This window comes from Flavobacterium lacisediminis (genome assembly GCF_025909975.1).
GTDB classification, from domain to species: domain Bacteria; phylum Bacteroidota; class Bacteroidia; order Flavobacteriales; family Flavobacteriaceae; genus Flavobacterium; species Flavobacterium lacisediminis.
This window is the reverse complement of record NZ_JAPCIO010000003.1, coordinates 230685-288355: the sequence shown is the minus strand read 5'-3', so window position 1 is coordinate 288355 and position 57671 is coordinate 230685. Positions and strand designations below refer to the sequence as shown.

Below are 57671 nucleotides of genomic sequence, written 5' to 3'. Positions count from 1 at the left end.
CAGATTGCAATTATTATATTGTAACAGTTCCAACACCTGTTGACAAACACAATAAACCCGATTTAACGCCACTTTATAAGGCTAGTGAAACGGTTGCAAAAGTCTTGAAAAAGGGAGATATAGTAATTTATGAATCGACGGTCTATCCTGGTGTAACTGAAGATGAATGTGTGCCAGTTTTAGAAAAATTATCGGGATTAAAATTCAATGAAGATTTTTTTGCAGGTTATTCACCAGAGCGAATAAATCCAGGAGACAAGGAACATACTGTTGAAAAAATATTAAAAGTAACCGCAGGTTCTACTCCAGAGATTGGGAAAAAAGTTGATGCTTTATATAATAGTGTGGTAACTGCTGGAACACATTTAGCACCAACTATTAAAGTAGCGGAAGCAGCAAAAGTAATTGAAAATTCACAACGAGATATTAATATTGCTTTTGTTAACGAATTGGCTAAGATTTTCAATATTTTAGAAATTGACACACAAGCAGTTTTAGAGGCTGCTGGGACCAAATGGAATTTTCTTCCATTTAAACCAGGTTTGGTAGGTGGACATTGTATCGGAGTAGATCCTTATTACTTAGCACAAAAAGCTTTAGAAGCAGGCTATCATCCTGAAATTATTTTAGCGGGTCGTCGTATGAATGATAGTATGGGAGAATATGTAGCTTCGCAAGTGGTGAAGTTGATGATTAAAAAAGAAATCGTACTTCATGAAGCACAACTATTACTTTTAGGAGTGACTTTCAAGGAAAATTGCCCTGACGTTCGAAACACGAAAATAGTTGATATTGTTCACGCTTTAAAAGAATACGGAATCCATATCACTATTTATGACCCATGGGCAAAACCAGAAGAAGTAAAACATGAATATGGTATTGAAACAACTCAGAAATTACCTGATTCTAAATTTGATGCGGTTGTTTTAGGCGTTTCTCATAAAGAATTTGCAACAATAGATATTGCTTCATTAACTAAAACTGCTAATGTAGTATATGATGTTAAAGGATTTTTGAAGGGAAAAGTGGATGGGCGATTATAACTAATTTATGTATCAAAATGGAATAAAAATAGTGCTAGATAAAATAGTCGCATTGATGGCTTTTTTGTTTGTAAGTCCTATTTTTATTATAGTTGTTTCGATACTTTTTTTCTACCAAAAGAAAGTTTTCTTTATTCAAACTCGAGTAGGTAAAGATCAAAAACGATTTTTTATTTATAAATTCCAAACTATGTCTGATGAACGTGATTCTAATGGGAAATTATTGCCAGATGATGATCGTATTTCATCCTTTGGAAAATTTCTTAGAGCTACATCCTTAGATGAATTGCCACAACTTATCAATGTATTGAAAGGGAATATGAGTCTAGTTGGTCCAAGACCTTTGTTGACGGATTATGCCCATTTATATTCCGATTACCAAAATAAAAGACATCAAGTGTTACCTGGAATCACGGGTTATGTTCAAGTAAAAGGGCGAAATGCTTTAACTTGGGAAGAACGTTTTGACTTAGATGTATATTATGTGCAACATATTTCTTTTCTTTTTGACTGTAAAATACTATTTTTAACTTTTATTACCCTTTTTGATTTCAAAAAAAGCCGTCCACAAAACGGAATTTCAATCGAACCTTTTGAAGGGCAATGGTAATTAGTAGAAAGCAGTTATGAATCTAAAAAAAATCCTTTTATCGCCGCCTCATATGGGAGGAAATGAGCAAACTTATATTGCTAAGGCTTTTCAAGATAATTGGATTGTACCGGCAGGTCCTCATATTGATTTATTCGAAAGGGGTTTAGAAAATTTCTTTAAAGAGAACATTCAGGTTACCGCTTTACAATCGGGAACGGCTGCTATTCATTTAGGATTACAATTACTCGGAGTACAAAAAGATGATGAGGTTTTGTGTCAAAGCTTAACATTTGTTGCATCAGTAAATCCTGTTCTTTATCTAGGTGCTACACCAGTTTTTGTTGGGAGTGAAAAAGAGACTTGGAACATGTGTCCCATTGCATTAGAAGAAGCTATTCTAAATCGATTGAAAAATGGAATTCGACCTAAAGCTATTGCAGTTGTACATTTATACGGCATGCCTGCTAAAATGGATGAAATTATTGCGCTTTCAAAGAAATATAATATACCAATTCTAGAAGACGCAGCGGAAGCATTAGGGAGTTTTTATAACAATAAACCATGTGGAACTCTTGGCGATTTTGGAGTTTTATCTTTCAATGGAAATAAAATAATTACAACTTCAGGAGGCGGCGCTTTGATTAGTCATTCTGATGTAGATAAGAAGAAAGCAATATTTTTAGCGACACAAGCTAAAGAAGACGCCGTTCATTATGAGCATAAACAAATGGGGTATAATTACCGAATGAGTAATATCTCAGCAAGTATTGGTTTGGGACAATTGGAAGTGCTTCAAAATCACTTACAATTAAGACGCCAAAATAATACGTTCTATCAACAGCTTTTTGATACTATTTCAGAAGCTACTTTGCATCAGGAACCAAATGAAAATTTTATTTCGAATCATTGGTTAAATGTAATTCAATTAGCATCATATAGTCAAAGAGAAGCATTACGCTTACATTTAGAAAAAAATAATATCGAATCGCGACCAGTTTGGAAACCAATGCATTTACAACCTTTGTTTCAAGATAATTTGTATTTTGGAAATGATTTAACTGATAAATTATTCGATAACGGTTTGTGCTTGCCTTCGGGTTCTAATTTGTCTGAGGAAGATTTCAACCGTATTAAAGAAGCAATACGTTCGTTTTTTATATGATAAAAACTACTTGAAAAAACTATTTTTCTTCATTATTTCTGTAATTCTTTCTCCATTGTTTCCTACAATCTTACTTTGAAATGCTTTGATGTGATTTTTGTGGTGAATATCAGAACCTGTAAAATCGTACATCTCTTTTTTTAATAGATAATTTGCTATATCGGCAGCATCTTTTCCATAATATCCAACAGTTGACAAAAGGTTCAATTGAAACAAACAACCTGCCTTTTTCAATTTTTGATATTCTTTTTTATTGGAATGAAAATAAGAATAACGTTCTGGATGTGCTAAAACGACGTGATATCCAGAAAGTTGTAATTGGTAAAGAAAATCGTAAAGTTGGAAAGGAGCATTCAAATAGGATAATTCCACGAGCACAAAATTTCCTTTTAAAGTTAAAAGTTCTTTATTTTTTGCTTTAGTTATTACAGATTCGTCTAATAAATATTCAGAAGCTGCTTGAATCTCAAAAGGCAAAGCTAAGTTCGATTTTACTTTTGTAAGAGCATTCTCAATGGTTTTGGGTGTATTGTCCCACACATTATTCATGGTGTGAGGTGTTGTTGTTACTTTAGTAAATCCCAATTGTTTCATTTCTTCTAAAAGAAATTGAGTGTCATTTAAAGTTGAAGCGCCATCATCTATTCCTGGTAAAATATGAGAATGAATATCCACATATCCTGAAGGAATTAATTCAGCAAGTTTAGGTCTGCTTTTGAAAAAAGACAACATGATTAGCAATTTTGCGCAAAATTACGAATTATTTTATTGTTTGTTTTATGTTTTAAGCTGATTTTGATTTTTCAATTTGAGCTTGAATTTGATATTTAAAAAAGAGTTTATTTAATAAAGTTTGTGCTTCCACTAAAAAAGTTTAAATTTGAGCACTAGGTTTTACTTGTTAAGACTTCCCAATTAATTTGAGTTAATGAGTCAAAAAAATACTACAGCTGAACAATGGGATTCCGTAATTGAATCAAGACATTCTCTTTTTGATATTAATCTGAAAGAAATTTGGCATTACCGTGATTTGTTGGTATTGTTTGTACGTAGAGATTTTGTTACGGTTTACAAACAGACAATTTTAGGACCTTTATGGTTTTTTATTCAGCCTTTACTAACGACGATAACTTTCACCATTATCTTCGGAAATGTGGCGCAATTATCAACAGATGGAGCACCAAAAATTATTTTTTACATGGCTGGAATCACACTGTGGAACTACTTTTCTACTTGTTTAACTACTGTTTCTGGTGTTTTTAATGCCAATGCGAGCATTTTTGGTAAGGTGTATTTCCCTAGATTAATTATGCCACTAACGATAGTGATTTCCAATTTGATGAAATTTGCAGTACAGTTTTTATTGTTTGTTAGTTTTGTTGGATATTTTACTTTTCAGAATGAAATACAACCTAATAGTTGGATATTGTTAACTCCTTTCATCATTATACTAATGGCATTGATTTCCATGGGGATTGGCTTGATATTGTCTTCTATGACCACAAAATATAAAGATTTGAATCAGTTAATTGGTTTTGGAGTGCAGTTGTTTATGTATGCAACACCGGTAATTTATCCAAGTTCATCGGTTCCACAAAATTACCAATGGGTAGTAGAACTTAATCCATTGGTAGGCTTGTTTGATTATATGCGTTATGCCTATTTAGGTGTAGGAGAGTTTACAATTTCAGATTTAGTTTATCCTTCAATATTTTCAATTGTTATTTTAGCTGTTGGGGTTTTGGTGTTTAACAAGACACAGAAGACTTTTATGGATACAGTATAGGTGGTTTGAGGGTTTAAAGTTGCGGGTTTTGAATGTTGAATTTTGATTAACGGATGTTGAATTTTGATTAACGGATGTTGAATTTTGAATAAATAATGAGTAAAGTAGTAATAAAAGCAGAACATATTTCCAAGCAATATCGTCTCGGACTCGTTGGCACGGGAACCGTTAAAGACGATATGAAACGTTGGTGGTACAATTTGCGTGGTAAAGAAGACCCTTTTTTGAAAATTGGAGAAGCCAATGATAGAAGTAGCAAAGGCGAAAGCGATTATGTTTGGAGTTTGCGCGATATCAATTTTGAAATCAACCAAGGCGATTCAGTGGGGATTATTGGTCGTAATGGGGCTGGAAAATCTACTTTATTAAAAATATTAAGTCAGGTAACCCAACCTACAACGGGTAAAATTTACACCAAAGGAAGAATTGCTTCTTTGTTAGAAGTAGGAACGGGTTTTCATCCTGAGATGACTGGAAGAGAAAATATCTATTTAAACGGTGCAATCTTAGGAATGCGTAAGCACGAAATCACCCGAAAGTTGGATGAAATTATTGCTTTTTCGGGGGTAGAGCGGTATATTGATACACCTGTAAAGCGCTATTCTTCTGGTATGTACGTGCGTTTGGCTTTTGCGGTAGCAGCTCATTTAGAATCCGAGATTTTAATTGTAGATGAGGTGTTGGCAGTAGGAGATGCTGAGTTTCAAAAGAAGTGTTTGGGCAAAATGAACGCCGTAAGTAAAGGGGAAGGAAGAACGGTATTGTTTGTGAGTCATAATATGGCGGCGGTGAAGAGTTTATGTAATTCGGGCATTGTTTTAAAAAATGGAGGTATTTTATATCAAGGGTCGGCCGATATTGCAGTAGCTAATTATTTAGCAGGTGAATCTGATAGTTTGAACCATAAGAAATTTGGGAATGATTTCGATTTTGAAACACTTAAAATAAATGAAATAAGTATTAATCCTAAAGGTTTAACTTCCGATGAAATTCTTGACGAATACCATGAGTTAGAATTCCAAACGGATATTAATATTAAAACACAGCCTGAGCGATTGCATTTGACTTATGTGTTAAAAGATAGTAATGGAGAAGCGTTGTTTACATTTTCAACTTCTGGAGTTACACCACTCAGAAAAGGAAATAATCATTTGGTTTGCTCTTTTCCAAAAGGGTTTTTAAATATTGGAAATTATTACTTAGATTTATATATTATTGAAGATGCTAAAAGAGCTGTTTTTCACGAACCAGATATTATGGCTTTTACAATACAAGAAGGACCTAGGCCACTTGGTGGGTGGATGGGAAAAGAACCAGGATTTATCAAGCCTGTTTTTGAATGGGTTAATTTATAAAGAAAATTACGTTGAAAAAGATTATTAAAAAAATAGCAATTAAATTTTTTAATCCAATAGCCAAAAGGTTGGGTTATGTAAGAGGGCAGCAAATAGTTTATGCAAAAGAGGCTTTTGAAAAGAATTCACTTTTAGAAATCTTTTTTGACAATATTAAACAGATGGGATTTACTCCAAAACACATTATTGATGTAGGAGCTAATCATGGGACTTGGACTCGTGAAACATTAAAGTATTTTCCAGAGGCATATTATACATTAATAGAGCCACAAGAATGGTTAAAACCGTCTTTACAAGATATTTTAGACTCCAATTCAAAAGTTACATTTAATGCAGTTGGCGCAGGAGACAAATCAGGATCATTTATGTTTACCATAGTTAATCGAGATGATAGTTGTTCTTTTAGATATACAGAAGAAGAAGCAAAAGCTGGAGGGTTCAAACAAGTGGAAATTCCTATCGTTACATTAAACGAAATAGTGGCTAAAAATGCAACTTTACCTTTTCCTGATTTAGTTAAGATCGATGCAGAAGGTCTAGATATTAACGTATTAGAGGGCGCTTCTGATTTGATGGGAAAAACTGAGGTTTTTTTAGTTGAAGCCGCTATGTTTTGCAAAGAATTTGATAATACTTTGTTAAAAATGGTAGATTACATGGACAAAAAGGGGTATTCTTTATTTGAAATTACCGATTTAAACCGTCCGTTCCAGCCACAAGTTTTATGGTTAGTAGAATTAGCGTTCATAAAAAAAGGAGGAATTATTGACAGTTACAAAATAGATTTTGCTATATGATCAACGTAACCAAAACTTTTTTTCCTCCTATAGAAGAATACCAAGAACAATTGCAACGCATCTGGAAAAACCAATGGTTAACCAATCGCGGAGAATTGGTATTAGAATTAGAGGAAAAACTAAAAAACTACTTATCAGTTGATCATATATTAGTTACCAATAACGGTACTATTCCCATTCAAATTGCTTTAAAGTTACTTGGCAATGGAGGTGAAATTATAACCACACCTTTTAGTTATGTAGCTACTTCAGCAGCTATCGTGTGGGAAAATTGCACGCCTGTTTTTGTAGATATTCATCCAGAATACTTAACTATAGATGAAACTAAAATTGAAGCCGCTATAACTGATAAAACGACTTGTATTTTAGCTACACATGTTTTTGGTAATCCATGCCATGTGGAAGCTATAGAAGCAATTGCTCAAAAGCACTATTTAAAAGTAATCTACGATGCAGCCCATGCCTTTGGTGTAACCTGTAATGGAAAATCTATTTTTGAATATGGCGATGTAAGTACGTGTAGTTTTCACGCAACCAAATTGTTCCATACCGGTGAAGGTGGCGCTTTGTTTGCAAAAGATAAAGCTTTGCAACACCAATTGTTTTACAGCCATAATTTTGGACATGACGGACCCTTAGCGTTTCATGGTTTAGGAATTAATGGTAAAATTTCAGAGCTCCAAGCGGCAATGGGATTAGCTGTTTTCTCTCACATGGAAACTATACTATCAGAGCGTAAAAGAGTTGTAGATTTCTATAATGAAAATTTAGATTTGTCCCAAATTCAAACCTTGAAAATGAGAGCGAATACGCAATGGAACTACAGTTATTACCCTGTTGTTTTTAAAGATGAAGCTAGCTTATTGCAAGTGCAAAAGGCTTTGAATGCGGAACAGATTTTTCCAAGACGTTATTTTTATCCTTCTTTGAATACCATTAATTACATTGAAAATACAAGTATGCCTGTTTCAGAAAGTATTGCAGCAAGAACACTTTGTTTGCCTTTGTATGTTGGATTAGATGAAAATGATTTAAAACGAATTGTTTCAACTATTAATAGTGGTTTGTAATGAAAGTTTCCATAATGCAGCCTTACTTTTTTCCATACATTGGGTATTTTCAATTAATTGCGAATTCTGATGTATTCGTAATTTACGATGATGTAAATTTTATAAAAAAAGGTTGGATTAATAGAAATACTATTTTAGTGAATAATACACCCTATTTGTTTAGTATACCGCTTCAAAATGTGAGTCAGAATAAACTAATCAATGAAATATTTATCTCTGATTTAGATAAATGGAAGACAGATCTTTTAAAAACCATTAGTTTGTCCTATAAAAAAGCACCTTTTTATCAAGATGTATATCCTCTTATAGAGAAAATAATTAGCTTTGATGAATTAAATTTAGCTCTGTATATTCAGAATTCTTTACAAAACTTGTGTGAGTATTTAAACCTAAACACGAAGTTAGTAATGTCATCTGAAATTGTTAAGAATAATGACTTAAGAGGTGAGAATAAAATTATTGATATTTGCATTCAATTAGGAGCAAATCAATATATTAATGCTATTGGTGGGATTGAATTATATATACAAGATAATTTTCAAGTAAAGAATATAGATTTAAAATTTATTAAATCTGAGAATATAATATATAAGCAATTTAAAAATGAGTTTAAACCATGGTTATCAATTATTGATGTAATTATGTTTAATTCACTGGAAGATACAAGAATGTTATTGAATAAATTTGAATTAATTTAGTTATGAAAAAACCTTATAACGACATAATTTCTCACTACGAAGAATGTTTAGCGAAACATGGAGATACACATTTAGGTGTGGATTGGCCTAAGATAGAAGATGTTGACACAAGATACAAGGTCATGTTAGATATAATTAAGTTTGATGAACTAAATTTAACCTCCTCTAAATTATTGGATTTTGGATGTGGAACAGCTCATTTATTAGAGTATATAAATAAGAATCAGTATTCAGATATTAAATATTCAGGATTAGATATTTCTCAAAAATTTGTTGATGTAGCTCAAAATAAATTTCCTGATATCGATTTTTATTGTAGCGATATTCTTGAAAATGAATCTAGCATACCAACTTTCGACTACATTGTTATGAACGGCGTTTTTACAGAAAAACGAGAATTAACTTTTGATCAAATGTGGGAGTATTTCACAAAATTGTTAACATTAGTTTACGAAAAATCTTCAAAAGGTATTGCATTTAATGTGATGTCAAAAAATGTGGATTGGGAAAGAGAAGATTTGTTTCATGTATCTCATGACTTGCTAAGTGATTTTTTATGTAAAAATTTATCACGAAATTATATCATAAGAAATGATTACGGCTTGTATGAATATACAGTTTATGTTTTAAAAAAATAATCAAGATGGCAAAAGTTATTATTTTCGGAATTCAGGATTTTGCAGAATTAGCACATTATTATTTGGAAAATGATTCTGATCATGAAGTAGTAGCATTTTGTGTAAATGAAAAATATATCCCAGAAGCTAAGAATTTTAAAAATTTACCAATAGTATCTTTTGAAACTGTTGAAAAGATATATCCTCCATCAGAATATGATTTTTTTGCACCAATGTCTCCTCAGCAAATGAATAGATTGCGTGAAAAAGTATATAATGATATCAAACAAAAAGGATATAAACTCATAAGTTATATAAGTAGTAAAGCGACTACCTTTGATAATGCTATTGGTGATAATTGTTTTATTTTAGAAAATAACACGATTCAACCTTTTACATCAATAGGTAATAATGTTATTTTGTGGAGTGGAAATCATATTGGACATCATTCTGTTATAAAAAACCATGTAATGTTTACTTCACATGTTGTTTTATCTGGACATTGCGTTGTTGAAAATTATTGCACTTTAGGCGTTAATGCCACTATTAGGGATGGAATTACTCTAGCTGAAGGTACATTTGTAGCAATGGCTGCAAGTATTATTAAAAATACTGAGCCTTGGGGATTGTATAAAGGAAATCCTGCAATTAAGTCTGAAAAATCAACAAAAGAGTTATAAAATGTGGATTAAGAAAGGCAATATATATAATGTTAATGGACAATTTGATTGGAATAAAAGCCATGCACAAGTGCCTGTAGTTGATTTGTTGGAAGACAGAATTAGAGTGTATTATTCTACAAGAGATGTATCAGGTAGAAGTAATGTTTCTTACATAGAAGTTGAAAAAAATAATCCTAAAAAAATTATTTATGAACATACCGCACCATTATTTGAATTAGGTAATTTAGGATCATTTGATGACTCTGGAATAATGCCATCATCAATTATAACTGTTGGAAATAAGAAATACCTTTATTATATTGGTTGGACTACAAGAGGAACTGTTCCTTTTCAAAATGCAGTTGGATTAGCCATTAGTGATGATGGTGGTAAAGTGTTTAAAAAGCTTTCTGAAGGACCAATAATTTCAGTAAATTTTATTGAACCTTATTTCTCTGGGACTTCTTTTGTTACTTTGGAGGATGATACTTTCAAAATGTGGTATTTGTCCTGTATTAAGTGGGAGAGATTTGATGGTAAACCAGAACCAGTCTATAACATAAAATATGCAGAATCATTAGACGGTATTACTTGGAATCAAACAGGAAAAGTTGCAATTGAATTAAATGATGATGAAGGCGGATTAGTAAGCGCAGCAGTAATTAAGGAAGATGGTAAATACAAAATGTGGTTTGGAAAAAGAAAAAAATCGGATTATAGAAATAACATCACGAACAGTTATAAAATTGGTTATGCTGAATCATTAAATGGAAAGGATTGGGTTAGAAAGGACGATAAGGCCGGTATTGATATATCAAGTGAAGGTTGGGATTCTGAAATGATATCTTATCCGTATGTTTTTAAAAATGACAATAATTTAATAATGTTGTACAATGGTAATGGATTTGGAAAAACTGGATTTGGATATGCAGTCTGGGAATAAAGCGCCTCTTTTATCAATTTGGATGGTTACTTATAATCAAGAACTATACATTGAAGAGGCAATAGAATCTGTTATGATGCAAAAAACCAACTTTAATTATAAATTATACATTGGAGAGGATTTATCAAATGACAAAACTCGTGAAATTTGTATTAAACTTAAAGAAAAGTACTCAAGTAGAATTGAACTTTTTTTGAATGAAATAAATGTTGGAGGAACTCAAAATGCATTGCGGATATACAAACATTGTTTTAATAGCGGAACCAAATACGTTGCATTATTAGAAGGCGACGACTACTGGACAGATCCTTACAAACTCCAAAAACAAGTTGATTTTTTAGAAGCTAATCCAGATTATGTTTTAAGTTTTCATAAAATTAAAATTTTGAAACCCAATGGCGAGTTTGTTGAAGATTTTATAACTAAAGTTCCTGAAAACTATGAATCACAAGAAACGTTAGCGCGTTTAGGAAACTATATTCACACGCCTTCTGTGGTTTTTAGAAACATAATTAAAGAGTTTCCGCCTGAGTTTTCTTTAACTCCAATAGGCGATTATTTTATGTACATGCTATTGTCAGAACATGGTAAACTAAAGTATTTAGAGGAAGAAATGGCGGTCTACAGAGAAGGAGTTGGAATATGGAGCGCTAAAACAGAGTATTTCAGAAATTTGAAAACAGCTCAAACACATGCTTTAATTGTGAGTGCTATGTCAAAATTTCCTTTAACGACAAAAATATTAAACACAAGAATATCTAATTTTATAAAAAGGTTTAAAAATGAAATATCTCCTTCAGATTTATCACTTTTAAATACCTGTAAAGCCGTTGAAGAAGAAATTCTTTTTACTTTATTGAGAGACAAAGCTACAATAATAAATAATTCAACTATAGATGCATATACATCTAAACAACTCATAGCAATTGTTTTTAAAAGAATTAAGAAAAGGTTATGGAATTAAAAAATCCTTTAGTTACTGTAATTGTTCCAAATTACAATCATGAAAAATACCTAGAACAACGCTTAGAAAGTATTTTTAATCAAACATATTCTAATTTCGAAGTTATTTTAATGGACGATTGTAGTACTGATAATAGCTTATTAGTGCTAAACAAGTATAAAGAGCATATTAAAGTTACTTCATGTGTTTTTAATAAAGTTAATACAGGGAATACTTTTGAGCAATGGGTAAAGGGAATTAAAATAGCTAAAGGAGAGTTAATTTGGATTGCAGAAACAGACGATTATTGCGATATTTATTTCTTAGAAAAATTAGTAAAACCTTTTCAAAAGGATTCGCAAGTAGTTTTGGCTTATTGCCAATCAAATAGAGTAAATGAAAAAGGTGTAGTTACAGGAAGTTGGATTACACAAACTGATGATTTAGATAAATCGTTATTTCTTAATGATTTTATTATAGATAGTAATGAATTTATTGAAAAATACTTAATTTATAGAAATGTAATTCCTAATGCAAGTGCTGTAGTTTTTAGAAGAGAGGATGTAGACATAAATAAACATTTTGATATAGGTAGAGAATTTAGATATTGTGGTGATTGGATGTTTTATTTTAAATTGATAGTGAACAAAAAAGTTGCATTTATAAGTGATTCTTTAAATAATTTTAGATATCATCAAACTAGTGTAATTGCTAAAGCTATACAAGCAGAAAATAGAATAACTTTTATGAATATAGAATATAAATTACGTTTTGTTTTGATGCATTATTTGGAGAAAATAAAAATTTCAAATTATGATAAAATTAAAGAAAGAAATAATTTTATTAAACGTAATTTTATTATCTATGAAAAAGCGTTGTTGCTTATTCAGTCTGGGAAAAAGTTAAAAGGATATTTAATGATGTTAACAGTTTATGATGTTTATTTAAACCGTCATAATGTAAAAAAAAGAATACTTAAGAAAATAAAAAAAGTATTTACTTAACGATTAAAAAAAGATTTTATAATAATTTGTTTTACTTCTTTTTTATATGAAGTCAGTGAGTTTAATTAATTTTTATAAAATATTTAAACTAGTTTTGATAAATAAGTTTTTTAAAAAACTATAGGAGAAAAAAATATTGATTTTATCAAATTTTAATTAAAAATAAAATCAATTTAAGTGTGTTAAATCAAGATGAACAAAAAAGAAATTTGTGTTGTTATTCCAATTTATAAAGAAGCATTAAATGTTTTTGAAGTTCAATCTGTTGAACAATGTGTTAAGTTGCTTTCTGATTATTCAATACATTTCATTTGTTCTAAAAAAATAAATCTTGATTATTATAAAAATAAATTTCCAAGTATAACAAATTTTGTTTTTTTTGATGATTTTTATTTTGAAAGTTTAAATGGTTATAATAGACTGTTGTTAAGTCATCATTTTTACAAGACTTTTGAAAAATTTAAATATATGCTCATTTATCAAACAGATTGCTATGTTTTTAGAGATGAATTGTTAGATTGGGCAAAAAAAGGGTTTGATTATATAGGTGGAATATGGTTTGAAGATTATCATGGCGATCCCAATTTAGGAGCTAAATTTTGGTTTCCTGGAAATGGAGGGTTTTCATTGCGTAAAATTGATTCAATAATTAAAGTTTTTTCAACCCAAAAGTATCCTTTAAAGTCTGTGAAACAGCTAATAATAGAGAATCAAGCAAATCTAAAGTTAGGGAATAAAGCATTTTTAATAGGAATGTTTAAAATACCATTTAAGTTTTTTAGTCTAAAGAATAGTTTGAAATATTTTATAGCTAATTTTAATGCGAATGAGGATGTTTTATTCATGGAGTTGAATTTAAAATATAAAATATTGACTGCTCCAACTGTTGAATCAGTTTTAGGTTTTTGTTGGGACAGAGAGCCTTGTTTCTTATATAGTAAATTAAATGGACTTCCTTTTGGTTGCCATGCTTGGTATCGTGAAGATCATTGTTATGGCGGTAATAAAGAATTCTGGTTAAAACATATTGAAAATAATAACAATAATAATTCTTAAAGATATTAGTGATTTTGATGAAGAACTTTCCCAAAATATCAATAGTAACACCAAATTATAATGGAGGTGAATTTCTTGAAGAAACGATTCTATCCGTTTTGTCTCAAAATTATCCCAATTTAGAGTATATCATTATTGATGGAGGAAGTTCAGATAATTCAGTTGCGATTATAAAAAAATATGAAAGTCAGTTAGCTTATTGGATAAGTGAACCTGATAAAGGCCTGTATGATGCTATTCAAAAAGGATTTGATAAATCAACAGGTGAAATTATGGCGTGGTTAAATTCTGATGATTTATACCATCCAAAAGCTTTATTTATCGTGGCTGAACTTTTTAATTTTAAAGATGTTAATTGGATTCAAGGTATTCCATCAACTTTTGATGAAATGGGAAGAACAGTAGCGGTAAGCGATTTTAAAAGATGGTCTAAATTAGATTATTATTTAGGTAATTTTGAATGGATTCAGCAAGAATCCACTTTTTGGAGACGTTCTTTGTGGGAGACTTCGGGTAGTAAATTAGCAACTGATTTAAAATATGCTGGTGATTTAGAATTATGGCTTCGTTTTTTTAGATATGAGAAATTATTTGTTACTCAAGCGCTTTTAGGAGGCTTTAGACAACGATCTAAAAATCAGTTATCGTTAGATTTTTTAGATTTATATATAAAAGAAGCACAAGCAAAAATTCAGGAAGAAGTTGAAAATAATATTCCAATTGAAGAAAAGAAACTAATACAAGAGATAAAAAAATATAATACTTTAGTTAAGGAAGTGAAATTTGTTTTTGTAAAGAAAATTATAAATAATTTTTTCTATTCAAAAATGATTCAAAAGAAGAAAAGGTATTTTAATTATCCGCCTATGATATTTTTTGATAGGGTAAAACAAGAATTTTTTATAAAAGGTTTATAATGTTTTTCTTTTTTGATTGTATCAATATTCTAAATAAATAGAGTGCAATTAAAGTAATAATATAAAAAGCCTAGATAGTAAAAAAATAACCACTAATTTCGTATATTTTTACGATGTAATAATGAACAATGGAAATTAATTCGAAGATTTATATAGCAGGTCATAATGGGATGGTAGGAAGTGCTATTCACAGAAATCTGTTAAGCAAAGGTTTTTGTAATATAGTAACACGTTCTTCAGCTGAACTTGATTTGCGAAACACTACCGATGTCGCTACTTTTTTTGCACAAGAACAGCCAGAATATGTGTTTCTAGCTGCTGCAAAAGTGGGCGGTATTCACGCGAATAATATTTATAGAGCAGAATTTTTATATGACAATTTGATGATTCAAAATAATATTATTCATCAAAGTTACTTACATAATGTAAAAAAGCTATTGTTTTTAGGTTCAAGTTGTATTTATCCAAAGTTGGCCCCTCAACCTTTGAAAGAGGAATATTTGTTAACAGGAGAATTAGAGCCAACTAATGAGCCTTATGCTATTGCTAAAATAGCAGGAATAAAAATGTGTGATGCATACAGAAGTCAATACAATTGTAATTTTATATCTGCTATGCCAACTAATTTATATGGACCTAACGATAATTATGATTTACAAAATTCACATGTCTTACCAGCGATGTTGAGAAAATTCCACGAAGCCAAAGTTAATGGTGAATCGAAAGTGGTTTTGTGGGGAGATGGCTCTCCAAAAAGGGAGTTTTTACATGTAGATGATTTAGCAGAAGCTTGTTTTTTTCTTATCAGCAAGTATGAAGAATCAGGCCATATTAATGTAGGTACAGGTGTTGATTTACCAATAAAAGATTTGTCTTTATTAGTCAAAAAATGTGTTGGCTATGAAGGTGAAGTAGTATGGGACTCTGAAAAGCCAAATGGTACTCCAAGAAAGTTAATGGATGTTTCTAAAATAAATAAAATGGGTTGGAATGCATCAATATCATTAGAAGAAGGGGTTTTAAAAGTATATAAAGAAAAATTTTTATCTTAAATTACAAATTATAAGTATGTTTACAACTTGTTAGTAAGAGATAAATATTAGAAGATAAATTAAAGATAACTAATGAAGAAAAGAGCTTTAGTAACGGGAATTACAGGTCAAGACGGATCGTATTTGGCTGAGTTATTATTAGAAAAAGGATATGAGGTTCATGGTGTTAAAAGAAGAGCGTCATCTTTTAACACGCAACGAATTGACCATTTATATATGGACTTACACGAAAAAAATGTCAATTTTAAATTGCATTATGGTGATTTAACAGATTCTACTAATATAATTAGAATAATTCAGGAAGTTCAACCTGACGAGATTTACAATTTGGGTGCAATGTCTCATGTAAAAGTTAGTTTTGATTCTCCAGAATACGTGGCAAATGTTGACGGTATCGGAACGCTAAGAATTTTAGAAGCGATTAGAATTTTAGGGTTAACCCACAAGACTAGAATTTATCAAGCTTCTACTTCAGAACTTTACGGATTAGTGCAAGAAGTACCTCAGTCGGAAACCACACCTTTTTATCCTCGTTCTCCTTATGGAGTAGCAAAAATTTATGGTTTTTGGATTACTAAAAATTATAGGGAAGCGTACAATATGTTTGCATGCAATGGAATTTTATTCAATCATGAATCTCCTAGAAGAGGTGAAACATTTGTTACCAGAAAAATTACTATGGCTGTAGCCCGAATTGCTTTAAAAAAACAAGATTGTTTATATTTAGGTAATCTGAATGCACAACGCGATTGGGGACATGCAAAAGATTATGTAGAAGCAATGTGGTTAATGTTACAACAAGATAAACCCGAAGATTTTGTAATTGCAACCGGTAAAACAACTTATGTCCGAGATTTTGTTTCTATGGCATTTGCTGAATGTGGAATTGAATTAAATTTTTCAGGTGAAAATGAAAATGAAGTAGGAACTGTAGTTGCTTGTAATAATCCTCAATATCAATTGCCAATTGGTAAAGTAGTGGTAAAAGTGGATCCTAAATATTATAGACCTACTGAGGTAGATTTGTTAATTGGAAATCCAACTAAAGCCAATACTGTATTAAATTGGAAACCTAAATATGATTTAGCTGGCTTAGTTAAAGAAATGATAGTGTCAGATTTAGAAATTGAAAAAAAATCAAACAATGCCCATTTTATCGATAATAACTATTAATTACAATAACCTTGATGGACTAAAGAAAACTTTAGAAAGTGTTATAAATCAAACTTGGAAAGAGTTTGAGTACATAGTTATTGATGGTGGCTCGATTGATGGTAGCGCTGATTATATAGAAAGTCAAAGTAAATACATAGATTACTGGGTTAGTGAACCAGATAAAGGTATTTATAATGCAATGAATAAAGGTATCAATGCAGCAAATGGAGAATATTTGCTTTTTTTGAATAGTGGTGATCATTTTTATAATAGTCAAGTTTTGGAACAATATCATTCTTTTGCAAATGAGTATGATATGGTTTTTTTTGACGAATATAGAGTGGGAGATAATATTTCAGGAGTAGTTAAATTTCCTGCTGAAATAGATTTTTCACATATGTATACAAGCTCATTATCTCATTCCAATACCTACATTAAAAAAAGTGTTTTTGATGTTGTTGGACTTTATGATGAAAGCTTGAAAATAGTATCTGATTGGAAATTTTGCATTTTAGCATTATTTAAATATAATTGTAGTTATTTAAAAGTAGATGGTTTTCTATCCGTTTTTTATTTAGATGGAATTAGTTTTTTACAAGATAATTCAAAGGAAAGGAATCAAGTGTTGAATGAATACTTTAAACCTTTTTTGAATGATTATAAAGAATTGGTTTCAAATAGACTCGAACTGAATAAAAATAGAAGCTTATTGAATTCCAACAGGTTTAAAATGCTTAAAGAAATAGAAGAAACCAGATTAGGAAAAAAATGGGTTTCACTTTTCTTTAGAGTTTATATCGTATTGTTTTCTAAGAAAAAACTCAAAGAAGTATTAAAGTAAGAATGATTTTTGAGTAATTATATAATTTTAATTTATCAATGTAATTTCTATCAAGAAGTATTAGTTGAATTGTATGAAAGTATTTATACCACATAAAAAAGATAGGAATGTTTATTTTGATGAGATAATTAATTTTTCAAAAAACGAATTTGTTTTTGGGCAATATAATGAGTTTGATACAAGTTGTGATATTGTAAATATTCAATTCCCCGAGGCAATTTTTGATTTTAAAATGCCAACTCAAAATCAATTAACTGAACTTGAGTTTGAAATTAAAAAGTGGAAAGAAAATGCTAAGATTATTTTAATATTAAATGATGATAAATCGCATTATGATGAAGATAATAAATTTGGATATTTATTTGAATTAATATACAAATATGTTGATGGTGTAATTCATTTAGGTCAATTTTCATTAGAAAACAATAAAAAGTTTTTTTCTAAAAATAGCCAGCATACTGTTATTTATCATCCACTATATGAGAGTTTACGTAACAATTTTATTACTAAAAATATAGAAGAAAAAATTGCTTTAAATTTTGATGGAAAATTTATAGTAGTAGTAATTGGAGCAATTAGGTCAAAAGAAGAAGTTAAGCTAATTCTTGAAGTTTTTAAAAAAATTCCAAATAAAAACAAATTGTTAGTTGTACCTAACATGTTTCCATTTTGGCAATTGCCATCTTTTTTGCCATACAGAACAAGAAAAATATATAAGTGGCTAATGATGTTCTTATATTGTTTTCCAATTAAGAAAGAACAGTATTTTTTTGGATATAATTTTATCGAATATCCTTACATGATCGATTTAGTTAAAAAGTCTTCCTTAATTGTTATTCCAAGATTAAGAAATTTAAATTCAGGAAATTTGTTTTTAGGACTTACATTTGATAAGCCCATGGTAATCCCTAAAATAGGTAATTTGACAGAAGTTGCTAATAGTTTTAGTTTTCCCGTCTTAGATTTAAAAACTAGAAACTATAAAGATGTAATTAAAGAAATAACCAGTGATAAAATAACTAGTTATTTTAATTCAAGTGAATATTTAGAAATCAAAAACAGATTTCATCCTGAAAGGATTGCAAGTGAATATGATTTGTTTTTTAATAAAATAATGAAAGAGTAATGAGTGTATTAGTTTCTATTATAATTCCTTGTTATAACCAGGCCAAGTACTTAAATGAAACACTTGAGTCAGTTTGTAAACAGACCCATACAAATTGGGAATGTATAATAGTTGATGATGGTAGTAGCGATGATTCGGCAACAATAATATCAGGTTTCACAAAAAAAGATCCGAGATTTATTTATATTTATAAAGATAATGGTGGGGTAAGTAGTGCAAGAAATTTAGGAATTGAAAAGGCTAAAGGCAAATATTTGCAATTTTTAGATGCCGATGATCTTTTAAATGATTTTAAAATTGAAGCATCATTAAATGAACTTTTGACTTCGGAAAATAAAGGTTTAGAGATAGTTATCTCAAATTTTGAAATGATTTCAAATGATTCAAAGAAAATTTTCCCTCCTTTTTGCGAATTAGATAAGCGTTTTTTTTCAGTTCAAGGATTTTTGACAGAATGGAATGTTTCTTTTTCTATTCAAATGCAATGTGGTTTTTTTGAAGCATCATTATTTGAAGCAATTCGATTCCCTGAAAATCTATCAGCTCAAGAGGATTGGGTGGTATGGGTTCAATTATTTAAGAAACAAGATAAATTTATTTTTATTAACAAACCATTGGCTTATTACAGAATGAATCCAGAAGGCAGAATGATGACTATTGGTATTGATGATAACCAATTAAAAGTTGTTGATTGTTTCAAGAGTATATTAACGCATGAGGAATTCTATATTTTCAGTTCAAATTTAATATCTAGGTATTACACATCAGATATTAAATATAGAAATCGTTTAAATGAAATTAAGAAATCTAATAGTTATTTAACTGGACTTATCGTGAAAAAGTTTTTTAAAACTATTGGAATTTTAAAATTTTCTAAATTTATTTTTGAAAAAGCTATTCGTCGTTTGCTTTCTAGATGAAATAAAATTTAATAAATATAATATTCTTCAATGACACAAGTCTCAATAATAGTTCCAAGTTATAATCACGGTCAATTTTTGATGGATCGTTTAACAACCATTGCCAATCAGACTTATAAAGATTGGGAAGCAATTATTATTGATGATAAATCAACTGATAATAGTGTAGAAATTATTACAAAATTTATTGAAGATAATCCAAGTTTTAAAGTCAAATATTTTATTGTAAATGAAATCAATTCTGGGAGTGGTTATAATTCATGGAGAAAAGGATTAGAGCTTGTTGAAACCGAATATGTATGGATAGCTGAAACAGATGATTATTCAGATCCATCCTTTTTAGAGGAATCCGTTAGTATGTTGGATAAAAACAGTTCATTGCCTTTAGTTTTTTGTACTAGTAATTATGTTGATCAAGAATGTAATTATTTGTACGATAGTAGGAAAAGAACATCACTATTAAATATTCCAAATGACTCATTCGGCATAGTGTCAAATGACATTGTAATTAACAGTTTTCCTTTCAATCCTTTAATAACTAATGGTAGTAGTGTTGTGTTTCGTAGACCCAAAATTGCTATTCCAGACGAGACATTTAATTACAGACAAATGTCAGATTTGTTTTTTTGGACATGGCTTATTCAAAAAAAGGATATTATTTTTTTAAATAAAAAGTTAAATAATTTCAGACGCCATCCAGAATCAACCACAACTAAAATTAGTTTTTCAAAAAGAGAATTATTGTTTGAAGAGTATCTGGGTTATCTAAACATGTATCCAGATGAATCTAAGATTAATGTTTTTATTGAAAAGTATATAAATGAAGTTTGGTGGCTTAAATTTAAAAAAGGGAAGATTTCATTGACACAAATTATAAATCTTAAAGGGTTTGGTTTTTTAAGAATACGTTTAAAATTCATAAAATATTTGTTTAGATTTATTTTTTCTAAATTTAATTTATAAAAAAAAATGCAAAATCTTTTGGTAAGCATAATTATTCCTACATACAATAGGACTCAATATTTAAAGTTAACTTTAGATAGTATAAAAAATCAAAATTTTAAAGATTACGAGGTTATTGTTATAGATGATGGAACCCCTGGAGATGATAATTTATTGCTATGTGAAAAATACGAAAAGGTAGCATATGTTAAAATTCCAAATAGTGGAGGACCCTCAAAGCCTAGAAATATTGGAATTAGTAAAGCTGTAGGGAAATACATAGCATTTGTTGATGATGATGATATTTGGTTGCCTAATAAATTAGAGAAACAAGTCCAAATATTAGAACAAAACCCAGAATTTGGTTTGGTTCATGGTTGTTGTGAAGTAATTAATAATGAAGGAATTTTACAAGGTAAAATAGTTGGCCGTCCCGGAAAACCAGAAGTTAAGCATGGTGATGTTAAAATGAGAATGATAGGTAATTGGACTGTAATGATGCCTACATCTTTTGTGAGAAAAGAAGTAGTAGATAAAGTAGGGTATTTTAATGAAGAAATGCCTGCAGCTGGAGAAGATGTAGAATTTTGGACTCGTTGTTCTTTTGAAACTAAATTTTATTATTTAGACAACCCAATGGTTTATTATAGAATTCATAATGAAAATATATCTTCGCAAACAAAAGAGTACATAAATTTACCATTATATTTGAAAAATGTTATAGATTTTTATCATAAAACAAATAGATTAAGTAGTGATGATTATAGTCTGTTAAAAAACAAACTTTGTTTTATGCAATTGAAAGAATTAAATAAAACTACTTTTATTCTGGTTATTTTAAATGTTTTTAAAATTTCTAATATCTGGTTTTTAAATAAGAACAATGTGAAAATTTTTTTAAAAAGACTTTTAAAACATTAATTATAAGATAATAGTGCACTTTCATATTATAGAAGTTACATTATTTATTAGATTTGTATAAGAACTATATTTTAATTTTTAATTACACCTTGTTTGTGTGATTTTTTATAGTTCAAATGGTTTTAATTTATAAAATGGTGACGAAAAAAATATACAACATTAATTCTATTTTAAAATATAGTATCTATTGCCTATTGTAATGTTTAATTAAAATAGACTTTTAATTTCTAATAAGAGCTTTAAATGACTAAAATAAAAAAAAATCTTCAATTTGTAATATGAAAATAGCTATTACAGGAGAAAAAGGATTCGTTGGGATTCATTTAATGAATTATTTTAGACATATTCTAAAATATGAAGTAATTGAACTTGGTCGAGATTATTTGTCTAAGCTTTCTGATTTAAAAGAATTGGATTGGTTAATTCATGGTGCCTTTTTGCATAGAAGTTCTGATCCAAATGAAATTTTAGAAGAAAATCGTAAGTTAGCAATAGCTACTATAGATGGTTTGAAAAATATTGAAAATAAGGTCAATGTAGTCTTTTTATCTTCTATACAAGAAGATTTAGAAACACCATATGGTATTGCTAAACGAGAATCTAAAGAATTGTTTAAAAGATATTGTTTAGAAGTGGATAGTAATTTTGTTAGCTATAAGTTGCCTAATATATTCGGAAGATATGCTAAACCTTATAAAACATCATTTGTTGCTACTTTTTGCTATAATATACATAATGATCTAGAAATACAGCATAATAAGAATTTAGTAAAATTGAATTATATTGACAATGTTGTGGCTATAATAGGTACATTAGAACAAAATGAGATTACATATACAGAAATTTCAGTTGAAGAAGTGTATTTGAAATTAGTTGAATTTAGAAATGCAGTTAATTTAAATAAGTTTCCTGTGATAAATAACGAATTAGAATTACATTTGTTTCAAACATATTTAGATTATACAAATTATAAAATTTAAGAAGTGAGATTATTTATAACAGGAGGTGCAGGCTACTTAGGAAGAGAAATTGTTAAACGTTTTTATGATGAAGCTGAAATTACTATTTACAGCAGAGATGAGGCGAAACATTATTATTTAAAAAAACAGTTTCCTAAAATTAGGTGTGTAATTGGAGATGTTGCCGATTTCAAATTAATGAATAAAGCAGCTAAAGGGCATGATTATGGGATTTTTGCCGCTTCCTTAAAACAAATAGAAGCAGTAGATCAAAATGTCGATGTAGCAATAAGAACTATCATAAACGGAGCAATTAATTCAAGAAATGTAGCAGAAGAAAATAATTTCAAAGCGGCATGTTTTATTTCTTCAGATAAAAGTAGAGCTGCTACAACCTTATATGGTTCAATGAAGTTCATTGGAGGGGAAGCTTTTATTGTAAATGCAGAAAACTCGAATGTAAAATTAACTACTGCAATTTATGGAAATGTTTTAAATTCAACCGGAAGTATTATTCCGTTAATTTTAGACTCAATACAAAATAAGTATGAGTTAAAATTATATTCAAAAGAAATGACTCGTTTCATGATTGATGTGGAAGAAGCAGTAACCTTAATTAAAAATTCTTTTGAGTTTACAGGATTTAATATCATTCCGAATATTCCAAGTTTTAAGGTGAAAGATTTGTTTGAAATATACCAGGAAGAGTTTGGATTGAAATATACAGAAGGAGTACCTAGAATTTCTGAAAAAATCCATGAAATTATGATTTCTAGAGAAGAAGTTCCTAGAACCTATCTAGATAAAAAAACAAATTTATATATGATGCATTATCATAATATTTATGATAATTCAAGTGTAGAATTTAATGAATTCTCAAGTGAGAATGTTGTTGTTTCTAAAGAGAATCTTTATAAAAAATTAAAAGAGAATAATTTTTATATAAAATAAAATGCGAATAGGTTTTAATCCAAATTCAAATAAGATTATAAATATAAATGAAGCTTCACATAGGGTTATAATTCCTATATATATACCTAATAATGAAGGTTATTTTAAAGATTCTTTTAATGTTTTAAAAGTTTGTATTGAATCTCTATTGTCGACAATAAATAAAGATACAGTAATTTCATTAATTTCAAATGGATGTTCGGAGGAAGTAAATAATTATTTGAATGACTTATATTTTAAAGGTAAAATCGATAGGGTAATTTTTAACAAAGATAATGTTGGGAAAATGAATGCTATCATAACTGAAACAAGAGCAAGTTTTGAAGAATTTATTACATATTCTGATGCGGATGTTTTTTTTGATAAAGGATGGCTTTTTCAAACCTTTCAAATGTTTAAAAATATACCCCAGGCAGGTTTTGTCTCTATGAATCCAACGCCAAATAATTATTCTCATGCCGACGCTACTATTGTTTCTAATTTTTGGCAAGTTATTTTTAATAAAAAACAAGTAAATGAAGTATGTTCATTCGAAGATTTGGAGCATTTTCATAGAAGTATAGGGAGGGATTTAGTATTTACAAATAAAATGTTTGAAGATAAAATCTTATGCGTTAAAAGTGATGAAAATTATATTATTGGAGCAGGTCATTTTTGTTGTACAATTCGAAAATCACCAACATTAAAGTATGTGCCAAAAGAAAAAACATATATAGGTGCTTCAGGAGGTACAGAAGCAATTTATTTAGATATTCCTTTTGACAAATCAGGCTTATGGAGATTATCTTCTCCTAAAGCATATGTTTGGCATATGGGCAATATTTTAGAGAAGGAATGGGCTGAGACAAAATTAAAAACAATTTTAAATTTTAAAGAGTCTGAATTTTCATTTCACGACATAAATATTAAGAATAAAAAGAAATTAGTTGATTTTATACCATATTTTTTTAAATCTAAAGTTGCCTCATTGCTAAAAAAGTTTTTTGTTAAATAATGAAACTATGCGTTTATTTGTTAAAAAAATTCTTTATTTTTTTTTAAATTCAATTAAAAAAACTGATAAAGTTATTCTTTCAGGTTTTTCAAAAGGAATTCAAAATGTAACTTTTGAAGGAAAAAATGCTGTGCCTGATGGTTGTAATTTTTCGGGTAATATCAAAATAGGTTATGCAACCACTTTAGGTTATAGAAATCTTTTAGGAGGCACTATTTCTATAGGAAAATATTGTCAGTTAGGTGTTGATGTAGCATTGCATGCAACAAATCATCCTATATCATATATGACTACTTACATCAATCAAAATTTATTTAAAGGTGAATTAAAGCAGTTAAAAGAAGAAAATAATATTATGATAGGACATGATGTTTGGATAGGGCATGGTGTTATTGTTGTTGGGAATGTAACTATTGGGAATGGAGCAATTTTAGCAGCAGGAAGTGTAATTACAAAAGATGTTGCGCCTTATAGTATTGTTGCAGGAGTTCCAGCTAAAGAAATTCGTAAACGTTTTTCTGATACCATTATTCAAGAGATAGAAACATTACAATGGTGGAATAAATCAGAATTGGAAATAGAAAAAATAAAACCTTTATTTTTTAAAGATTTTTCAAACAGACATAGTATTTATGAGTAAATCCATAGCCATCATCCCAGCACGAGGAGGTTCTAAACGTTTACCTGGAAAAAACATAAAACTATTGGGAGAAATTCCTTTGTTGGCACACAGTATTTTATATGCTAAACAGTATGATTTTATCGATGTGATTTATGTTTCTACCGATGACGTGGCTATAAAAGAAATAGCTTTGCAATATGGTGCTGTAGTAATTGATAGACCTCAAGAAATTTCAGGAGATTTGGAACCCACTGTTTCAGCTTTAAAGCATGTTTTAGAATCAATTCATGGAGCAGTTGAAAATGTAATACTGTTGCAAGCTACCAATCCACTGAGACCAAAAAATCTATTACAAGAAGCTTTTACGATTTTTCAAGAAAAACAAGTAGATAGTTTGTTTACCGTTTCACGAAGTCATCATAAATTAGGAAAAATTACAAACCATAAATTCATTCCTTACAATTATGAAGTAGGGCAACGCAGTCAAGATTTAGAACCTTTGTATTATGAAAATGGGTTGCTTTACATTACAAAAGCATCTGTAATATTAAATAATGAAATCATTACAAAAGATGCTTTTCCATTAGAAGTGAATCATCCTTTTGCTAATGTAGATATCGATACACAAGAAGATTTTGGTTACGCAGAATTTCTTTTAAATAAAACTATACACTAATTACTATTCACTAATCACTAAATATATGAATCCCTACATAGAAATAGCAGGAAGAAAAATAGGACCCGATTTTCCACCATTAGTTATTGCCGAAATCGGTATTAATCATGAAGGTTCACTTCAAGTAGCCAAAGAAATGGTAGATGCAGCTCATAGAGCAGGTGTTGAGGTAGTGAAACACCAAACCCATATCGTAGCTGACGAAATGAGTGGCGCTGCTAAAAAAGTCATTCCAGGAAATGCCGACGTGTCTATTTATGAAATTATGGAACGTTGTGCTTTAAACGAAGAAGAGGAACTAGAATTGAAAAATTATGTCGAAAGCAAAGGCATGATTTTTATCTCAACTCCTTTTTCCCGTGCTGCTGCTGAACGTTTGAAAAAATTTGATATTCCGGCCTATAAAATTGGTTCGGGTGAATGTAATAATTATCCGTTATTAGAGCATATTGCTTCTTTTGGGAAACCTGTTATTTTGAGTACCGGAATGAATACTATAGATAGTATTCAAAAAGCAGTAGCTATTTTTGATAAACACAATATTCCAGTTGCCTTATTACATACTACCAATTTATACCCAACCCCAATTCATTTAGTACGATTTGGTGCCATGATGGAAATGCATCAAGCGTTCCCTGATAAAGTTTTTGGATTATCTGATCACACCCTAAATAATAACGCATGTTTAGGAGCAGTAGCTTTAGGAGCAGCCATTTTAGAACGCCATTTTACTGATCACATGAACCGAACAGGTCCAGACATTGTATGTAGTATGGATGAACAAGCGTGTAAAGAATTAATCATCAATAGTGCCGAAATGGCGCAAATGCGTGGCGGAACAAAAAAACCAGCAGACGAAGAACAAGTTACAATTGATTTCGCTTTTGCAACGGTTTGTTCCATTGCCTCTATCCAAAAAGGAGAAATGTTAACAAAAGAAAACATTTGGGTAAAGCGACCAGGTACTGGTAAAATCTTAGCAGAACATTTTGATTCGTTATTAGGTAAAAAAGCAACAAGAGATATTGCTAATGATGAGCAATTGGATTTTGGTGATTTTGAGTAATTACATATAATTACAAGACCTGACAGGTTTTTAAAACGTATCAGGTCTTGTAAAAATAACTATATTTGCAACGCAATAGCCATTTACAAAATGTCCAAAAAAATCCTATTTCTTACCGGTACGCGTGCCGATTTTGGTAAAATAAAATCCTTGATTCAAATTTTGGAAGTACATCCCGAATTTGAACCTTTTATTTTTGTTACGGGTATGCACTTGCAAAAGGAATATGGTTATACCTTGTTAGAAGTGGAGAGATGTGGCTTTTCTAATATTCACACGTTTGAAAATCACACCCACGAAACCACAATGGATTTGACTTTAGCTAAGACCATCGAAGGACTTTCTACTTATGTAAAATCGTGTGACCCTGATATGATTGTCATTCATGGCGATAGGGTAGAAGCGTTAGCAGGAGCTATTGTTGGAAGTTTGAATAATATTTTAGTAGCCCATATTGAAGGTGGAGAAGTCTCTGGAACCATTGATGAGTTGATTCGTCATTCTACCAGTAAAATGAGTCACGTGCACTTTGTTTCTAACAAACAAGCCAAAAAACGTTTGATTCAAATGGGAGAATTAGAAAATGCCATTTTTACAATCGGTTCTCCTGATGTAGATATCATGTTTTCTGATACACTGCCCAATTTAGAAACAGCAAAACAGTATTATGAAATTGCATTTGATACTTATGCGGTTGCGATGTTCCATCCAGTAACTACAGAAGCAAAATTTATGCAGGAATATGCGGATAATTTTGTAGATGCTTTATTAGCAGATTATCATAATTATGTGGTAGTGTATCCCAATAACGATTTAGGAAGTCAAACCATATTAAAAGCGTATCAGAAATTAAAAGACAATCCTCGATTCCGTATTTTTCCTTCTTTGCGATTTGAATATTTTTTAACCTTATTAAAAAAATCACAATTCATTATTGGTAATAGTAGTGCAGGTATTAGAGAAGCTCCTTATTATGGGTTACCGATTATCAATATTGGAACACGTCAACAAAATAGGGCACTTCACGCCGACATAATCAATGTAGATTATACATCGGTAAGTATTTCTAATGCTCTGAATGTTATAGATACTCATAAAATACAACCAACAGAAAGCGATTTCGGAAAAGGAAATAGCGCCGAATTATTTTTGAAATCCCTATTAAATGAGGATATTTGGCAATTAAATCATCAAAAACAATTTAGAGATAGTTAAATGTTTTTCAACTCTTTATCCTTTGCCCTTTTTTTGCCTATTGTATTTTTACTGTATTGGGTAGTATTTAATAAAAATAAAACTACTCAAAATGCGGTATTGATTGTAGCGAGTTATTATTTTTACTCGTGTTGGGATTGGCGTTTTTTGTTTTTATTGGTGTTTTCTACTTTGCTTGATTACTTCAGTGCTATTATGATGGAAAACAGCATGACCGATAAAAAACGAAAGTTTTGGTTGTGGTTAACTATTGGGATTAACTTAGGGTTTTTAGGTGTATTTAAATACTACGATTTTTTTGCGCAATCTTTTGCCGATTTGTTGCATGGTTTTGGATTTCAAACAAATCCTGTTCTATTAAAATTAATACTTCCTGTTGGAATATCCTTTTATACGTTTCATGGCTTGTCATATGTAATTGATATTTATTACAAACGCATCACCGCCGAACGCAATTTTATCGATTATTCGTTATTTGTAAGTTACTTTCCACTTTTGGTTGCTGGACCTATTGAAAGAGCTACCCATTTATTACCACAAGTAAAAATCAAACGCCATTTTAATTTTGAAAAAGCCAAAGAAGGTGTTTATCAAATTATTTGGGGATTGGTCAAAAAAGTGGTTATTGCGGATAGTTGTGCCACTTATGCCAATGCTGTTTTTGATAATTACGAATCCATGAATTCTTTATCATTAATTTTAGGAGCTGTTTATTTTGCCTTCCAAATTTATGGTGATTTTTCAGGGTATTCTGATATTGCATTGGGAACATCTAAATTATTTGGAATCGATTTATTAAAGAATTTCAACTATCCTTATTTTTCTAGAGATATTGCTGAATTTTGGCGTCGTTGGCATATCTCATTATCATCATGGTTTCGCGATTATTTGTACATTCCGTTAGGCGGAAGTCAAGGTGGCATGTGGATGAAAGTGAGAAATACTTTTATCATTTTCCTAGTGAGCGGATTCTGGCATGGAGCCAATTGGACGTTTATTATTTGGGGCTTATTGAATGCAATTTATTTCTTGCCTTTGTTATTGCAAAATAAGAATCGTTCCAATATGGGCGAAATTGAAATGGGTTGGAATATAAGCAGTGTAAAAACCATTTTGAATATTTTAGGTACTTTTGCTTTAACTACAATTGCGTGGATTTTCTTTAGAGCAAAATCAATGACTGAAGCTGTCGGATATATCCAAAAAATGGTGACCGATTTCCATTTTGATTCGCAATATTTGAGTAACGAACGTTATAATTTTGAATTACTATTTTTGGTAATGATTTTTGTATTTGTTGAATGGTTAAATCGTACTAAAGTAGAGCCTTTATCAGGAAAAGCAAGTTGGATAAAAGTAACCTTAGCGATTATGGCTTTATTAGCTTTAGGCGTGTATTCCGATTATAAAGAATTTATTTATTTCCAATTCTAATGAAACAGTTTTTAGTTTTTATCGGAAAAATAATAGTTGTGCTTTTGCTCTCCGCTTTTGCATTAGATTTCATTTATACCACTGTTTTTGCCCAATCGGAAACTCGAAATAAAGTAGAAAATGTTGTCAATTCGAAACCTCAAAACTATGATGTTATTATTTTAGGAACTTCAAGAGCGAATAACCATTTTGTTTCGGAATTGTTTGAAAAAGAAGGGTTGAAAACCTTTAATTTCGGAATGAGTGGTGCCCATTTGTTTGAAACTTCTTTGATACTAAAATTGATGATAGAGCGCGGTTGGGAAATAAAAAACGTCATAGTAGAAACGGATTTAAATCTGTCCAACGAAAAACGCGATGATGGTACTTTTGGACGTTTCATGCCGTTTATGCATCAATCGAATACTATTGCAGAACATTTTAAAAACGAACCCGATTTTACCGAATTGTATTATGTGCCGTTTTATCGTTACATACAATTTGATGCTAAAGTAGGTTTTAGAGCTTGGTGTAAAACCTTGGTAAACGAACCGACCAATACCTTGGCAAATAATGGGTATTATCCGCTTGGATATAATCCTAAAGCCAACATGAATAACAATATTGAAAGTTTAGTGCCTTTACGTAACCGTTATTTCGAAGAAATTAAGCAAATTTGTAATGCTAATAATATCAATTTGATAGCAGTAACGACTCCTATGTGTTCGAATGTAAAAGGAATGGAATATTTTAAAAAAGTGAAAGCGTTGTATCCTGAAATCAAAGAGTACGAACATGTAGTAGAGGGAGATGAATACTTTTCCTCTTGCGGGCATTTAAATGATAAAGGAGCAAGGTTGTACACCACTAAAATTATTGAAGATTTATTTAAAAAATAGTACATGCTTTTTAACTCGATAGAATTTTTACTTTTTCTGCCTACTGTTTTTTTCTTGTATTGGTTTGTATTTAAAAACCAATTACGAGCACAAAATGTATTGTTATTGGTAGCTAGTTATATTTTCTATGGTTGGTGGGATTGGCGTTTTTTATCCTTAATTATCGCTAGTACTTTTTTAGATTATTTTATTGCTATACAATTAGGAAAAACATCCATTTCCAAAAAACGAAAATTACTTTTAGGAATTAGTTTAGTGGGGAATCTGGGGATGTTAGGTTTCTTTAAATATTACAATTTTTTCGTGGCAAGTTGGATAGAAGCTTGGTCAAGTGTTGGAATTACAATGGAAGCCAGTACATTAAATGTTATACTTCCAGTAGGAATTTCGTTTTATACGTTCCAAACCTTAAGTTACACCATTGATGTATACCGAAAGGAAATGAAACCTACAAAAAGTTTTATCGATTTTGCCGCTTTCGTAACTTTTTTTCCACAATTAGTAGCGGGTCCAATTGAAAGAGCTTCTCATTTATTACCTCAGTTTTATAAAAACCGAACATTTGAGTATCAAAATGCGGTGGATGGTGTCAAATTGATTATTTGGGGGATGTTCAAAAAAGTAGTAGTTGCGGATAACTGTGCTTTTTTTGTAAACAAGATTTTTGAAAATCCAGAAGTTTATTCTAGTGGCGAATTGTTTTTTGGAATGGTGTTCTTCGCCTTCCAAATTTATGGTGATTTTTCAGGATATTCAGACATTGCTATAGGATTATCTAAACTTTTTGGATTTGATTTAATGGTGAATTTTAAGTTCCCTTACTTTTCGCGTGATATTGCCGAATTTTGGCGTCGTTGGCACATTTCTTTATCTACATGGTTTCGCGATTATATTTATATTCCGCTTGGCGGTTCAAAAGGTTCACAAGGGTTTCAAATTCGAAACGTTATGATTATCTTTTTGGTAAGTGGTTTTTGGCATGGCGCCAATTGGACTTATGTGGTTTGGGGTTTATTTCACGCCTTAATGTTTTTGCCGTTATTACTATTTAATGTAAACAGAAGCCATTTGATTACCAAATCCTATGGTTGGCTCGATTTTGCTAAAATTGGAGTTACTTTCTTAGTCGTGTGTATTGGTTGGGTATTTTTTAGAGCGGATTCTATTGCTGATGCTTTTCAATATTTAGCTCATATGTTGGAATTGAATAGTTTAGGATTATCTTTATTCTATAAAACTAATGCGAATTTGATGATTTTTGGTTTAAGTGTTTTGGCTATCGGAATTTTATCTATGCAAGAATTAGTTTGGGTTATCAAAAAAAGAGAATTACCTAAAATCTCTGCTTTTGGTGCTTTGCTTTTAGTGTTGTTAATTTTCTTTATGGGAAGTTTTAAAAATCAAATGGACTTTATTTATTTTCAATTCTAATGAAAAAGTTTTTAACTAAAATAGTGCTTTATACTTTTTTCATTCTCTTAATTGGAAATGGAATCGCTTGGCTGTCTTTATATTTTATTGGGAAATCGAATTTATATAAACCTCAATTTGTTAAAAATGGGGTAAAAGAAAAACATTTTGATTATGTGGTGTTAGGTTCTAGCACCGGGTTAACTACGTTAGATACGAAATTAATCGACGAAAAATTAAAAACAAAGGGTTTGAATATTAGCATGGATGATTCCGCTTTGAGTTCCCATTATTTGATGTTGCAATTTTTCTACCAACAACAAAAAACAACGGATTATCTGGTTTTAGCAGTAACGCCTTGGGATTTAGCAAATGAAAATCCAGTTTTGAATAATAACGATTATCGTTTCTTGTCGGAACGTAACACAACCGCAGTTCGTGAATATTATCAAACTATTCCATATGAGGGTTTTCCGGTTTTAAAATATGCGACTTATTTTCCTTTGGTGGGTGTTAGTTATTACAATACGGAACTTTTTTATCCTTCTCTATTCACCATTTTGAAACCAGAAAAACGCAATCGTTTTGATGAAAAAGGAAATTACAGCTATCCTAATTTAGGAGCTCCAATACAAGCAGAAGCAACGACCACAGCAATGCAATTTAATAATCCTTATTTCAAAAAAATAAAAGATTTTTGTCAGAAACAGGGAATAACATTGGTTTTGTACCAATCACCACTTTATAAAAATTCGGTAAAATCGAATGCGAAGGATTACTTTGTAAATCATTCCGATTTTATTTCGGTAGATAGTCTTTTTTATGATAATTTACATGTGAACAGTTTGGGTAGAACCCAATGTTCCGAAGATTTTGCTGTCCAATTTAATACGATTCGAAATGCTAACCGTAAGTAATTTATTTTTGTTAAAAAAACTTCTAGTATTATCTGTATTTTTGTTTGAATAAATTAATATCGAATGTCAAAATCTTTTAATAAAAAAATAATGTTACTTTTCCCGGATGGAGTAGGGATTCGAAATTATTTATATTCTAATGTTTTTAAGGGTGCCGAAGATGAATTGGTTTTGTTTCATGCGTTTGATGATAAAACAGAACAAGGAGTAAAAGAAATCACAAACATTCAAAATTCTTTAACAATTCCTAAATATTCAGAATCTTTAAAAGAAAAGTTTCTTAGAGAATTAATTTGCTTGTCACGTTTGAAATATAATGCTAAATTAGTAAATAATCCATCTATTTTAACCAATTGGAAAACCAATCATAAAGGTTTTTTTAAATCATTATTTTATAAGTGTATTGAGATGGTCTCGATGGGTTTTACTAATTACAAGAGTATTTTAAAGCTTGAAAAGAGGTATCAAAAAGCTATAAGAAATACATTTTTTTATTCCGATATAAGAAAAATTCTTATAGAGGTAGCTCCTGAAAAAATATTTTGTTCGCATCAAAGAGGTGTGCAATGTGCTACTGTTTTCGCTGCCGCAAAAGATTTAGGGATTGAAACTATCACTGTGATTTATTCTTGGGATAATTTACCAAAAGCAAGAATGGCATTGCAAGCTGATAAATATTTGGTTTGGTCCGATTATATGAAGGAAGAATTGAAATTATATTATCCAGAAATTGTTTCAGACCAAATTTTTGTTACAGGGACTCCTCAGTTTGAATGTTACCAAAACCCCGAAAATATTATCCCTAAAGATGATTTTTATAAAAGATATAGTTTGGATACAAATAAAAAAATTATTTGTTATTCAGGAGATGATGTGTTAACTTGTCCAGATGATCCACAATACTTGGATGATTTAGCAGATGAGTTAATTAAAAATAATTTAGATAATAAATATCAAATTTTATTGAGAAGATGTCCTGTAGATATTTCAGGTAGATTTGATAAAATAATTTCAAAATATCCTAATTTAATAAAGCAAGCGCCACCTTTGTGGAATTTTGAGCCAAATAGTAGTTGGACAACTATTTATCCATTACCTGAGGATGTTAAGTTATTAGTTTCAACAGTGTATTACAGTGATTTGGTAATAAATTTAGGTTCTACTATGGCTTTTGATTTTGGGATGTTTGATAAACCATGTATATATATAGATTATGATCAGAATACAAAGGTAAATCCAGATTGGTCTGTAAAAATAATTTATAAATTTCAGCATTTTAAAAGTATGCCCAATAAAAATGTTGTTATTTGGTGGCAGCAAAAAGAAGAAATAAATCAATTGCTTACAGATTTGAAATGGAATCAATCAACAAATATTTGGATAGAGAAAGTATTAGGAGATTATGATACTTCATCCAATGCAGTAACAAATTCAATAATTAACTAAATGCACATCTGTTTCTTAACCAACGAATATCCAAAAGCAGGCTTTCCACATGGAGGTTTGGGTAGTTTTGTAAAAACTATGGCGGAAGCCTTAGTGGGTAAAGGAATTCGAGTTACCGTTGTGGGTTTAAATTATGTGCTTTCAGATGAAACCGAAAATGTTAATGGTGTTAACGTAATTCGAATTCAAAAAAGTAAAGTAAAAGGATTGGCTTGGTATTTCAATTCAAAAAATATTTCCAAAACTATTGCTGCAATTCATAAGAAAAATCCGATTGATATAGTAGAAGGAGCCGAATTATCTTTTGCATTTTTACCAAAAATAAAAGATATAAAATACATCATTCGCTTACATGGCGGCCATCATTTTTTTGCTGAAGGAGAAAATAGAGGGATTAATTGGTGGAAAGGATTTCAAGAAAAACGCTCTTTTAAAAAGGCAGATGCTTTTATCGCGGTTTCCAATTATGTTAAAAGCCATACTTCTAAGTATTTAAGTTATCATAACAAGCCAATAGAAGTTATTTTTAACCCAATTAATAGCCAATTGTTTCAGCCTAAAGATGTAGCAATTGAAGTGAATAATATCACTTTTGCTGGGACTATTTGTGAGAAGAAAGGGGTACGTCAATTGATTCAATCTTTTCCAGAAGTGAAAGAAAAATTTCCGAATGCTATTTTGAATTTATATGGAAGAGATTGGTTGTTTCCAGATGGAAGTTCTTATGTCAAAATGCTACAAGAAATAGAATTACCAAAATTGGGTGAATATGCTAAGGATGTTATTTTTCATGGTGCTGTATCTTTCGCAGAAATTCCAAATATCTATGTAAAAGCTGCCGTTTGTGTATTTCCTTCCCATATGGAAACCTTAGGATTAGTAGCTCCAGAAGCCATGGCAATGGAGAAACCCGTAATCTTTACAAAATTAGGACCAGGTCCCGAAGTGATTGCTAATGGTGAAACAGGTTGGTTATGCAATCCCCACGAACCAAGAGAAATCGCTAATACTATTATTCAAGTTTTAAGTAACCCCCAAAAAGCACAAGAAATAGCAAAAAAAGGAAGGCAATCAGTTTTACAACAATTTGAAATTAAAACTATTGTTTTAAAAGATATTATATTTTATAAAAGTATTCATTAATGAGAATTTGTATAATAACTCATGTTCAGCATATAAAAAGTGATAATCAATATTTTGGTTATGCTCCCTATATCCGTGAAATGAATATTTGGTTCAAATATGTTGATGAGGTTCAAGTGGTAGCTCCTCTCGTTGAAGGACCTATAAATCCAATTCATGAAAAATATATTCATTCCAAACTTCAATTTATTGATGTTCTTGAGTTTGAAATTACTTCATTACAAAATATAATAAAAACGATATTTAAGCTCCCTATATTATTTAAAGTAGTTTACATAGCAATGGCTCAAGCCGACCATATTCACTTACGTTGTCCCGGTAACATGGGATTAATAGGAGCTCTAGTTCAAATATTATTTCCTAATAAACAAAAAACTGCAAAATATGCAGGAAATTGGGATCCAAAAAGTAAACAACCTTGGAGTTATCGTCTTCAAAAATGGATTTTATCCAATACTTTTTTAACTCGAAATATGCAGGTTTTAGTTTATGGCAAATGGGAAGGAAGCACAAAGAATATTAAATCATTTTTTACTGCTACTTATAGTGAGAATGAAGTAAGAAATTCAAGTTGTGAAATAAGAAGTGTCAATAATGAAGTAATTAAGTTTTTATTTGTTGGAACGCTATCTAAAGGGAAACAGCCTTTGTATGTTATTCAACTTGTTGAAGAGTTGAATAAAAGAGGGGAAAAAGTAATACTTGAACTTTATGGAGAAGGTGTTTTACGAAAAGAATTAGAACTTTATATAGCCCAAAATAATTTAGAAAGTATTGTAACTTTAAAAGGAAATCAAACTAAAGAAACGGTTTTAAAAGGGTATCAAAATAGTCATTTTTTAATTTTGCCTTCAAAAAGTGAAGGTTGGCCAAAAGTAGTAGCGGAAGCTATGTTTTGGGGTTGTGTGCCAATAGCATCCCCTGTTTCTTGTGTTCCCTATATGATGGGAAATGGAAATAGAGGTGTGATTTTAAAAGAAGAATTAAATCAAGATATTAGTAAAATAACAACTATTATAAACAACCAAGAATTATATCAAAAAATGGCAACTGATGGACAAGTTTGGTCTAGACAATTTACCACAGATAAGTTTGAAACGGAAATCAGCAAATTGCTCAAAGAATAGTTAAATTTATACTTATTTTTAATAGAAATCTTTAATTGAAAGTATTATTGATTTTGTCTTTGAACTTGTCCTTCTTCTTTCTATTTTTTTCTATTTTTACATCCTCAACTAAATAAGTAATTATCATTGGCTTTTTCCAAAGAAATACGTGTTATTCAATTAATTGATAGTCTAGAACCTGGCGGAGCTGAGCGTATGGCAGTAACTATTGCGAATAGGCTTGCAGAGGAAGTAGCTTTTTCAGGATTGGTTGTTACCCGATTGGAAGGTGGTTTGAAAAATACAATCAATAAAAAAGTAGGATATGCTTTTGTAAATAAAATGAAGGCTATTGACTTTAGCGCGTTATTTCGTTTAAGAACTTTTATAAAAACAAATAAAGTAAATACAGTTCACGCTCATGGAAGCTCTTATTTTTTCGCTGTTTTACTAAAGTTAACGATGCCGTCTGTTCAAATTTTTTGGCACGATCATTTTGGAAATCGCGTTAAATCTCAAGAAGGTTATTTTTTGCTTCGTTTTTTTTCTGTTTTTTTTAGTTGTGTTTTTACAGTGAATGAAGCACTAAAAGATTGGGCACAAAAAAAATTATGGGTTAAAAATGTGGAGTTTCTTTCCAATTTTACTTCGGATTCAGAAGTCGAAATTCCCGTTACCATTTTAAATGGAACTCCAAATAAAAGAATCGTATTTTTAGCTAATCTTCATCATCCTAAAAATCATATTTTAGCATTAAAATCATTTTTAGCTAGTAAAATAGCTAATGAAGGTTGGACGTTGCATTTAATAGGAAAAGATAAGTTAGACGATTATTCAGAGGATTTGAAAGATTTTATCAAACAAAATAATTTAAAAGAGGCTGTTTTTATTTATGGTTCTTGCAATGATGTAAAATCAATTTTGAATCAAGCAAAAGTGGGGATTTTAGTCTCAAGTTATGAAGGGTTTCCTGTAACTTTATTGGAATATGGAATGGCTGGATTAACTGTTATTAGTTCAAATGTAGGCTATTGCAGTACAATTATTCAGAATGAAGTAACAGGTTATTTAATAGCGTCAGATAATGAAGCGCAACTTCAAAGCGCTCTTATTAAAATAGCAAATGAATCTCATAAAAATGATGGTCTAGCTAAAAATTTGAATACTTTTGTAAAAGCAAATTACGCACCTGAAAAAGTGATTCAAAAAATTATTGATGCCTATCAAAAAAACTTATGAATAGCGAAACCCTACAGTATTTAAAGTTTGTAATTATACACGTTCTAATTGGATTGGCAATTTTTTTTGTTCCACCAATTTCAAAAGTGTATGCGGTTACTATTATTTTGGTTGGTTTTCGCTATGTGATTTTAAGGAAAAATTCCAATAATGAAGCTTTATATGTAGCAGCTTACATAGTGGGGGCAGAGGTTTTTTTGCGCATGACTCAAGGTATCATTTTTGAACAGTATGCTAAATATGGCGTAATGGGAATCTTGATTATAGGAATGCTTTTTAGAGGATTTTCCAAAAACGCTATCTTATATTGGATTTTTGGTTTGTTATTACTCCCAAGTGTCATTCTTTCATTTTTTACATTAGATTATGAGACAGATATTAGAAAAGCCATTACTTTCAATATTGTAGGACCAGTTTGTTTGACTGTTTGTGCGATTTATTGTTATCAAAGAAAAGTAACGCTTAAACAAGTATTGACCATCATAGACATGCTGGCCTTTCCTTTAATAGCTACATTAGTATTTATGTATTTGTACACGCCAAGTGTAAAAGAAGTGGTGTTTAATACGCAGTCTAATTTTAAAACTTCTGGAGGATTTGGACCTAATCAGGTTTCTACGATTTTAGGTTTAGGTATTTTTCTTTTCTTCACAAAGATTGTTCTAAGTTCAAAAACAAAAGGAATTTTATTAATCAATTTGATTTTGTTTCTATTCATAAGTTTTAGAGGAATTGTTACTTTTTCAAGAGGAGGAATAATTACTGGGGTTTTAATGATTATTCTTTTGATGATTTACTTGTTTTTTAACACCAACTCAAAAGCAAAAAACAAAATTGTCATATTTGTTGTGCTTGGTTTTGTTGCTTTTTTGGGAGTTTGGACTTATAGCTCACTTCAAACAAGTGGTTTAATTGATAAGCGTTATGCAAATCAAGATGCAAAAGGAAGAGTAAAAGAAAGTAAGCTAACAGGTAGAGAAAAATTAATAGAGTCAGAATTTAATATGTTCTTAGATAATCCTATTTTTGGTGTAGGAGTAGGTAAAAATAAAGAATATAGAGAAGAAACAACTGGAATTGAAGCCGCCTCTCATAATGAAATTACGAGAATGTTAGCCGAACACGGATCATTAGGTCTATTAGGATTAATAATTTTACTTACTACTCCATTAGCTTTATATTTTAATAACAAGCAGAATATTTTTCTTTTTTCTTTCGTTGTTTTTTGGATACTCACCATAAATCATGCGGCCATGCGTTTGGCAGCACCTGCTTTTGTGTATGCCTTATCATTATTAAAAGTTCAATTTGTAGATGAAAATTCTGTACCTAGGGAATCGGTTAAGTAAGCATGGCTATAATAAAACCACTATTGAAACTTTAGGACTTCAACTAGAGCAGGAGGGAATTTATGTGTTTTACGCTTCTGAAAAAAAGTCTTTCCCATTACGTATGTTGGATATGATGTGGTCTGTTATTTTGTATCACAAACAAGTATCTTATATTTTGATTGATACCTATAGCACAAAAGCTTTTTGGTATGCCTTTTTATGTAGTCAGTTGGCAAGTTTTTTTAATGTTAAGTATATTCCTATTTTACATGGTGGCGATTTACCGAATCGCTTGAAAAAGAATCCTACATTATCTAAAAAGGTGTTTGCAAATGCATATAAAAATGTAGCGCCATCAGAGTATTTGAAGCAGGCTTTTGAAAAAGAAGGTTTTGATAATGTAATCCATATTCCAAACGCTATTGAAATTGAAAAGTACGAATTTAAAGTGCGAACTGAATTAGCTCCAAAATTACTATGGGTTCGTGCTTTTTCTTCCATTTATAATCCAAAAATGGCAGTAAAAGTTTTGAAACAATTACAGGAAAAATACCCTTCCGCTACTTTAACTATGGTAGGACCCGATAAAGATGGAAGTTTACAAACCACTAAAGATTTTGCTGAGTCCATGGGCGTTTCTGTCGATTTTACAGGTCAATTAACAAAAGAAGAGTGGTGGAAATTAGCTTCTAAACATGATATTTTTATCAATACAACACATTTTGATAATACTCCTGTTAGTGTTATGGAGGCAATGGCATTAGGTTTGCCAGTAATAAGCACTAAAGTTGGTGGGATTCCGTTTTTATTGACAGATGAAGTAAATGCCTTATTGATTCCTGATAATGACACTACGGCCATGACAAAGGCAGTGTTGGATTTATTAGAAAACAAATCAAAATCTAATTTATTAATTACTAATGCCAGAACTTTTATAGAGCAAATGAATTGGGAATTAGTAAAGCAAAGCTGGGTTTCCTTATTGAAATAATTTTACTTTAATATTAAATTTTTTTAAAGTTTCTTTAATAAACTAGTAAAAATACTACATTTAGTCAAATTTACGAATGATAATGCTTTGCACTATTATTATATTGATAAAAAAGTAATAGGTGTTTCCTTATTTCTTTTAAATTCGTTACTTTGCGTTAGAATAATAATAAAATGAGTGCATCCCAAAAAATACATTTTGAAATTTCAGAGCGCAAAATATTATTGCGTGCAATGGATGTGTTTTTTACATTGCTAACTTTAGCATTAATTGGACATTATGCTCAATTTGATTATTTTAAAATTTCGCAAACTAATTTTTATTGGACAATTGTATTTGCACTTTACTTAGTTTTCTTTGGAACTATCTTTGAAATGTACAATTTGCAAATTGCTAGTAACCGTTTTCAAATTTCAAAAAGTATTATTTTAACTACTTCTGTAACGGTATTGTTTTATTTGTTAACCCCTTTTTATACACCTGTATTACCCTCTAATCGTTTGCAAATTATATTGTTTTTCTTTTCCATTTTAATCTCATTATCGGTTTGGCGATATGCTTATATTATTTTTTTAGCTTCTAACCGATTTATGAAAAAGGTACTTTTTGTTGGAAGTAGTAAAGAAGTAGATGTATTAGTAGCTGAATTAGCAAAATTTAACCCTCATTATAAGGTGGTAGGATACATCGCTGTAGATGAAGAACCAAATAAAACAAATGTTGAACGCGTTTTAGCGGAAAATTTAAACGAGTTTGTTCATCTGAATTACATTTCTGAAATTGTAGTTGCTAATGCTAAAAATAAGTTGACCTCGGTTGATTTATATAACAAGTTGCTTAGATTACTTGAAAAAGGTATTGTAATAAGAAAATACAATCAAGTTTATGAACACAGTACCTACAGATTGCCTATTCATTTTGAAGATCGTGAGTTGTATAAATTTTTTCCTTTCAGCAGAAGCAATCAAAATAAATTGTATATGTATTATACTCGTTTTTTTGATCTCGTTTTTGCGGTTGTTGGGTTGTTAGGATTCTTTTTGATTGCGCCTCTTTTATGGATTATTAATCTTTTTGTAAATAAAGGAAGTTTTTTCTACACACAAGAAAGAGTTGGGAAAAATGGTCTTCCTTTTACTATTTATAAAATGAGAACGATGGTGCAAAACGCAGAACAAAACGGTGCTGTATTTGCTACAACAAACGATAGTCGAATTACTCCTTTTGGGAAATTTCTAAGAAAAACAAGATTAGACGAATTACCACAATTTATAAATGTATTGAAAGGCGACATGGCTATTATTGGTCCTCGACCTGAAAGACCTGTTTTTGTAGAGCAAATTGCTAATGCTATCCCTTTGTATCAAACAAGACATGTTATTAAGCCTGGACTTACTGGTTGGGCTCAAGTTAATTATCCTTATGGTTCTAACTTAGAAGACAGTTTGATGAAACTTCGATACGATTTGTATTATATTAAACACCGAAGCTTGTTTTTAGATATCAATATCGTAGTGAAAACAATGAGTACGGTATTGTTTTTTAGAGGACAGTAATTAGCGTTCAGTTATCAGTGTTCAGTAGTCAGTTTTATCAGCGTACTAAATTTGATTTCTTAATCTGTAAAACAATTTTCCCAATCCAATAAAAATGTATGACAATAAATGGCCAAACAATTCCTAAGTGAATTTTTGTAGTCATGTAAGCTAAATAGACTAGTAACATTGCCAAAATTATTTTTCCTAAAAGCAGTATTTTATCTTTAATTCCTTTTTTAATGTACCAAGCAAATACCAATAAAAGAGGATTGAATAATAAAATGTTATAATTCCATAATATCTCTTCATGCAACGAATACAATCCCACCAAAGAGAAGAAAAGACCTAATAATCCAGCAAAGATAAAATAGCTAATTTTTATCCATTTTTTGTTTAAAAGTGCTAAAATTAAAAGAGCTGTAAGTAAAGAATAAATCGAGTTTAACCAATTAAAAGGAATTTCAGATTTGGTAACTTGAAGAATTTTTGAATCACTCTTTTCAATTTTATTTTCATTTATTTTGGTAGCTGAAATGGCATCTTTGAATTCATAAGGTAAAAATAGGCGAGTGGCTGGTTCATCTACTTTTGCTCCAAAAATCAATTGAATTCCCAATTTCATATAAAAGTCGCTCATGTATGGATACAGGATTTCTCTATACGATTGACTAGAAGTGTCCGATTTTATGTATTCCTTTCCTAAAATTCCATTAATTTTATCCACCACCATCGTTGTACAATTTCTATCAATGAATTTATAGGTGTAATAACGTTCATCACTATAAACTGAATGATTTAATTGTTGGAACAGCGTATTAATTTGTGCTGGAGTTAGTGCTAATTCCTGTTCAATTATTTCGCGATTTTCCGCTTGATAATTGTAATAGAAATCGATAAAACTACCATTGGTAACAAAATATTGTAAATCGCCTTTTATAAATCTGCCAATGAAATTAGGTGTACTAAAGTCAAAAGCGCCATAATTGTAAACTACATCAATAACATGAATACTATCTTGAATACGAATACCAGTATGACCATACATAGCATATGATTCTGGTCCTAAACCACAAGTTAAAATACTAACTTTTGCTTTTTCAGAAAGAGTGATATTTTGGGCTAACCCATTAAAAGAAATTAAAATAAGTAAAGCGAAAAGTAGTTTTTTTGTCATTTTATATAAAGTCTTTCTTCTTGTTTCTTTTCTCTTGTTTCTGAAATTATCTAAACAATTCCCAGTCTACTTTTATGGAAAAAATGTTGGAATATAAAGCAGCACTTTGATCACCTAAATCAGTTAATGCATAGTCAACTTGAATGCCTTTGTATTTAAATCCTAATCCAATATTCGGTTGAAAACTTAATTTGCTTGAATTGTCTATTTGCGTAATTTGCTGAAAATTTCCAACACCAGCTCTCAAATAAACCAAATCGATATAACCAAATTCCAAACCAAGTGCAGGATCAATACTTACAGTGTTGGTTGAAACAATATCATTAGTTCGAGTAAATTGCATGTTTAAATTGGTTGCAGCTAAAAGGCTATAATCATAACGAATAATCCATTTTTTTGACATTCCTAATTGTGCTTTTGGTAGCGTAATCTCACTAGTTTCTGGTAATTCTTGATTTTCACCTGGAATGGCATCTGCAATTTCTTGAAACTTCTCTTCGTCTATGGTCCAAGTATTATAAGTAGTAGTAATGTCACGAATCATCAAACCAAATTTCCAATCTTCGTCATCACTGATGTACTGAATTCCTAAATCCAATCCAAATCCCCAAGAATTAGCAAAATCACCAATAACTCTTCGGATTACTTTCGCGTTTACTCCGTAATTTAATCCTTCAATTGGTAAACTTCTGGCATAAGAAACGGTCAAGCCATAATCGGCAGTAGAAAAAAGCGAAATTCTGTTGTAGTCGATGTTTCCTTCGCTATCAATTAATTGTGTAGTATTTAATATATCATCAACTCCAAAACGAATTAAGGAAATTCCAACCGCACTTCGGTCGTCAATTGGCATGGCAAAACCAGCATAATCATATTGCGCAATATTGGCAAAGTAATTAGCATGCATCAAAGCAAACTGTTTGTCTTCTAGTTTTAACAATCCAGCAGGATTCCAATAGCCAGAATTCACATCGCCAGTATGAGCCACAACAGCATTAGACATCCCTAGTGCAGCAGCGTCAACTCCAATACTCATGAATTCATTTGAATATTTTCTAACGGTTTGCCCATAGGTTGCCCCACAAAAACAAATTAAAAGTAGTAAAATGGTCTTTTTCAATGCCAATTTTTTTACAAAGATGAAATAAATTTCTCAAATAGTAAACTCTAAAAGTATTAACTTATTGTATTACATTTGCTGTAAATTAGGGAAGGCTTGTTTTTAGGTCTTTTTTAGTTGTAATTTTGCAATTCGTTTTAGTTGCAATAACAGCATTAAATTAAGTAAAGAGTTTATAAAGTCACGTTATATGAATATCAAAAAGCACATTCCCAATCTAATCACTTTGCTAAATTTAGCATCTGGATTGTTAGCCATCATCGCTATTTTTAAAGGCTATTATGATGAAGCTTTTATTTTTGTTTGTTTGGGTATTTTCTTTGATTTTTGGGACGGATTTTTAGCTAGAAAATTCAATGTTGCCGGACCTTTAGGTGTGCAATTAGATTCTTTAGCAGATATGGTGACTTGTGGCGTAGTGCCAGGATTAATGATGTTTGTATTGTTTCAAAATATTCAAGAAGATTCTACTTCGGTTTATTATTTAACGGAAGAGTATTTTTATATGGGATTTGTACCTTATTTAGGCTTCTTAATTACGTTAGCTTCTTGTTATCGTTTGGCAAATTTTAATATCGATACACGCCAAACGGATTCTTTTATTGGATTGCCAACACCTGCAAACGCTTTGGTAATTATGAGTATTCCGATGATTCAATATGCTAATGATTTTGAAGGATTGACTACTGTTTTATATAATCCTTATGTGTTGTTATTCATCACGATTTTGAGTTCGTATATCTTAAACGCTGAAATTCCTTTGTTTTCATTGAAAATTAAAGAATTTACTTGGGCGAAATATAAAATGCAAATCTTGTTTTTAATTGGGTCATTATTATCCTTTTTTATTTTAGGATTCGTGGCTATTCCGTTGATTATCATTAGTTATGTGCTGGTTTCTGTAATCAGTAATAAAATGATAGCGAAGGCGTAATGGCGTCCAAAAGTTACAGACGAAAACCTATTGCAAAACGAAAATCCAATTCGAAAAGTAAATGGATTTTCTATCTGATTTCTTTTGTTTTATTGCTATTTCTTGCGATTGGAATTTATAAATTCCGAGATGGTTTCTTGTATTATTTAGGTTTTAAAACCGATAAAAATGTTGAAACTTTATCCAAAGAAGAGCGAAAATTAGCCGATATCCGAATTTACGAAGTATTACACAAACACGATGACAAAGCCATAGGTTTTGATGTGTCGGAATACCAAAGTGAAATCGATTGGGAACAAACCTATCATATTGATGAATCATTTGAATTGTCTTTTGTTTTTATCAGAGCTACAGCTGGAAAAAATAAAACAGACAAAAGATTCAAAGAGAATTGGAAAGCTTCAAAAGATCGAGAACTTATTAGAGGCGCTTACCATTATTATCGTCCTAATGAAAATTCGATTGCTCAAGCTGAAAATTTCATCAAAAATGTAAAACTAGAAAAAGGCGATTTGCCACCTGTTTTGGATATCGAAAAATTACCAAAATCCCAATCAATAGATAGTTTAAAAGTAGGATTACGTCGTTGGTTGAAAAAGGTAGAAAAGCATTATAAAGTTAAGCCAATTATTTATTCGGGTGAAAGTTATTATACCGATTTCTTAAAAGAAGAATTTTCAGATTATCCTCTTTGGATAGCCAATTATAATTTTTGGCGTAATCATTTAGAAGACGATTGGCTATTTTGGCAATTCACTGAAAAAGCTCAAATTCAAGGTATAGAAGGAATGGTGGATGTGAATGTTTTTAATGGTAATAAAAATAAGCTGTTGTTAAAGTGTATTCGTTAACGGAAATGGAATAAAAAAAATCCCTCAAATTGTTGAGGGATTTTTTTATTCTTCTTTATTTAAATTCAATTCTCCTTTGCCATGAATGATGGTGGTTTTTGGAGCTTCAAAATCAATTTTAGTTCTTCTTAATTCGAAATTTTGTCCTAAATAAACTCGTCTAACCACTTCATCTGAAGCTAATTCTTCTGGTTTTCCAGCTTTTAGAATTCCTCCTTCAAACATTAAGTAGGTTTTATCGGTAATAGCCAAAGTTTCTTGTACGTTGTGGTCAGTAATTAGAATTCCGATGTTTTTATTTTTTAATTGGGCAACAATTCGCTGAATATCTTCTACTGCAACAGGGTCAACTCCCGCAAACGGTTCGTCTAAAAGAATAAATTTTGGATCAGTTGCTAAAGCGCGCGCAATTTCTGTACGACGACGTTCACCTCCTGAAAGTAAATCACCTCTATTGGTTCTAATATGTTCCAATGCAAATTCGGCAATTAATTCTTCCATTTTAGCTTCTTGTTCCGCTTTTGAAAGAGTGGTTAACTGTAATACACTCAAAATGTTATCTTCGATACTTAATTTTCTAAAAACAGAAGCTTCTTGTGCCAAATAACCAATGCCGTGTTGAGCACGTTTGTACATCGGGAAGTTGGTAATATCCATATCGTCAAGATAGATATTCCCGCTATTTGGTTTTACTAAACCTACAATCATGTAGAACGAAGTGGTTTTTCCGGCACCATTTGGACCTAATAAACCTACGATTTCCCCTTGATTTACTTCAACGGAAATTCCTTTTACAACACTTCTTTTTTTATAGGTTTTAACTAAATTTTCTGCTCTTAATTTCATTCTAAGGTTTAAATGTTTAGAAGTTTGATTGTTTAATCGATTTACAAATAAACGAATAAACAATTTAACAATTTATCTTTTAACAATTATTTAGTTTGCTCCTCTAAAGCTTCCCAAAATTCGTAAGCTCTTCTTAAGTGAGGAATTACAATGGTTCCACCTACTAAAGTGGCAATCCCCATGCTTTCCATCATTTCTTCTTTAGTCACGCCATTTTTATAAGCAGTTTCTAAATGGTATTTGATGCAATCATCGCAACGTAAAACTGCTGACGCTACTAAGCCTAAAAGTTCTTTAGTTTTTACGTCTAAAGCGCCTTCCATGTATGCATTCGTGTCTACATTGAAAATTCTTTTGATGACTTTGTTGTTATCCGCTAATAATTTTTCGTTCATTTTCGAACGATAATCGTTAAATTCTTTTACTAAATCTGCCATTTTTTTATGCTTTTAATTTTTCTCTTTCTTGACTTTTTACAACTAAAACACTAATCAAAATACTTGCTTCGTATAAAATCATAATTGGGATTGTAACGATAATTTGGCTCAAAACATCTGGTGGTGTAATGACTGCTGCTACAATTAACACGATGACTAAAGTGTATTTTCGGTATTTTCTTAAAAATTCTGGTGTTACCAATCCAATCTTTGTTAAGAAGAAAATGATAATTGGTAATTCAAATAACAATCCACTTGCAATAGCGGATGTTTTCATCAAACTCATGTAGGAGTCAATATCAATCGAATTGCTAATTTCTGGACTCACAATATAACTCGCAAAGAATTGTACTGATAACGGCGCAATTAAATAGTAGCCAAACAATACACCAATAAAAAATAGAATTGAAGAAACAATGATGAACGAAGCGGCATATTTCTTCTCTTTTTCATATAAAGCCGGGCTAATAAATTTCCAAATTTCCCATAAAATAAAAGGGAAAGCGAAAATAAATCCTACCGTAATTGAAGTCCACATGTGCATCGAAAATTGCCCGCCCATTTCCCTGTTCTGAATAGGGAGATTGATTTCGTTGATACACATTGTGTCTGCCATGTCAAATTGTTTTCCTAAATCGCAAAAGAATTGATAGGTGACAAAGTCGGGACTTTTTGGTCCAAAAATAATTTCATTGAAAATAAAATCGCTAAAAAAGAAAGCTACCACACCGCAAATTAAAATTGCTGCTGAACTTCTTACTAATAACCAACGTAATTCTTCAAGATGGTCTAAAAACGACATCTCTTTTATGTTTTTTTCTGCCATTATACGATTCCTTCTTTTAAAATATCGTGTAGGTGAAGTATTCCTTTGTATTCGTTGTTGTCAACCACTACTAATTGTGTGATTGAATTGTTTTCCAAAATATCCAACGCTTCTGAAACTAAAATACCAGAATTAATATTTTTTGGATTTTTAGTCATAATATCTTGCGCTGTTAAATCGGTAAAAGTATCACGGTTGTTCAACATTCTACGAATATCGCCATCAGTTACAATTCCTACTACTTGATTGTTTTCAATAACTGCTGTTACACCCAAACGTTTTTCTGAAATTTCCATGATTACTTTTTTGATAGAAGCATCCGGAGTAACCATTGGTTTGTGAGTAGTATCTAACATATCTTTTACACGAAGTAATAATTTTTTTCCTAAAGCACCACCTGGATGATATACGGCAAAATCTTCACTTTTAAAGTTGCGCATTTCCATTAAGCATACAGCTAAAGCATCTCCTAATACTAATTGAGCCGTAGTACTATTTGTTGGTGCTAAGTTGTTTGGACAAGCTTCACTTTCAACATAAGCATGTAAAATATAGTGTGATTCTTTTCCTAAGTACGAATTTTTATCTGCTGTCATTCCAATTAAGGTATTGCCAAAACGTTTTAATAACGGAGCCAATACTTTAATTTCTGGACTATTGCCGCTTTTTGAAATACAAATGATGATATCTTCTGGTTGTACCATTCCTAAATCACCATGAACAGCTTCTGCTGCATGTAAAAACATAGAAGGTGTTCCCGTCGAATTTAAAGTGGCTACAATCTTTTGAGCGATTAAAGCGCTTTTGCCAATTCCAGTTACTACCAATCTTCCTTTGGTGTTATAGATTTCGGTAACACTTTTGGCAAAGTCTTCATCTAAGTAATTTACAAGATCTGCGATGCTTTTACTTTCGGAAAGTAAAGTTCGTTTTGCGGTAGCTAAAATCGTTTCAGTTGTGCTCAAAATAGAAAAATTAAAAAATTTGTATGTGTAAAAGAAAGTCGTATCTTTATGTTTGCAAATTTAGGTAAAATCATATTAATAGAGAATGAATCCACACGAAATTGATTTACATAAAGAATTAAAGAAATATTTTGGTTTTAACCAATTCAAAGGACTTCAAGAACAAGTAGTTAAAAGTATCATTACAGGGAATAATACCTTTGTGATTATGCCTACTGGTGGAGGAAAGTCACTTTGTTATCAGTTGCCAGCATTGGTATTAGATGGAACCGCGATTGTGGTTTCTCCGCTGATTGCCTTAATGAAAAACCAAGTTGATGCCATTCGAAGCTTAAGTTCTGAGCCAGGTATCGCACATGTATTAAACTCATCACTAAATAAAACTGAGATTGCCAAAGTAAAAAAAGACATTACTTCAGGCATCACTAAACTATTATATGTAGCACCGGAATCCTTAACTAAGGAAGAATATATTGAATTTTTAAATAGTGTTCCAATTTCTTTCGTAGCGATTGATGAGGCACATTGTATTTCAGAATGGGGACATGATTTCCGTCCTGAATATCGTAATTTGAGAAATATTGTTCGTCTTTTAGGCGATGTTCCGATGATTGGTTTAACCGCAACGGCAACTCCAAAAGTACAAGAAGATATATTGAAAAACTTGGATATGCCTGATGCCAATACCTTTAAAGCATCGTTCAACCGACCTAATTTATATTACGAAGTACGTACCAAAACTAAAAATATCGAATCGGATATCATTCGATTCATCAAACAACATAAAGGAAAATCAGGTGTTATTTACTGTTTGAGTCGTAAAAAAGTGGAAGAAATTGCACAAGTTTTACAAGTCAATGGTGTAAGCGCTGTTCCTTATCATGCGGGTTTAGATGCTAAAACACGTGCTAAACATCAAGATATGTTCTTAATGGAAGATGTGGAAGTTGTAGTAGCAACCATCGCTTTTGGTATGGGAATCGACAAACCAGACGTTCGTTTTGTAATTCACCACGATATTCCAAAATCATTAGAAAGTTACTACCAAGAAACAGGTCGTGCTGGTCGTGATGGTGGCGAAGGACATTGTTTGGCGTATTATTCTTATAAAGACATTGAGAAATTAGAAAAATTCCTTTCTGGAAAACCAGTTGCCGAACAAGAAATTGGTTTTGCGTTGTTGCAAGAAGTGGTAGCGTATGCCGAAACTTCGATGTCACGTCGTAAATTCTTATTGCATTATTTCGGTGAAGAATTTGATGATGTTAATGGAGATGGCGCTGATATGGATGACAATGTTCGTAATCCGAAAAAGAAAGTCGAAGCACAAGATCAAGTGGTTACTTTGTTAAAAGTAGTTCGCGATACCAAACAATTGTTCAAATCAAAAGAAGTAGTTTTAGCACTTGTAGGTAAAGTCAATGCGATTATTAAAGCACAAAAAATTGATACGCAACCTTATTTTGGAAGTGGTGCTGATTTTGATGAGAAATATTGGATGGCGTTAATTCGTCAGGTTTTAGTGGATGGATTGTTGACAAAAGATATTGAGACCTATGGTGTGTTGAAAATGTCAGAAAAAGGAGAAGCGTTTATCAAAAAACCAGTTTCTTTTATGATGTCGGAAGACCATGAATATAATGAAGAAGAAGATGAAGCAATTGTTACGGCAGCAAAATCTACAGGAACAGCTGATGAAGCGTTAATGAGTATGTTGCGCGATTTACGCAAGAAAGAAGCTAAAAAGTTAGGCGTTCCACCGTTTGTTATTTTCCAAGATCCTTCTTTGGAAGATATGGCATTAAAATATCCTATTTCAATTGATGAACTAAGTAATGTTCATGGAGTAGGAGAAGGAAAAGCTAAAAAATATGGAAAACCATTCGTTGATTTAATCAATAGATATGTAGAAGATAACGACATTATTCGTCCTGATGATTTGGTGGTAAAATCTACTGGTGCCAATTCAGGTTTGAAGTTGTATATCATTCAAAACGTAGACAGAAAGCTAGCTTTAGACGATATTGCCAAGGCAAAAGGTTTGGATATGGATGGTTTGCTGAAAGAAATGGAGCAAATTGTTTATTCGGGAACCAAATTAAATATCCGCTATTGGATTGACGAAATCTTAGATGAAGACCAACAAGAAGAGATTCATGATTATTTCATGGATTCCGAATCCGATAATATTAAAGACGCTTTAAAAGAATTTGATGGCGATTACGATATCGAAGAACTTCGTTTAATGCGTATTAAGTTTATTAGTGAAGTAGCGAATTAAAAAATATTATTATTATAGTCTAGAGATCCTCAATGAAAGTTGAGGATTTTAATTTTTGAAGTTATGAAACAATTATATTTCTTTTTCTTTCTTATTTTGGTTGGTTGTAAGCCAACACAGGAAGTAGTGTCAGTTGATAATGCATTCCTCGTTGCAGAAAGGATTGAGATTTGGTCTTATCCTAACAGAGAAATTTGGCATAGAGAGGGAGAAGATAATATGGGTGTTTTGAAAGAGTTGAAAATTGAAAATGGAAAAGTAAATATTGAAAAGAATAATATTAAAGAAAAAATTATTTTATCAAAAGAACAGATAGAGAAAACATATCAAACCCTATATGATAATAAAATTTGTGATTATGAGTCGGTTGCTGCTTGCTATCAGCCTAGACATTTAATTGTCTTTTTTAATTCTGAAGACAAAGTATTTAATGCTTTAGAAATTTGTCTTAGTTGTACTCAAATACAGTCTATAAATGAATTTAATTATCCAAATTTATGTGATACAAAAATGGATAAATTAGAAGAAGTGTTTAAGTCTTTCGGAATAAAGTATTTTGATGAAAAGTAATAATGTTTCTAAACCGAATAATCCTTAAACATATAAATCCAAATAATTCGTGATAGTTTGATGTTGACTAAGGTTAAACTTAAAATCACAACTCCAATTATTGGAATGATTCGTAAATCGAAAGTTTCTTCAAAAAACGGCATGCAGATAAAGTAAGTTATTAAGGCTTCTGCCACTCCAAGTCCGTAACTAACAAACATAGCGCCAAAAAAGAATCCAGGTTCTTTTTCAAATTTCGTACCGCAATTAGAGCAATTTTCATGCATTTTTGGGAAACTAAAACTAAAATGCAACAATCCTTTTTCAAAAATCTTTCCTTTGTTGCAATTGGGACATTTGTTTCCAAACATGTTTATAAGGGTAGTAATCATAATTTAATTTGCTGTGTAGACTTCGCCTCTGTGGGGTTTTAAAACATCTCTAAACGTAATCATGTCTTTTTCTTCCACCACAATAAAAGCAATAGCGTGCATTTCGTTGATGATTTCAAATCCCGTTTTTTCTAATGTTATTTTTTCTTTTTCTAAGTATTCTTTAAGATGAATATCATGATGCTCTGCTGTTTTAGCTGCTGCTTCACCTCTAAAATCCCAAATCAGTTTTATTTTTCGCATTTTATAAGTTTCAAAGAAGCAAAGTTACAAAGTCAGCTATCAAATTACTATTTTTGCATCATAATTAACAATTACAATACTATGCCACGCGAATTTCAATTTCAAGTTTCACCCGAAGTAGCCGCAAACGAAAGTTTGTTAGCCCAACATGTTGCTAAGTTATTTCAAGTTTCTCCGAAGGAAATTCAAAAAGTGGATGTTTTAAAGCGTTCTATTGATGCGCGTCAGAAAGCCATTAAAATGAACATTAAGGCGAATGTTTTTTTGGTTGGTGAAGAATATAAAGCGCAAAAAATAGAATTACCTGATTACCCAAATGTTGCCAACAAACAAGAAGTAATTGTAGTAGGAGCAGGTCCAGCCGGATTATTTGCTGCTTTACAATTAATCGAATTAGGTTTAAAACCTATCGTTTTAGAACGTGGAAAAGATGTTCGTGGTCGTCGTCGCGATTTAAAAGCGATTAATGTAGATCATATCGTAAACGAAGATTCCAATTATTGTTTTGGCGAAGGTGGAGCAGGAACATATTCGGATGGAAAATTATATACACGTTCTAAAAAACGTGGCGATATCGATAGAATTTTAGCACTTTTAGTAGGTTTTGGAGCTACGCCAGATATTATGGTAGAAGCACATCCGCATATTGGAACCAATAAATTGCCTCAAATTATTCAAGATATTCGAGAGAAAATCATCGAATGTGGCGGACAAGTGTTGTTTGAAACTCGTGTGACTGATTTTGTAATCAAAAACAACGAAATGCAAGGCGTTGTGGTTCAAAATGGCGATGTGATTTCGGCTAACAAAGTTATTTTGGCTACAGGACATTCCGCTCGCGATATTTTCGAATTGTTACATAAAAAAGGTGTTCATATTGAAGCGAAACCTTTTGCATTAGGTGTTCGCGCAGAACATCCACAGGAATTGATTGACCAAATTCAATATTCGTGTGATTTTAGAGGCGATTATTTACCGCCAGCTCCGTATTCGATTGTAAAGCAGGTGAATGGTCGTGGGATGTATTCGTTTTGTATGTGTCCCGGAGGTGTAATTGCACCTTGTGCTACGGCTCCAGGCGAAGTTGTAACTAATGGATGGTCGCCTTCAAAACGCGATCAAGCTACAGCGAATTCTGGAATTGTAGTTGAATTAAAATTAGAAGATTTTAAGCCGTTTGAAAAATTCGGACCTTTAGCAGGAATGGAATTTCAGAAAGCTATTGAACAAAAAGCTTGGCATTTGGCAGGAGAGACTCAAAAAGTTCCAGCACAACGAATGGTTGATTTTACTCAAAATAAAGTTTCGGCAGCCATTCCAAAAACATCCTATGTTCCCGGTACGACTTCGGTTGAATTAGGACAAGTTTTTCCTGGATTTTTAACTCAAATCATGAGAGAAGGTTTTGTGCAATTCGGAAAATCGATGCGAGGTTACATGACCAATGAAGCAATTTTACATGCGCCAGAAAGTAGAACGTCTTCACCCGTTCGTATTCCAAGAGATAATTTTTCATTGGAACATGTTCAAATTAAAGGGTTATATCCTTGTGGGGAAGGGGCAGGTTATGCAGGTGGAATCATTTCTGCAGCGATTGACGGTGAAAAATGTGCGTTGAAAATTGCGGAGAGTTTAGAAGAATAAAAACACGAATTTTCACTAATTGTCTTCTTTTTATAAACAAAAAAAATCACAGCTTTTACTGTGATTTTGTTTTTTGGATAAAAAGGGGAATTATATTTTTTTAACGTTTACAGCATTCATGCCTTTAGCGCCTTTTTCTAAATCGTACGTTACTAAGTTGCCTTCTTTAACATCGTCGATTAAACCACTGATGTGTACAAAGTATTTTTCTCCTGTTTCAACAGCTTTAATGAAACCAAAACCTTTAGAATCATTGAAAAAATCGATTGTTCCTCTGCGTTCCGTTGATGCTTCATCTTCCTCAGTTCTTCTTGAAGTACCAATTTCGATGCTTTCTACATCAACAATAATTTTTTTAGATGGATCTGGAGGTGTGCTGGTTAAGTGACCATTCTCGTCTACATACACATATAAATCTTCTCCCGATAATTTAGGGTTTGATTTACGTGCTTCTTTTTTCTCTTGTTTCTCTTTTCGTTTTTTAGCACGAAGTTTTTCTTGTTCTTTTTTGTTAAAGGTTTCCTGCGGTCTAGCCATTAAATTTTAAATAATTTAAATTAATATTTGTTTTAAAGTAAAAGGATAAAAACACACAAGCGAAATAAACAAGAAATTTATAAAGTACTTTTATTCAAAGTATTGCGAGAAGAAATTATTATCATTACCAATGTGACAAAGGTAGTGAAAAAAACGTTCACTTCTGTAAATCCCGCCAATTTTAAGTTTCGATTGCTCTTTTTACATTGGAATTCAACACAAGTTAAACTTATCACAAACTCAAAAACTAGTTTCCAATCCTTTCTTTTTTTGTATTTTTGACAAGCATTACAAAACTTATGATAGAAGAACAAGTAATATTAGTCAACGAACAAGACGAGCCTATTGGGCTGATGAATAAAATGGAAGCACATGAGAAAGCGGTTTTACACAGAGCTTTTTCGGTGTTTATTTTGAATGATAAAAATGAAGTGATGTTGCAACAACGCGCGCATCACAAATACCATTCACCACTTTTGTGGACTAATACTTGTTGCAGTCATCAACGCGCTGGCGAAACCAATATTGAAGCTGGAAAACGCCGTTTGTTTGAAGAAATGGGTTTTAAAGTGGAGTTGAAAGAACTATTTCATTTTATCTACAAAGCGCCTTTTGATAACGGTTTAACCGAACACGAATTGGATCATGTGATGATTGGCTATTATAACGGAGAACCTGTTATTAATGATGACGAAGTGGAAAGCTGGAAATGGATGACTATTGAAGCCATAAAAGAAGATATGATGGTAAATCCAGATACTTATACCGTTTGGTTTAAGATTATTTTTGATGAGTTTTATCACTATCTAGAAGATCATAAATTATAAATTTCCAAACCAATAATACTGAATTCAAATTTCTAAATTCTAAATTGACATGAGAGTAACTGTTTCAAGAAAAGCCCATTTTAATGCTGCGCATCGTTTGTATCGCAAGGATTGGACTATGGAAAAAAATCAGGAAGTGTTTGGAAAATGTAACAATCCGAACTTTCATGGGCACAATTACGAATTGATTGTTTCGGTAACAGGTGAAGTGGATAAGGAAACGGGTTATGTGATTGATACTAAAGTCTTATCCGATTTAATCAAAGAACATATCGAAGAAGCTTTTGATCATAAAAATTTAAACAAAGATGTTCCAGAGTTCAAAGATTTGAATCCAACTGCGGAACATATTGCTTACATTATTTGGCATAAACTTCGTGTTTTGATTGATGCTAATAAAGAGTTGGAAATTACATTATACGAAACTCCGAGAAACTTTGTAACTTATAAAGGTTTGTAATATGGCAATTCAAATTGGAGATAAATTACCAAGTTTTAAAGCAACTAAGCAGGATGGAACTGCTTTTGATAGTCAGGAAGTGAATCAGAAACCCGTTGTAATTTACTTCTATCCAAAAGATTTTACACCAGGTTGTACTACGCAAGCTTGCAGTTTTAGAGATGCCTATCAAGATTTTCAAGATTTAGGTGCTGAAGTGATTGGTATTAGTGGAGATTCAGCTAGTTCGCATCAGAATTTCCAACAGAAATATAAATTGCCTTTTATTTTACTTTCGGATGCTGATAGAAAATTACGTCGTTTGTTTGGCGTTCCAACCGCTCTTTTCGGATTGTTGCCTGGACGTGTAACTTATGTTTTTGACGCTAAAGGGTTTTGTATTTATATTTTTGATAGTATGAGTGCTAAAAACCACATTGAAAGAGCATTGAAAGCGATTCAAAAGGCGAAATAGTTATTTCAAAAAATCTAATTTTAGGATTTTAATAGTTTTTTCGCATCTTTGTACTTCACTATTTGACTATGAAGTTTTATCCTTTAACGTTTACACCGATACTTAAAGACCGCATTTGGGGCGGGACCAAGTTGAAAACTTATCTCAACAAACCCATAGTTTCTGAAACTACGGGCGAGAGTTGGGAAATTTCAACTGTTCCTGGTGATATTAGTGTGGTTGCTACTGGTGTTTTAAAAGGGAAGAACATTAATGAAATTATCGATTTATATCCCGAAGAAATTTTAGGAAAATCGGTCATTAGTCGTTTTGGAAAACAATTTCCTTTACTTTTTAAATTCATTGATGCCAAAGAAGATTTGTCTATTCAATTGCATCCGAATGATGCATTGGCTAAAGAACGTCACAATTCCTTTGGGAAAACCGAAATGTGGTATGTAATGCAAGCAGATGAATCGGCACGTTTGGTGGTTGGATTTAAAAAAGATTCCAATCAACAAGAATATTTAGCGCATTTAGAAAATAAAAATTTGATTGATTTGTTGAACGAATATCCCGTTTCCAAAGGTGATGTGTTCTTTTTAGAAACCGGAACCATTCATGCCATTGGAGCAGGAGTAGTGGTAGCGGAAATTCAACAAACGAGTGATGTTACGTATCGTATTTACGATTGGGATCGAGTGGATGCTAATGGAAACGGAAGAGAATTACATACGGAATTAGCTTTAGATGCCATTAATTATCGCACAACACCTTCTAAAATTGACTACAAAGAAGAGGCAAATAAAAGTACTACCATAGTAGATTGTCCATACTTTGTTACGAATATTGTTGCTTTGCAAGAGACTTTTATTTGGAAACGCACCAAACAAGCTTTTACCGTTTTCATGTGTACCAATGGTCAATTTGAAATGATTGTAAATGGTGAAATCTTACGATACCGAATGGGTGATACCATTTTGATTCCGGCTTGTATGGAAAATCTAACTTTGAGAGGAAAGGCTACTTTGTTAGAAATTTCGATATAATGTATTGAGAACAAAATATATTATGTAATTTTGCTTCAAATTTTAAATTTATACAAAATGGCAAGCGTTAAAAACTTGAAAAAAGAAATCAACTACGTTTTAGGGGATATTGTAAACATCGTTTACATTTGGGAAATGTCTACAGCTGGAAAACCAACTGAAGCATCTGATAAATTAGTTGATGAAATCTACGAAACTTTTGATACTTTAATGACTAGAGCGAATCAAAAAGACGTTGAGAACAAAAAAGCGCATTTTAAACAAATCCGTAAAGATTACGAAGCGGCTGCAAATCAATTTGTTGCGAAAATAAACGAATTAAACTAAAAAATTGCGATAAAAAAGTGCAGATTTTTTTTGGAAATTTAAATTTCAGAACTATATTTGCACCGCAATAGAGTTGCCGGTGTAGCTCAGCTGGCTAGAGCAGCTGATTTGTAATCAGCAGGTCGTGGGTTCGAGTCCCTCCATCGGCTCTAAAGTAGAAACCATCACAGTTATGTGATGGTTTTTTTGTTTTATACCATTTTGAGTTTATTTCTGAATTTTTAAATGCTAGCGCAAGCGTCACGCTTGTGCACAAAA

At 31.1% G+C, this 57671-nt stretch carries 60 protein-coding genes and 1 tRNA gene (1 of these 61 only partly in view); 51 read left to right on the top strand and 10 right to left on the bottom strand.

Annotated features, from left to right (window positions below; translation table 11 throughout):
• The 3 genes in view from OJ995_RS06500 to OJ995_RS06490 are tightly spaced (at most 16 nt apart) and all read left to right on the top strand, a layout consistent with a single transcriptional unit that may run on beyond the window.
• Window positions 1–1043 carry the 3' portion of a nucleotide sugar dehydrogenase gene (locus OJ995_RS06500; protein WP_264368694.1) on the top strand. 235 nt of this gene lie to the left of the window's left edge, so 1043 of the gene's 1278 nt are visible here — the last part of the coding sequence; the start codon falls outside the window, past its left edge; it ends in the stop codon at window positions 1041–1043.
• 7 nt (window positions 1044–1050) lie between these two features.
• Window positions 1051–1653 (top strand): sugar transferase, encoded by a 603-nt coding sequence (locus OJ995_RS06495; protein ID WP_284698674.1) that lies wholly within the window; start codon window positions 1051–1053, stop codon window positions 1651–1653.
• Between the two features lie 16 nt (window positions 1654–1669).
• Window positions 1670–2797, top strand: coding sequence for a DegT/DnrJ/EryC1/StrS family aminotransferase (locus OJ995_RS06490; protein ID WP_264368693.1), 1128 nt, complete (start codon window positions 1670–1672; stop codon window positions 2795–2797).
• 6 nt (window positions 2798–2803) lie between these two features.
• On the opposite strand, the gene OJ995_RS06485 is transcribed toward OJ995_RS06490, so the two are convergent.
• Window positions 2804–3529, bottom strand: coding sequence for a tyrosine-protein phosphatase (locus OJ995_RS06485; protein ID WP_264368692.1), 726 nt, complete (start codon window positions 3527–3529; stop codon window positions 2804–2806).
• A 196-nt stretch (window positions 3530–3725) separates the two neighbouring features.
• Here OJ995_RS06485 and OJ995_RS06480 point away from each other — a divergent pair, with 196 nt between their 5' ends.
• The 37 genes from OJ995_RS06480 to OJ995_RS06300 all read left to right on the top strand — a co-directional run bounded on the left by OJ995_RS06480 (window position 3726) and on the right by OJ995_RS06300 (window position 41536).
• The gene (locus OJ995_RS06480; protein WP_264368691.1) at window positions 3726–4583 is read left to right on the top strand and encodes an ABC transporter permease; all 858 of its coding nucleotides are present in this window, start codon (window positions 3726–3728) and stop codon (window positions 4581–4583) included.
• 95 nt (window positions 4584–4678) lie between these two features.
• A complete protein-coding gene (locus OJ995_RS06475) occupies window positions 4679–5938 on the top strand; it encodes an ABC transporter ATP-binding protein (RefSeq protein ID WP_264368690.1) in 1260 nt (419 codons plus the stop codon).
• An 11-nt stretch (window positions 5939–5949) separates the two neighbouring features.
• Window positions 5950–6735 (top strand): FkbM family methyltransferase, encoded by a 786-nt coding sequence (locus tag OJ995_RS06470; protein WP_264368689.1) that lies wholly within the window; start codon window positions 5950–5952, stop codon window positions 6733–6735.
• Window positions 6732–7805 (top strand): DegT/DnrJ/EryC1/StrS family aminotransferase, encoded by a 1074-nt coding sequence (locus OJ995_RS06465; RefSeq protein ID WP_264368688.1) that lies wholly within the window; start codon window positions 6732–6734, stop codon window positions 7803–7805. The genes OJ995_RS06470 and OJ995_RS06465 overlap by 4 nt, the downstream gene beginning before the upstream one ends.
• Window positions 7806–7819: 14 nt before the next feature.
• Entirely contained in the window at window positions 7820–8503 is a 684-nt protein-coding gene (locus tag OJ995_RS06460; RefSeq protein WP_264368687.1) for a WbqC family protein, read from the top strand.
• A gap of 2 nt (window positions 8504–8505) precedes the next feature.
• Window positions 8506–9141 carry a class I SAM-dependent methyltransferase gene (locus OJ995_RS06455; RefSeq protein WP_264368686.1) on the top strand — a complete coding sequence of 212 codons (636 nt, stop codon included), beginning with the start codon at window positions 8506–8508 and terminating at the stop codon, window positions 9139–9141.
• A 5-nt stretch (window positions 9142–9146) separates the two neighbouring features.
• Window positions 9147–9800, top strand: a complete 654-nt coding sequence (locus OJ995_RS06450) for an acetyltransferase (protein WP_264368685.1) — start codon at window positions 9147–9149, stop codon at window positions 9798–9800.
• 1 nt (window position 9801) lies between these two features.
• A complete protein-coding gene (locus OJ995_RS06445) occupies window positions 9802–10725 on the top strand; it encodes a glycoside hydrolase family protein (protein ID WP_264368684.1) in 924 nt (307 codons plus the stop codon).
• Window positions 10688–11689, top strand: coding sequence for a glycosyltransferase family 2 protein (locus tag OJ995_RS06440; protein ID WP_264368683.1), 1002 nt, complete (start codon window positions 10688–10690; stop codon window positions 11687–11689). The genes OJ995_RS06445 and OJ995_RS06440 overlap by 38 nt, the downstream gene beginning before the upstream one ends.
• Window positions 11680–12672, top strand: a complete 993-nt coding sequence (locus tag OJ995_RS06435; RefSeq protein WP_264368682.1) for a glycosyltransferase family 2 protein — start codon at window positions 11680–11682, stop codon at window positions 12670–12672. The genes OJ995_RS06440 and OJ995_RS06435 overlap by 10 nt, the downstream gene beginning before the upstream one ends.
• Before the next feature lie 192 nt (window positions 12673–12864).
• On the top strand, window positions 12865–13728 hold the full coding sequence (locus OJ995_RS06430) for a DUF5672 family protein (RefSeq protein ID WP_264368681.1): 864 nt from the start codon (window positions 12865–12867) through the stop codon (window positions 13726–13728).
• 17 nt (window positions 13729–13745) lie between these two features.
• Window positions 13746–14645: a glycosyltransferase family 2 protein gene (locus OJ995_RS06425; protein ID WP_264368680.1), complete on the top strand. Its 900-nt coding sequence runs from the start codon at window positions 13746–13748 to the stop codon at window positions 14643–14645.
• 128 nt (window positions 14646–14773) lie between these two features.
• Entirely contained in the window at window positions 14774–15697 is a 924-nt protein-coding gene (locus OJ995_RS06420; RefSeq protein ID WP_264368679.1) for a GDP-L-fucose synthase family protein, read from the top strand.
• Window positions 15698–15769: 72 nt separating this feature from the next.
• Complete coding sequence (gene gmd, locus OJ995_RS06415) at window positions 15770–16870, top strand: GDP-mannose 4,6-dehydratase (protein WP_264368678.1); 1101 nt, start codon at window positions 15770–15772, stop codon at window positions 16868–16870.
• On the top strand, window positions 16824–17693 hold the full coding sequence (locus tag OJ995_RS06410) for a glycosyltransferase family 2 protein (protein WP_264368677.1): 870 nt from the start codon (window positions 16824–16826) through the stop codon (window positions 17691–17693). The genes gmd and OJ995_RS06410 overlap by 47 nt, the downstream gene beginning before the upstream one ends.
• Window positions 17694–17766: 73 nt before the next feature.
• The gene (locus tag OJ995_RS06405; protein WP_264368676.1) at window positions 17767–18819 is read left to right on the top strand and encodes a glycosyltransferase family protein; all 1053 of its coding nucleotides are present in this window, start codon (window positions 17767–17769) and stop codon (window positions 18817–18819) included.
• Window positions 18819–19739: a glycosyltransferase family 2 protein gene (locus tag OJ995_RS06400; RefSeq protein ID WP_264368675.1), complete on the top strand. Its 921-nt coding sequence runs from the start codon at window positions 18819–18821 to the stop codon at window positions 19737–19739. The genes OJ995_RS06405 and OJ995_RS06400 overlap by 1 nt, the downstream gene beginning before the upstream one ends.
• Window positions 19740–19769: 30 nt before the next feature.
• Window positions 19770–20702, top strand: a complete 933-nt coding sequence (locus OJ995_RS06395; protein WP_264368674.1) for a glycosyltransferase family 2 protein — start codon at window positions 19770–19772, stop codon at window positions 20700–20702.
• A gap of 6 nt (window positions 20703–20708) precedes the next feature.
• Complete coding sequence (locus OJ995_RS06390) at window positions 20709–21602, top strand: glycosyltransferase family 2 protein (protein ID WP_264368672.1); 894 nt, start codon at window positions 20709–20711, stop codon at window positions 21600–21602.
• 278 nt (window positions 21603–21880) lie between these two features.
• Window positions 21881–22582, top strand: coding sequence for an NAD-dependent epimerase/dehydratase family protein (locus tag OJ995_RS06385; protein WP_264368671.1), 702 nt, complete (start codon window positions 21881–21883; stop codon window positions 22580–22582).
• Window positions 22583–22585: 3 nt separating this feature from the next.
• Window positions 22586–23512, top strand: coding sequence for a polysaccharide biosynthesis protein (locus tag OJ995_RS06380; RefSeq protein WP_264368670.1), 927 nt, complete (start codon window positions 22586–22588; stop codon window positions 23510–23512).
• Window position 23513: 1 nt separating this feature from the next.
• On the top strand, window positions 23514–24506 hold the full coding sequence (locus tag OJ995_RS06375; RefSeq protein WP_264368669.1) for a glycosyltransferase family A protein: 993 nt from the start codon (window positions 23514–23516) through the stop codon (window positions 24504–24506).
• Between the two features lie 7 nt (window positions 24507–24513).
• Window positions 24514–25146 (top strand): CatB-related O-acetyltransferase, encoded by a 633-nt coding sequence (locus tag OJ995_RS06370; RefSeq protein ID WP_264368668.1) that lies wholly within the window; start codon window positions 24514–24516, stop codon window positions 25144–25146.
• Window positions 25139–25804, top strand: a complete 666-nt coding sequence (locus OJ995_RS06365) for an acylneuraminate cytidylyltransferase family protein (protein WP_264368667.1) — start codon at window positions 25139–25141, stop codon at window positions 25802–25804. Before OJ995_RS06370 ends, OJ995_RS06365 begins: the two co-directional genes overlap by 8 nt.
• Before the next feature lie 25 nt (window positions 25805–25829).
• Window positions 25830–26870, top strand: a complete 1041-nt coding sequence (neuB, locus tag OJ995_RS06360; RefSeq protein ID WP_264368666.1) for an N-acetylneuraminate synthase — start codon at window positions 25830–25832, stop codon at window positions 26868–26870.
• Between the two features lie 90 nt (window positions 26871–26960).
• Window positions 26961–28085: a UDP-N-acetylglucosamine 2-epimerase gene (gene neuC, locus OJ995_RS06355; RefSeq protein ID WP_264368665.1), complete on the top strand. Its 1125-nt coding sequence runs from the start codon at window positions 26961–26963 to the stop codon at window positions 28083–28085.
• Complete coding sequence (locus tag OJ995_RS06350; protein ID WP_264368664.1) at window positions 28086–29519, top strand: MBOAT family O-acyltransferase; 1434 nt, start codon at window positions 28086–28088, stop codon at window positions 29517–29519.
• Window positions 29519–30397, top strand: coding sequence for a hypothetical protein (locus OJ995_RS06345; RefSeq protein ID WP_264368663.1), 879 nt, complete (start codon window positions 29519–29521; stop codon window positions 30395–30397). Before OJ995_RS06350 ends, OJ995_RS06345 begins: the two co-directional genes overlap by 1 nt.
• Window positions 30398–30400: 3 nt before the next feature.
• Window positions 30401–31828 (top strand): MBOAT family O-acyltransferase, encoded by a 1428-nt coding sequence (locus tag OJ995_RS06340; protein ID WP_264368662.1) that lies wholly within the window; start codon window positions 30401–30403, stop codon window positions 31826–31828.
• Complete coding sequence (locus tag OJ995_RS06335; protein WP_264368661.1) at window positions 31828–32724, top strand: hypothetical protein; 897 nt, start codon at window positions 31828–31830, stop codon at window positions 32722–32724. Before OJ995_RS06340 ends, OJ995_RS06335 begins: the two co-directional genes overlap by 1 nt.
• Before the next feature lie 63 nt (window positions 32725–32787).
• Entirely contained in the window at window positions 32788–34170 is a 1383-nt protein-coding gene (locus tag OJ995_RS06330) for a glycosyltransferase family protein (RefSeq protein ID WP_264368660.1), read from the top strand.
• On the top strand, window positions 34171–35313 hold the full coding sequence (locus OJ995_RS06325; RefSeq protein ID WP_264368659.1) for a glycosyltransferase family 4 protein: 1143 nt from the start codon (window positions 34171–34173) through the stop codon (window positions 35311–35313).
• Window positions 35313–36440 (top strand): glycosyltransferase, encoded by a 1128-nt coding sequence (locus OJ995_RS06320; protein ID WP_264368658.1) that lies wholly within the window; start codon window positions 35313–35315, stop codon window positions 36438–36440. Before OJ995_RS06325 ends, OJ995_RS06320 begins: the two co-directional genes overlap by 1 nt.
• Window positions 36441–36566: 126 nt before the next feature.
• Window positions 36567–37658 carry a glycosyltransferase gene (locus tag OJ995_RS06315; RefSeq protein WP_264368657.1) on the top strand — a complete coding sequence of 364 codons (1092 nt, stop codon included), beginning with the start codon at window positions 36567–36569 and terminating at the stop codon, window positions 37656–37658.
• Entirely contained in the window at window positions 37655–39007 is a 1353-nt protein-coding gene (locus OJ995_RS06310) for an O-antigen ligase family protein (RefSeq protein ID WP_264368656.1), read from the top strand. The genes OJ995_RS06315 and OJ995_RS06310 overlap by 4 nt, the downstream gene beginning before the upstream one ends.
• Entirely contained in the window at window positions 38973–39980 is a 1008-nt protein-coding gene (locus OJ995_RS06305) for a glycosyltransferase family 4 protein (RefSeq protein WP_264368654.1), read from the top strand. The genes OJ995_RS06310 and OJ995_RS06305 overlap by 35 nt, the downstream gene beginning before the upstream one ends.
• A gap of 173 nt (window positions 39981–40153) precedes the next feature.
• Window positions 40154–41536: a sugar transferase gene (locus OJ995_RS06300; protein WP_264368653.1), complete on the top strand. Its 1383-nt coding sequence runs from the start codon at window positions 40154–40156 to the stop codon at window positions 41534–41536.
• A 37-nt stretch (window positions 41537–41573) separates the two neighbouring features.
• Here the strand turns inward: OJ995_RS06300 and OJ995_RS06295 are convergent, their stop codons facing one another.
• Window positions 41574–42692, bottom strand: coding sequence for a lipoprotein N-acyltransferase Lnb domain-containing protein (locus OJ995_RS06295; RefSeq protein ID WP_264368652.1), 1119 nt, complete (start codon window positions 42690–42692; stop codon window positions 41574–41576).
• 46 nt (window positions 42693–42738) lie between these two features.
• Window positions 42739–43812 carry a putative type IX sorting system protein PorV2 gene (locus OJ995_RS06290; RefSeq protein ID WP_489886095.1) on the bottom strand — a complete coding sequence of 358 codons (1074 nt, stop codon included), beginning with the start codon at window positions 43810–43812 and terminating at the stop codon, window positions 42739–42741.
• 190 nt (window positions 43813–44002) lie between these two features.
• Between OJ995_RS06290 and OJ995_RS06285 the strand changes: the two genes are divergently transcribed.
• Window positions 44003–44746 (top strand): CDP-alcohol phosphatidyltransferase family protein, encoded by a 744-nt coding sequence (locus OJ995_RS06285; RefSeq protein WP_264368651.1) that lies wholly within the window; start codon window positions 44003–44005, stop codon window positions 44744–44746.
• On the top strand, window positions 44746–45597 hold the full coding sequence (locus OJ995_RS06280; RefSeq protein WP_264368650.1) for a glycoside hydrolase family 25 protein: 852 nt from the start codon (window positions 44746–44748) through the stop codon (window positions 45595–45597). The genes OJ995_RS06285 and OJ995_RS06280 overlap by 1 nt, the downstream gene beginning before the upstream one ends.
• A 45-nt stretch (window positions 45598–45642) precedes the next feature.
• Here OJ995_RS06280 and lptB read toward each other — a convergent pair whose 3' ends face one another.
• The 4 genes from lptB to OJ995_RS06260 form a co-directional block, all read right to left on the bottom strand.
• Window positions 45643–46443 (bottom strand): LPS export ABC transporter ATP-binding protein, encoded by an 801-nt coding sequence (lptB, locus tag OJ995_RS06275; protein WP_231836257.1) that lies wholly within the window; start codon window positions 46441–46443, stop codon window positions 45643–45645.
• A gap of 86 nt (window positions 46444–46529) precedes the next feature.
• Complete coding sequence (locus OJ995_RS06270; RefSeq protein WP_026724505.1) at window positions 46530–46880, bottom strand: carboxymuconolactone decarboxylase family protein; 351 nt, start codon at window positions 46878–46880, stop codon at window positions 46530–46532.
• A gap of 4 nt (window positions 46881–46884) precedes the next feature.
• A complete protein-coding gene (gene tatC, locus OJ995_RS06265) occupies window positions 46885–47706 on the bottom strand; it encodes a twin-arginine translocase subunit TatC (protein WP_242004802.1) in 822 nt (273 codons plus the stop codon).
• Window positions 47706–48671 carry a KpsF/GutQ family sugar-phosphate isomerase gene (locus OJ995_RS06260; protein ID WP_133609757.1) on the bottom strand — a complete coding sequence of 322 codons (966 nt, stop codon included), beginning with the start codon at window positions 48669–48671 and terminating at the stop codon, window positions 47706–47708. Before OJ995_RS06260 ends, tatC begins: the two co-directional genes overlap by 1 nt.
• A gap of 85 nt (window positions 48672–48756) precedes the next feature.
• On the opposite strand from OJ995_RS06260, the gene recQ reads away from it, so the two are divergent.
• Both recQ and OJ995_RS06250 read left to right on the top strand, forming a co-directional pair.
• A complete protein-coding gene (gene recQ / locus OJ995_RS06255) occupies window positions 48757–50952 on the top strand; it encodes a DNA helicase RecQ (RefSeq protein ID WP_264368649.1) in 2196 nt (731 codons plus the stop codon).
• Window positions 50953–51015: 63 nt separating this feature from the next.
• On the top strand, window positions 51016–51522 hold the full coding sequence (locus tag OJ995_RS06250; protein WP_264368648.1) for a hypothetical protein: 507 nt from the start codon (window positions 51016–51018) through the stop codon (window positions 51520–51522).
• A gap of 8 nt (window positions 51523–51530) precedes the next feature.
• Here OJ995_RS06250 and OJ995_RS06245 read toward each other — a convergent pair whose 3' ends face one another.
• Window positions 51531–51893, bottom strand: a complete 363-nt coding sequence (locus OJ995_RS06245; RefSeq protein WP_264368647.1) for a DUF983 domain-containing protein — start codon at window positions 51891–51893, stop codon at window positions 51531–51533.
• Between the two features lie 3 nt (window positions 51894–51896).
• Window positions 51897–52136 carry a hypothetical protein gene (locus OJ995_RS06240; RefSeq protein WP_264368646.1) on the bottom strand — a complete coding sequence of 80 codons (240 nt, stop codon included), beginning with the start codon at window positions 52134–52136 and terminating at the stop codon, window positions 51897–51899.
• Window positions 52137–52217: 81 nt separating this feature from the next.
• On the opposite strand from OJ995_RS06240, the gene OJ995_RS06235 reads away from it, so the two are divergent.
• Window positions 52218–53780, top strand: a complete 1563-nt coding sequence (locus OJ995_RS06235; RefSeq protein ID WP_264368645.1) for an NAD(P)/FAD-dependent oxidoreductase — start codon at window positions 52218–52220, stop codon at window positions 53778–53780.
• Between the two features lie 90 nt (window positions 53781–53870).
• Here the strand turns inward: OJ995_RS06235 and OJ995_RS06230 are convergent, their stop codons facing one another.
• The gene (locus OJ995_RS06230) at window positions 53871–54317 is read right to left on the bottom strand and encodes a cold-shock protein (protein ID WP_264368644.1); all 447 of its coding nucleotides are present in this window, start codon (window positions 54315–54317) and stop codon (window positions 53871–53873) included.
• 299 nt (window positions 54318–54616) lie between these two features.
• Between OJ995_RS06230 and idi the strand changes: the two genes are divergently transcribed.
• The 6 genes from idi (at window position 54617) to OJ995_RS06200 (ending at window position 57562) form a co-directional block, all read left to right on the top strand.
• Entirely contained in the window at window positions 54617–55144 is a 528-nt protein-coding gene (idi, locus tag OJ995_RS06225) for an isopentenyl-diphosphate Delta-isomerase (RefSeq protein WP_264368643.1), read from the top strand.
• Window positions 55145–55193: 49 nt separating this feature from the next.
• Complete coding sequence (locus tag OJ995_RS06220; protein WP_264368642.1) at window positions 55194–55604, top strand: 6-pyruvoyl trahydropterin synthase family protein; 411 nt, start codon at window positions 55194–55196, stop codon at window positions 55602–55604.
• 1 nt (window position 55605) lies between these two features.
• Window positions 55606–56058: a peroxiredoxin gene (locus OJ995_RS06215; protein ID WP_264368641.1), complete on the top strand. Its 453-nt coding sequence runs from the start codon at window positions 55606–55608 to the stop codon at window positions 56056–56058.
• 68 nt (window positions 56059–56126) lie between these two features.
• Window positions 56127–57086 (top strand): type I phosphomannose isomerase catalytic subunit, encoded by a 960-nt coding sequence (locus tag OJ995_RS06210; RefSeq protein ID WP_264368640.1) that lies wholly within the window; start codon window positions 56127–56129, stop codon window positions 57084–57086.
• Window positions 57087–57143: 57 nt separating this feature from the next.
• Entirely contained in the window at window positions 57144–57413 is a 270-nt protein-coding gene (locus tag OJ995_RS06205) for a hypothetical protein (RefSeq protein ID WP_026724519.1), read from the top strand.
• A 75-nt stretch (window positions 57414–57488) separates the two neighbouring features.
• Window positions 57489–57562: transfer RNA gene (locus OJ995_RS06200), tRNA-Thr, on the top strand.
• Window positions 57563–57671: the final 109 nt, after the last annotated feature.

What these genes read in the sequence shown, in the direction of transcription:
- OJ995_RS06455 (WP_264368686.1), top strand. Translation starts at nt 8,506, where the DNA reads ATGAAAAAACCTTATAACGACATAATTTCTCACTACGAAGAATGTTTA.
- OJ995_RS06330 (WP_264368660.1), top strand. Translation starts at nt 32,788, where the DNA reads ATGTCAAAATCTTTTAATAAAAAAATAATGTTACTTTTCCCGGATGGA.
- OJ995_RS06300 (WP_264368653.1), top strand. Translation starts at nt 40,154, where the DNA reads ATGAGTGCATCCCAAAAAATACATTTTGAAATTTCAGAGCGCAAAATA.
- OJ995_RS06340 (WP_264368662.1), top strand. Translation starts at nt 30,401, where the DNA reads ATGCTTTTTAACTCGATAGAATTTTTACTTTTTCTGCCTACTGTTTTT.
- OJ995_RS06445 (WP_264368684.1), top strand. Translation starts at nt 9,802, where the DNA reads ATGTGGATTAAGAAAGGCAATATATATAATGTTAATGGACAATTTGAT.
- OJ995_RS06430 (WP_264368681.1), top strand. Translation starts at nt 12,865, where the DNA reads ATGAACAAAAAAGAAATTTGTGTTGTTATTCCAATTTATAAAGAAGCA.
- OJ995_RS06220 (WP_264368642.1), top strand. Translation starts at nt 55,194, where the DNA reads ATGAGAGTAACTGTTTCAAGAAAAGCCCATTTTAATGCTGCGCATCGT.
- idi (WP_264368643.1), top strand. Translation starts at nt 54,617, where the DNA reads ATGATAGAAGAACAAGTAATATTAGTCAACGAACAAGACGAGCCTATT.
- gmd (WP_264368678.1), top strand. Translation starts at nt 15,770, where the DNA reads ATGAAGAAAAGAGCTTTAGTAACGGGAATTACAGGTCAAGACGGATCG.
- OJ995_RS06385 (WP_264368671.1), top strand. Translation starts at nt 21,881, where the DNA reads ATGAAAATAGCTATTACAGGAGAAAAAGGATTCGTTGGGATTCATTTA.
- OJ995_RS06425 (WP_264368680.1), top strand. Translation starts at nt 13,746, where the DNA reads ATGAAGAACTTTCCCAAAATATCAATAGTAACACCAAATTATAATGGA.
- OJ995_RS06250 (WP_264368648.1), top strand. Translation starts at nt 51,016, where the DNA reads ATGAAACAATTATATTTCTTTTTCTTTCTTATTTTGGTTGGTTGTAAG.
- OJ995_RS06490 (WP_264368693.1), top strand. Translation starts at nt 1,670, where the DNA reads ATGAATCTAAAAAAAATCCTTTTATCGCCGCCTCATATGGGAGGAAAT.
- OJ995_RS06460 (WP_264368687.1), top strand. Translation starts at nt 7,820, where the DNA reads ATGCAGCCTTACTTTTTTCCATACATTGGGTATTTTCAATTAATTGCG.
- OJ995_RS06405 (WP_264368676.1), top strand. Translation starts at nt 17,767, where the DNA reads ATGAAAGTATTTATACCACATAAAAAAGATAGGAATGTTTATTTTGAT.
- OJ995_RS06235 (WP_264368645.1), top strand. Translation starts at nt 52,218, where the DNA reads ATGCCACGCGAATTTCAATTTCAAGTTTCACCCGAAGTAGCCGCAAAC.
- OJ995_RS06335 (WP_264368661.1), top strand. Translation starts at nt 31,828, where the DNA reads ATGAAAAAGTTTTTAACTAAAATAGTGCTTTATACTTTTTTCATTCTC.
- neuC (WP_264368665.1), top strand. Translation starts at nt 26,961, where the DNA reads ATGTCCAAAAAAATCCTATTTCTTACCGGTACGCGTGCCGATTTTGGT.
- OJ995_RS06465 (WP_264368688.1), top strand. Translation starts at nt 6,732, where the DNA reads ATGATCAACGTAACCAAAACTTTTTTTCCTCCTATAGAAGAATACCAA.
- lptB (WP_231836257.1), bottom strand. Translation starts at nt 46,443, where the DNA reads ATGAAATTAAGAGCAGAAAATTTAGTTAAAACCTATAAAAAAAGAAGT.
- OJ995_RS06350 (WP_264368664.1), top strand. Translation starts at nt 28,086, where the DNA reads ATGTTTTTCAACTCTTTATCCTTTGCCCTTTTTTTGCCTATTGTATTT.
- OJ995_RS06305 (WP_264368654.1), top strand. Translation starts at nt 38,973, where the DNA reads ATGAAAATTCTGTACCTAGGGAATCGGTTAAGTAAGCATGGCTATAAT.
- OJ995_RS06245 (WP_264368647.1), bottom strand. Translation starts at nt 51,893, where the DNA reads ATGATTACTACCCTTATAAACATGTTTGGAAACAAATGTCCCAATTGC.
- tatC (WP_242004802.1), bottom strand. Translation starts at nt 47,706, where the DNA reads ATGGCAGAAAAAAACATAAAAGAGATGTCGTTTTTAGACCATCTTGAA.
- OJ995_RS06295 (WP_264368652.1), bottom strand. Translation starts at nt 42,692, where the DNA reads ATGACAAAAAAACTACTTTTCGCTTTACTTATTTTAATTTCTTTTAAT.
- OJ995_RS06285 (WP_264368651.1), top strand. Translation starts at nt 44,003, where the DNA reads ATGAATATCAAAAAGCACATTCCCAATCTAATCACTTTGCTAAATTTA.
- OJ995_RS06215 (WP_264368641.1), top strand. Translation starts at nt 55,606, where the DNA reads ATGGCAATTCAAATTGGAGATAAATTACCAAGTTTTAAAGCAACTAAG.
- OJ995_RS06310 (WP_264368656.1), top strand. Translation starts at nt 37,655, where the DNA reads ATGAATAGCGAAACCCTACAGTATTTAAAGTTTGTAATTATACACGTT.
- OJ995_RS06420 (WP_264368679.1), top strand. Translation starts at nt 14,774, where the DNA reads ATGGAAATTAATTCGAAGATTTATATAGCAGGTCATAATGGGATGGTA.
- OJ995_RS06375 (WP_264368669.1), top strand. Translation starts at nt 23,514, where the DNA reads ATGCGAATAGGTTTTAATCCAAATTCAAATAAGATTATAAATATAAAT.
- OJ995_RS06480 (WP_264368691.1), top strand. Translation starts at nt 3,726, where the DNA reads ATGAGTCAAAAAAATACTACAGCTGAACAATGGGATTCCGTAATTGAA.
- OJ995_RS06230 (WP_264368644.1), bottom strand. Translation starts at nt 54,317, where the DNA reads ATGGCTAGACCGCAGGAAACCTTTAACAAAAAAGAACAAGAAAAACTT.
- OJ995_RS06485 (WP_264368692.1), bottom strand. Translation starts at nt 3,529, where the DNA reads ATGTTGTCTTTTTTCAAAAGCAGACCTAAACTTGCTGAATTAATTCCT.
- OJ995_RS06400 (WP_264368675.1), top strand. Translation starts at nt 18,819, where the DNA reads ATGAGTGTATTAGTTTCTATTATAATTCCTTGTTATAACCAGGCCAAG.
- OJ995_RS06345 (WP_264368663.1), top strand. Translation starts at nt 29,519, where the DNA reads ATGAAACAGTTTTTAGTTTTTATCGGAAAAATAATAGTTGTGCTTTTG.
- OJ995_RS06390 (WP_264368672.1), top strand. Translation starts at nt 20,709, where the DNA reads ATGCAAAATCTTTTGGTAAGCATAATTATTCCTACATACAATAGGACT.
- neuB (WP_264368666.1), top strand. Translation starts at nt 25,830, where the DNA reads ATGAATCCCTACATAGAAATAGCAGGAAGAAAAATAGGACCCGATTTT.
- OJ995_RS06365 (WP_264368667.1), top strand. Translation starts at nt 25,139, where the DNA reads ATGAGTAAATCCATAGCCATCATCCCAGCACGAGGAGGTTCTAAACGT.
- OJ995_RS06325 (WP_264368659.1), top strand. Translation starts at nt 34,171, where the DNA reads ATGCACATCTGTTTCTTAACCAACGAATATCCAAAAGCAGGCTTTCCA.
- OJ995_RS06240 (WP_264368646.1), bottom strand. Translation starts at nt 52,136, where the DNA reads ATGCGAAAAATAAAACTGATTTGGGATTTTAGAGGTGAAGCAGCAGCT.
- OJ995_RS06210 (WP_264368640.1), top strand. Translation starts at nt 56,127, where the DNA reads ATGAAGTTTTATCCTTTAACGTTTACACCGATACTTAAAGACCGCATT.
- OJ995_RS06395 (WP_264368674.1), top strand. Translation starts at nt 19,770, where the DNA reads ATGACACAAGTCTCAATAATAGTTCCAAGTTATAATCACGGTCAATTT.
- OJ995_RS06370 (WP_264368668.1), top strand. Translation starts at nt 24,514, where the DNA reads ATGCGTTTATTTGTTAAAAAAATTCTTTATTTTTTTTTAAATTCAATT.
- OJ995_RS06270 (WP_026724505.1), bottom strand. Translation starts at nt 46,880, where the DNA reads ATGGCAGATTTAGTAAAAGAATTTAACGATTATCGTTCGAAAATGAAC.
- OJ995_RS06495 (WP_284698674.1), top strand. Translation starts at nt 1,051, where the DNA reads ATGTATCAAAATGGAATAAAAATAGTGCTAGATAAAATAGTCGCATTG.
- OJ995_RS06450 (WP_264368685.1), top strand. Translation starts at nt 9,147, where the DNA reads ATGGCAAAAGTTATTATTTTCGGAATTCAGGATTTTGCAGAATTAGCA.
- OJ995_RS06205 (WP_026724519.1), top strand. Translation starts at nt 57,144, where the DNA reads ATGGCAAGCGTTAAAAACTTGAAAAAAGAAATCAACTACGTTTTAGGG.
- recQ (WP_264368649.1), top strand. Translation starts at nt 48,757, where the DNA reads ATGAATCCACACGAAATTGATTTACATAAAGAATTAAAGAAATATTTT.
- OJ995_RS06280 (WP_264368650.1), top strand. Translation starts at nt 44,746, where the DNA reads ATGGCGTCCAAAAGTTACAGACGAAAACCTATTGCAAAACGAAAATCC.
- OJ995_RS06475 (WP_264368690.1), top strand. Translation starts at nt 4,679, where the DNA reads ATGAGTAAAGTAGTAATAAAAGCAGAACATATTTCCAAGCAATATCGT.
- OJ995_RS06435 (WP_264368682.1), top strand. Translation starts at nt 11,680, where the DNA reads ATGGAATTAAAAAATCCTTTAGTTACTGTAATTGTTCCAAATTACAAT.
- OJ995_RS06320 (WP_264368658.1), top strand. Translation starts at nt 35,313, where the DNA reads ATGAGAATTTGTATAATAACTCATGTTCAGCATATAAAAAGTGATAAT.